Origin of the sequence: Paraglaciecola arctica, assembly GCF_018861065.1 — a bacterium.
GTDB classification, from domain to species: domain Bacteria; phylum Pseudomonadota; class Gammaproteobacteria; order Enterobacterales; family Alteromonadaceae; genus Paraglaciecola; species Paraglaciecola arctica_B.
In genome coordinates, this window is the sequence record NZ_JAHKQO010000030.1 from 1 (window position 1) to 51086 (window position 51086).

The window sequence follows — 51086 nt, forward strand, 5'->3', positions numbered from 1 at the left end:
CAGGGTAATAAGTTCACGTTTGCCACATTCACTGTCACCGTGGCGGTATCGGTGTCGCCGTCTGCATCGGTAATGGTATAAGTGAAGGTGTCTGCACCCACAAAGTTGTTCGCTGGCGTATAACTGAAGCTACCGTCTGGGTTCACGTTGACCGTGCCACCATTGGTCGAGACCGCATCAAAGGCCGTCACTGTGGTCGGGTTATCACCCAAGTCATCATTGCCTATCACACTGCCAGTTAATTCGGTATTTTCATCAACATTAAAGCTGTCGTTAACCGCGTCTGGTAATGCGTTGAGGTTAGCTCCGAGGACAGCAACACTCACTGTTGCAGTACTGCTATCTCCATCTGCATCGGTAATCGTATAGGTAAAAGTATCTGTACCAACAAAATTTGAAGCCGGGGTATAAATAAAATTTCCAGAACTATTAACACTGACCGTACCGCCATTGACAGAGTTGCTATCAAATGACGTCACTGTAGTGGGGTTATCACCTAAGTCATCGTTACCCAGTAACGTACCGGATAATTGGGTGTTTTCATCCATTCTAAAGTTGTCGTTTACCGCATCGGGCAGTAAATTCACGTTAGCAACATTGACCGTCACGGTGGCGGTGCTAGTGTCACCGTCGGCATCGGTTATGGTATAAGTGAAGGTATCTGAACCCACAAAATCTGTTACCGGTGTATAAGTAAAATTACCCTCAGCGTCAACGCTAACTGTGCCACCATTGGTTGATGTGCCGTCGAAACCTGTTACTGTTGTCGCTTCATCACCTAGATCATCGTTACCTAATAGACTGCCGTTTAGCGAAGTATTTTCATTTATGTCGAAGACGTCATCTACAGCTTCTGGCAGGTTATTATCGTTGGCGATGTTCACTGTCACAGTGGCAGTACTAGTGTCGCCATCTGCATCCGTAATGGTATAGGTAAAGGTATCTGTACCTACAAAATCCGCCACTGGGGTATAAGTGAAATTACCATCCGCGTCTACAGTTACCGCACCTCCATTTGTTGAGGTGCTGTCAAATTCCGTGACTGCAGTTTCTTCGTCACCTAAATCATCATTACCTAAAAGAGTACCCGTTAACTGAGTGTTTTCTTCCATTTCAAAGGTATCATCAACGGCCTCTGGCAACTTATTAACGTTTGCAATGTTTAGGGTCACCGTTGCTGTGCTCGTGTCGCCGTCGGCATCAGTAATGGTATAGGTAAAGCTATCTGAACCTACAAAATCTGTTACTGGGGTATAAGTAAAATTACCTTCGGCATCTACAGTTACCGTTCCACCATTTGCTGAAGTACTGTCAAAATCGGTTACCGTGGTATCTTCGTCGCCTAAATCATCATTTCCTAAAAGGCTACCATTGAGTTGCGTATTTTCATCCATAGCAAACTCATCATCCACTGCTTCCGGTAACTGATTGACATTAGCGATGTTCACAGTCGCAGTTGCAGTACTGGTGTCTCCATCTGAATCAGTAATGGTGTAGGTAAAAGTATCGGTTCCTACAAAGTCTGCTACTGGGGTGTAAGTAAAGTTACCCGAGCCATCAACTGTTACTTCACCACCATTGCTAGAAGTACCATCGAATGCAGTTACTGTGGTTGCTTGGTCGCCCAAGTCATCATTACCTAAGAGAGTTCCCGTTAACTGGGTGTTTTCATCCATAGAAAAGGTATCATCAACGGCCTCTGGCAATGCATTGGCATTGTCGATTGGGTCAACTAATGTAGGGACTTCTGGGATACCAGCCGCATTATCTAGTTCAGTGGTATCGTAACCAGCGCCGGCTAAAAGTTGATTACCATCTCTGTCTAAAGTAACAAAGCTTGTTCCTTCATTAGCAGTTAAGCCACCGGCTGCGGTATCTGGCACGTCAACCTCATCGCCGGACTCGATTAGTGCTTGTATAGCATCGATATCAGCTTGCTCATTATCAGGTGTCACCTGATTTGCGACTTGGTTTTGCTCTTGTGATTCTGCAGATACCGTGTCTTGTTGCATAGATCGAACGTCAGTAATCTGTATCTCACCAAATTCACTACTCAACTTTTGCTTTGAACCATCTGCAAAAGTTAGAGTGATTTCACTACCTTCAGAAAAAGACAAAACAGTACCAGATGTAAGACTGTCGCCTATTTGCAATCCTACACTTTCAGCCAATTCATTTTTAACGAATCCGGTTATATCGACTATTTTTGCATCTGTTGAGGTAGTAAAATTTTTCATAGATAACATTCCTAGTAATTTACTTTCATCGCTGGTTCGCGCGAATCACTATTTGATTTAGCAACTAAAACTACATCAGCCACAAACCAGCTCTGTCTAGTCGTTAAATTTAGTATTAAAATATGTTAATTTATCGGAATTACAGTAACAAAAAAACCGAATGATCTTTAGTACTATATGACTGTATAAGACAATATAAGGTATATTGTCTTATACATAAGTATCGGTTTTAAGGGTATTTGAAAGGCTCTGTAGAATTAAAAAAGCCTGAATTTTAGTTTTTAAGTCGACGAACACCACCCAGGCCAATCATCGCCAATGCAAAAATAGCAAGCGTTGCTGGCTCGGATACACTGACGCGTTTGAATACATGGTTGACGTAATCACCTGCGAAAAAAACACGGTCATTTACCCAAGCAGATCGGTCAGTTTGACCATTAGCGAATACACCTTGAGTATAAAAACCATCACCATTTCCATCAGCCAGTATGTCTTCACTATACATACTAATAGCAACTCCAGCTCCATCATACCAAGCCATATGATTTACAAGTTGATCACCAGTTGACACCAAATCAAAATCGAAATCAAAATCAAATGCTGCAATAGCGATATCTGCCAAAGGTAGATTCGTTACTCCAGATGCAATTGCGGCTTCTAAGCCATTGTACGGTGCTGGACTATCAGAAGGCCAAGAAGGACCATTAATCATGTCATAACTACCCACGTACTCCCAGATTAAATTATCAGAGTCCAAATAATTTTCACCCACAATCAAACCTGCGTTAGCTTGACCAAACATCCCAATTGACAAAACAACTGCAAAAATCACTTTTAAGAATTTACTACTCATAACATTCTCCAATTATTAACATCGCTTCCTGATGCGACTGACCTTGAGGTTTAACAAGGATTTGACCGTAATGGTGGCCTTACTAAATCTTAGCTTAGTGGTTATTTTATATACTTATCGAATTTTAATAACAATATAACAAATAAATCACTACTAATGTATAACTGTACAAAACATCTTACCGTATTGGGTATTATACATTAGTATAAAACCTAAAATTGAAGGTTGATAAACTTGAATTTAATTCATCGTTAAATTACAACCTGTTGTATTACTACCAAGTCAAGTAGGTAATAACGAAGCCAGCTTATACTCACACCAAGCAACATACATACCAAACCTAAAAAACACTTTAAATCAGATGCTTACACATGCAGGGTAATTTAACTTATCTAAATCTGTTAAAAATACTGACATAATTTTACATTCAAGGTCGCGCGATCAACTCATGCACTTCTTTTAATGAAGGCAGCCTAAAGGACTCTTGATAAAACAATCGGTTGAGCCTACCCAATAAATTAACAACTCGACTAGGATCATGGGATTTACGCCTAGAATCACTCGAATTTTGTAGAAACTCCCAAGGTTTCAAATTCCACTCTAAAACCTGCTCATTTGAAATTTGCTGTTCCGCGATACTACTCAAGATACGTTCGGTTTTACTTTCTTGGATGTTAATAGAGACATTGTGATAACGGTTACTTAGTGGCGCACTGACAGCCTCAATAGCGTAATCAATACCTCGCCAAATGTCATCGTGACTAGGGTGTACACCTCGTGGTGCGTAATAACCCATTACTTCCCATTCTAACTCTGCATTATGCTTGGCGATGGAACTGCCAACTAAGGGGGAAAATGAAAGATCTGGTCGAGCGCCGATATTATATGCATCAACCGAAAGCCCTATATTGATGGCGATATCACCAATATTTTTTTTATCTAAATAAATGGCCTCAAATGCAGCTCGTTTCACCCCCATCCAGCCATACACTACTGGAGACAAACTAGCGAATTGGCGTACATCATCAGGTAGGTCTTCGCCGTACTTATCAATAAATAATGGAGTAGGATCTAATTGCACATTTTCGTCTGGAACCCAAACTTCATATTCTTGCCTGTTATCGCCTTTACCTCGACTCTTAATTCCATAGGAGAGGTTGCGTGGCCTACAAATACTTCTGTCTTCATTATCTTTATGAAAAAACTCTGAACGAAAACGTTTAATGAAAGGAGCATCTGAATTAGCTATGGCGGCAGTAGGGTAGCGAAATCCAATATCGCTATTATTAACTATATAAAACCCAGGAATTTCTCGCTGTAAAATATGCTTCACTCCCGCGAAGGATTGATAGTCTTGCACTATTAAACTTCTTTCGGGTTCAATCGTGAGCCTGCGTCCATCAGCAGTGATGAATTTTGGGGTTTTGTGGTACACATAGTCATTGAGGCCGAGACTCTGGGCATAAGAATTTCGCGCCATGGCCAGCTCGCTAAAAAGCGCGTCGTGATCTCGAATATGTCTAAAAAGTGGTCTGTGCTTAACCATTAATGTCTACTAATTTGTATCGTGTTATCAATTGCTAATTATTTATATGAGGTTGCACAAAAAATTACAAGCATTGTAATCACTTAACTCCACATAAAGAAAAGTCGGGATATACCCGACTTCGATAACAAACGCCTTTAACTAAGACGCTTTTATATGAAATTCTCCCACGTCTGCTTCTACCACATGTACTTTAGTACCAGACACTAAATGTTCAGTGGCTATTAGCTTCCAGTCAATTCCTGAGTATCGATAAATAGGAGTCAATTCTGGCGCCACGTCTTCAACCAATGTAAAACTATGGCCAACCAAATCACCTTTGGCTTTAGTGGTATCTACTTGAGTTTGCATATTCTTTAATGGTTTCCATAAGAGCACGGCTAACAACGCTGTAAAAATGCCAGTGCTTAACATGGCCGCCAATAAAGTGTCAGGGACTATGCCGATATATAGCAAAGCAGCGCTAACCACGGCAGCGCAGCCAACAAAAAACAACACAAAAGTTGAGAAACCCAACACTGCCACTTCGATCACCAACAAAAGAATGCCTAGAATGAGCAAACTTTCAGCTAAATTATTGAATGCCCAGTCCATACACTACCCCTTGTTTAATTGATTGATGATCGTCATGGCCTGTGCAACTACGCCAGATGCTTCGGTAGCGTTATCTGGTAACAACACAACTGAAGATTCTTTCGCTATGGCATGTTTTGCCTCAATCGCTTTTGTTGCTAAGTCAAGCTGTATGGCTTTTTGTCCTTCTTCGGTAGCCGCAGCTTCACCCACTTGGCGCAATGCTTCTGCCTGAGCGGTTGCTACAGCCACTATCGCTTTCGCCTCACCTTCAGCCCGTAAAACTTGTTCTTCTTTGTCGGCTTCGGCGGCTAAAACTACTGAAGCTTTTTGACCTTCAGCGCGGTTTATCGCCGCTTGTCTGTCACCTTCGGATTCTAAGATTTGCGCCCGTTTCACCCGTTCGGCCTTCATTTGTGCTTCCATCGCTTCCATAACAGATTGTGGCGGCACGATATCTTTGATTTCATAACGGAGTACTTGGATACCCCAAGGACCTGCTGCATCATTTATAGATGTCACAATATTAGTGTTAAGCATATCCCTTTCTTCAAAGGTTTTATCAAGCTCCATTTTACCCAACTCTGAACGCATAGTTGTTTGCGCAAGTTGCGTCACCGCAAACACATAATCATCTACCCCATAGGTGGCTTTATAAGGGTCAAGTACGCGGAAATACAATACACCGTCTACATGGAGCGAAATATTATCTTTAGTTATAGCGCTTTGCTCGGGTACATCAACGGCTTGCTCTTTTAAAGAGCGGTCGGCAGAAATACGGTCGATAAAAGGTAATATAAAATTAAGGCCAGCTTCTTTGCTAGATTGATATTTACCAAAACGCTCGATGACATAAGCACGGTTTTGGGGAACAAATTTAATAGAGGTTTTAAGTAACACCACAACAAACACTAAGATCAAAGTTTGTGCGGTAAAAATATAATCGAGTAATACTTCCATAACAGACTTCCTTATTCGACACGGCTAAAGCTGCCGCAGGTTAAGATATATGACCTATAGACACAATTATCAAGCTTTATCGGTGCCCTAGTTTAACCACGCATAACTTAATTTCATAAACACCGAACGCTGATTTTTGGTCAAAGTTGTTAACACATCATCTTGGTAAGCTGAGTCGGAATAACCAACAAAAAATTTGGTTAGAGGATTTAGTTTATAGGAATACAAAAGTTGAGTGCCTAGTCCTTTGCTTTTGGCGTCAACATCAAAGTTATAGTTTTGTTGATTACGTTCAATATCAGAATAGACTAAAATTAACCGTAAAAACTGGCGCTGGTCAAACTGATAGGTAGCTCGAAAGTCTGAAAGGTTCGCTGTAAATAATTGCTGGTTTTCTACATCAAGATTCTGATAAGTATGGCGAAGCTTAAACTGTAAACTTTTTCCTAAATTCCAGTTGATAGTTGGACGAAGCAACAACAATTCGCCTAATCGGTTGTTATCAAAATCGATTTGATCACCAAAACGAGAAAACGTACTCAAATACCAAGAAGAATTAGGGCGCATCTCAAAATAGAAACTCAACATTTTTTCAGTAAACAAAGTACTGTTGTTAACGATGCTCAGTTTACTAGGGTCGTCTCGCAAACCAACTCTATCGCGCTTTAACAACCCTATTTCAAAATAAGATTGCAATTGACCATTCATACTCAGATAAGCTTCTGCTTCTTTTTCAAGTAATTCTCCGTTATCGTTGTGACTGATATCCCAATCACCGGAAAGTCTAATTTTATTCCACCAAGTATTTTCGCTAAACCAATTGTATCCACCACCAATAACAGACTGATGACGATCCGCCAAAGACCCAAAACCTAAGTCTGTTCGAATACCAGTTCCTCGGCTATTTCGGTATAACGAAAAATCCCAATTACGTTCATCATGGTCATAACTAAGCCTGTACGCTTTGCCACTAAACGCCTCGTTCTTATTCAAGCGCAGCGCAGTTTCCGAATAGTCCTGTTGCTGTTCACAATTATCGTCACAAAACTCTTTGTATAAATCTATCGGATACTGGGTATCAGACCTTAAAACTTGGGCGCGGAAGGTATCTTTATCAGTCAACTGATATTTAGCATCTATGCCGTTAACATAATTGTAATAGTCCTGCGCATCTCGCAAAGTGCTAGTTAAACCTAGTGACAGGTTTTCGGATAAATCATAACGATAACGTAATGCCACATTGGTAGATTCCTCTTCAAAAGAAGCAATACTTGAACCTAAGTTGCCCGGAACTAAAAAAGTCGTAGCGTTATCGTTAGCCACAAACACACCAAAAGTATGCTGGTCAATCCGACCTGTTACTTTGGCGCCATAGTCAGGCGCGCCTACATTGCGGGTATACACTAAATCAAAATTACTCGAAAAATAGTCAGAATTTTCTAAGAAAAAAGTACGTTTTTCATCAAAAAATAGCGCAAACGTATCGTTAATACTTAGTTGAGCAACATCAGCCTCGACTTGCGAAAAATCTGGGTTAAGGGTAGCTTGCAACGAGACTTCAGGAGTTATCCCCCATTTCAGATCTAGCCCCAACTCTTTGTTGTCTGAATCTTCCCAAATCAAACTATCTTCTGGTTCACGGCTCTGCCCCTTCCCCAAGACTAAGGTTGGGATTAACGCCAAGTTTTTACCTTGCTTAGCTTTTTTAAAACCAGAAATCGCCCCCATCTGACACAAAGCGCATGAATTGTTCCTATCTAATGGCATATTTGAAATGCGTAAACGATCTGTTCTCGGAAAAAAACGAACCAGTTCAGCCCCCCACACCTTATGTTTGTCGCCCTCTTCAAAATTTAGAATACGCAATGGAATGGCAATTTCCACTTGATAACCGCTAGCGACAATTTTGCCCGCAGACTGCCAGATACCATCCCAACTATCGCTTTCACTGCCTGTCATTTCATTTTGAATTGAATCTGCTTGAATACCTAATGGGTTAACAAAAAACTGGTATGCCAAGCGGCTATCGTTAAAAGTATCAAGCTTAATCCCAACTAAATCATCACTCCAGATACCATCTCTATCTCTATAAAACGCGTTGATGTTTTCTACCTTTGGGTCCTGTGCAATAAATGCCACAAATAGAGTATGACCATTTTCAAACATTTTAACTTTAGTGGTTACCGGAGGACGGGTGTTTTCAAACGGGCTAGTGACATAATTGAGTTCTAGCTCTTTTGCTTGACCCCACTGTTCCTCGTCAAGCTCACCATCAACTATGATGTCAGCAGCTATGTTGGGAATATCTAATAAAGCGAAATGAGGTAAACGAGGGGACTTGGGCTTGTTTTGTTTAGCAAGCGCTACATTTATGCAGCCAATAAAAAGCAGCAGACAAATCAATAGGTTTGGCATTGTCGATAGGTTCCAGTAACAGCTAGTAATCCAAATGGGCGTTTTTGGAAAATTTGCAGAAGGGTAGACTAGTAACGCGACTAAGTCAGCTTTATACGTTAAATCAACCAGTTACTTAGACGAGCTGCAGTTACTCTTAGATTTCAATTCAATCTAAATCTAGTGAAGCAGTCACAACTCTATTACGGCCCATACGTTTGGCTTCATATAGAGCTTTGTCCGCATTGGCAAAGGTGTGGCTACTCGATTTTCCAGTATAAAATTGCGCTACACCAATACTCACAGTCACACGACCAACAATAGCAAAACTATGCTTCGCTACTTTATCTATTATTCTTTGGGCCAAGGATTCGGCACTTGATAATTCAGTTCCATTGGCAATAACTAAAAACTCTTCACCTCCCCAACGGCCAAACGTATCTTGAGGGCGTAAACTTTTTTGAATACATTGAGTCAGTTCTCGTAAGATATCGTCTCCCACCAAGTGTCCATGAGTGTCATTAATGTCCTTAAAATGATCGACATCTATCAATAACAATGAGGCCGGAGAGTAGCCCGTTACTACAGTATTTAACTGATGTTGCAACATGCGCCTGTTAGCAATTCCTAACAATCCATCAATGTTGGCGGCTCGCTCCATTTTTTCAGCACGCAAGTCTGATGCATCCCTTGTCATTTTGAGTTTGATCACACCAAACAAACAAAAAATACAAACGCCCTGTGATAATGCAGCATTAAGTAATAAAGCTTGCAACACTGTATTGTTGAGTTCAAAGACATCTGCATGAGCCAAAAACAATAAAACCAACATTAGGCAATAGATTGCAATGGCACTGATAATTGCTTGTTTGTTGGGCAAGAATAAAAACGACACGACATAGATAAGAGGCACCCACAACAAAGTGGAAGCCATAGTGTAAATGTTGCCAGTATTAGCCGCTTGCAAAAAGGTTATGATTAAAAGGAAAAGCAGATATGAGGTTAAGTAAATAAAAGTAACAACGCGAGCAAGACGTGCTTTTTTGGCAAAAGTACTCAACCCAAAACATGCAGCTAAAACTAAAATACTCGTTATATAACCAAAACGATCGTAATCAAAAATGACTTCCAGAGTTTCCTCAACAGCCCAAACAAAACAAACAGCAGCTATGACTACTAACAATACAAGATTGAAAATTTTGTCACTGTTATTAACTAGCTTCTTCAGGTTACCTATAATCAAGCGTTTACCTCCGTAGCCAGAAAAATTTGAGCTCTTAAAGTTAGTTCAAATTAAACTCGCGTGTCATGTTTTCGTTTTTATCACGATGCACTATTACATTGTCTTCAATTCGTATACCGCCAAAAGGCCGCATTTTGTCGACTATATTCCAATTAATATATTTAGACTGTTCACTGCTTTTTAGATCAGCCAATAAACTATCGATAAAATATAAACCGGGTTCAATGGTGAAAACTTGTCTTGCTTCAATCGTACGGGTATTTCGCAAGAATGGATGAGATGCAGGGGTAGGGTTGGGTGTGCCTCTGTCATCAGAGACATGACCAGCCACATCGTGTACTTGTAAACCCAAAAAATGACCTATGCCGTGCGGGAAAAACGTATTTACTATTCCAGATTCAATAACATCATTAGCAGCCAAATTTACAATTCCGGCATCACTTAGCAGCGCTGCAATTTGATTGAATGCACTACAATGAATTTGCACATAAGACACTCCAGGTTTTAATTCATCGACACATTGCAGTGTAATTTGATGCACCGACTCTATTAAGTCTGCAAACATACCTGTCTCTCTAACATAAGTACGGGTGATATCAGCCGCATAGCCGTTAAAGTTTGCTCCTGCGTCAATTAAAAATGAACGTGATTCCGCTGGCACGTCAGTGGCCACATTGGTGTAATGCAAAATCGACGCATTTTCATTAAGCGCAACGATATTGTTGTAAGGCACTTGATTGTCACCCTGCCTAACTGCGCAAAGGTAAGCGAGATTAATATCAAACTCACTCAAGCCCTGTTCAAATGCGATTTTAGCCGCGCGGTGCCCATCAACAGCAATTCGATTGGCCTCTCGCATACACACTAATTCGTAATCAGTTTTGTAGGCGCGTTGGTAATGTAGGTAATGCATTACCCTGTCTGGATTCACTAAATCAAAACCTAGTGCCTTAGCCACTTCTATGTATTCACCAATGTAAGCGTACTTAGTTTTATCAAAAGGTAAGTGTTTTTCCACTGCATCGGCTTGGGTTAACTCCACAATATCAAACTGCTCAGCCCAAAATTCATTGGGTTCATCCGGTACTTTGTGCCAAAAATCTTTAGGCCGATAGAACACTAACTTGGGTTTATCTACTCCATTAACTATCAACCAACAATTTGGGTTGTCAATGACTGGCAACCACGCTTTGAACTGCGGATTCACTTTAAATGGATAATTGTTGTCGTCTAAGAATAAACGTTTACTTTGCCCAGAATGGATTATCAGTCCGTCAATGCTCTCTCGCTGAATAGCTTCTCGTGTGCGGCTTTGTAACTCTGAAATATGTTGTGGATAGGTTTGTTCAAGTTGGGTTAGAAGTGACATGCCAGATTCTCATCAAATTATATAACGGTAGAATAACATAAGCTTAGAAACTCTTTTGTTTTGATATAACGCCAAAATGTTACTAACTTTTTGGCACTATTTGCATAGTCGCAAGATCTTTAAACAAATTTTCGCTCCCTCCTAATTGTTGACGATATATTTGTTGGTAAGCCAAAACAGCCTTTACATAATTACGAGTTTCTTTATAGGGAATAGTTTCAATCCATAAGTCGAGAGGTACATTACCTTTTTCTGGAAGCCACTGTTTTACTCTGCGCCACCCAGCATTATAGGACGCTGTAGCAAGAATAGGATTGTTGTCCATTTTGTCCATTAGATAACGCATATACTGAGTGCCTAGTTCGACATTGACACCAGGATTAAACAAACTATTTCTATTGATTTTTTTCTTAGCCAAATAATGGGCAGTCCCAGGCATCATTTGCATTAGCCCTAACGCCCCCGCATGCGAAGCAGCATCTGGCATAAAAGAACTTTCTCGTCTGACGATGGCGTATGCCCATGCAACATCAATATTGTTTTTCTTGGCATTACTTTGCAGCTGACTATCGTATGCCATGGGGAAACGTCGGCTCAAATCATCTAAATAACCGGATTTAGAAAAACCAAAAATAGCTTGATCGTGCCAATTTTGTTGACTAGCCAGCACCGCCGCTGTGGCTTTTTGCTGCTGGGTTAATTGACTTTGCAAAAAAATCCATTCGCGTCTAGCACTAAGACTTCGACCCAGTTTTCTAAATTCAAAGGCTCTTTGCGCTGCCGGCATTGCCGCCATTTCATCTAAATCGGCTTGGGAAACCAACAAAGGATTGTCATTTAAACTTGCCATTTCAGATAACTGTCCGCTTGCCAAAAATCCGTAGTAATGGCGTTGTTTGGCTAGCTTTTGTAATCCCTGCTTAGACAATTCTTTTGCTCCTACTTCAGCATAAGCTCGAGCTTGCCAGTACTGAAACACATTTCCATAGGAGATATCTTGAGGCACAAAGTCTATGACATCCAACGCATGCTGCCAATTTTGTTGTCTTAAAACGTGCGCTAAATGCCAGCGCATTAATTCAGCATCAGGCTCAAATTCTGTCGCCTTTTCTAACCACACCTCAGCCTTTTCATGGTCTGCAAGGGCTAAAAAGATAGCAAAACGATGAGTGATTTGTTTGAGTTGTGAATGTGAAAAAATAAACCGACTAGAGAGTTTCTCCCAACTACGCAGTGCCAAATCTCTGTTGCTGCTTATTAAACGCTTTAAACCGTATACTTGTATCTCAGTTTCCTTTTCTGGAAACTTGCCTGGAAAATTTGAAAGCCGAGACACTTGGCTAGATGAACGACGCACTTTTAACCACAGATCAGCTAAATATTGTTGCTTCTTAGGCAATAAGGTTTTTAGATAAGGGATAAGTGTGTGATTGCCTCCATCAGCCGCTAAAGATAGGCGCTTCCATACTAATTCCGGTGTACGCTTGCCAGCTTCGTACCATTTTCGAAATAAAAGATCGCAATCCTTAGGCTGTGACTTACCCACAACCCAAAGTTCTTCAGCCAATTTAAATGCCTGAGCATCTAACGGATCTTGCTGCAACAGTATTTCGGCGTATTTACAAGTTAAAGCGGCATTGCCCATATCTCGATAAAAATGCTTAAACAATTCAGGTTGCTGTTGTTTGCTTAAATACTGCAACCATTTTTTGCGCAAAGGTCTATCTAAGGGGGTGGATTCATATTCTGATAAAAAACCCTCTATTTGATTTTTATTCGCCATAAATGGGAATTTCTTTAAGGTTTTTGATTCAACATAAGGTTTAAGAGGATAACCTTCGAGTTGCTGCATTAATTTTTTGAATACACTGCTATTAGGATTGTGCGCTAACCTCTCGGCTTCAATAAAAAGCTTTCGTTGTTGCTCGCGGTCAAGCACTGGTGCAGCCAGAACAACTTGAGTTAACAAGATACTAGCGATTGCTAAATGAAGAAAATAACGAATAGTCACAAATTCCACTATATCAACGATACGTTAGATAAGATGATAGACCTGATACTAGCAAACTTGTTTACTGATAAATGCGATCATTTAAAAAAATTCTCACTTTAACTGGAATGACCAGTTGAATTAACTACATTTACCCGCATGTAAAGACTATGACTGATTTTGTTGAAAGTTGTTAAAACAAGGTTGCTCTTTTAATTGGTTTTAACAACAATTCACAGGAACTACATTCGGAGGCCGTTGGCCTGCTCCCAACCCACGCTTTGGCGATAGCCATAGGAGATGATGATGATATACGAAAGTAAAAGCCTCAAGGTTAATTTACTACAAGATGGCATTGCTGAATTAGTATTTGATGCCCCTGGTTCGGTAAACAAGTTTGATCAACAAACGGTAGCAGACTTAGATGCTGCAACTCAGGCCTTAGCGGCCAATTCAGACGTAAAAGGGGTGGTAGTTCGGTCTGCGAAATCCACCTTTATTGTGGGTGCTGACATAACCGAATTCACGGGCTTGTTTGATTTGCCAGATGAAGAAGTACTGACTTGGGTAGCAAAAACATCCCAAGTATTTGACCGTTTTGAGGATTTACCTTTTCCTACCATCGCAGCAGTTAATGGTTTTGCGCTAGGTGGCGGTTGTGAAATGGCTTTAGCGTGTGATTTAAGGGTGGCAGATACGTCAGCCAGTATCGGTTTACCAGAAGTGAAACTAGGTTTAATGCCTGGTTTTGGCGGTACTGTGCGTCTGCCTCGTCTTATCGGCGCCGACAACGCATTAGAGTGGATGACAACGGGACGTGACCGTAAAGCTGCGAAGGCCCTAAAAGAGGGTGCAGTTGACGCCGTTGTTGCACCTGAAAAACTAACTGATGCGGCAATTAGCATGTTAAAAGACGCCATTGCAGGTGATTTAGCATGGCAAGCTCGCCGCGAAGAGAAGAAAGCGCCTCTACAACTCAATCAAAACGAAGCTTTAATGAGTTTCTCTACCGCTAAAGCTATGGTGGCAGCACAAGCAGGTAAACATTATCCAGCACCTCATATGATGGTAGAAACAATTTCTAAAGCCGCAGGCTTAGATAGAGACGGCGCGCTTAAACTAGAAAATCAAGGCTTTGCTACCTTAGCCAAAACCGACGCAGCTAAAGCCCAAGTCGGGATATTTTTAGCGGATCAATTGGTAAAAGGTAAAGGCAAAAAACAAGCTAAAGCAGCTAAAAAAGCAATCAAGCAAACTGCCGTTTTAGGTGCAGGAATTATGGGTGGCGGTATAGCCTATCAGTCTGCTGTAAAAGGCACGCCTGTAATCATGAAAGATATTAATCAGGCTGCACTCGACTTAGGCCTAAAAGAAGCCGCAACCATTCTAGGTAAAGGCATGCAACGTGGCAAAGTAGACGCCACCAAAATGGCCACCACACTCAACAATATTACCCCTACACTTGAATATTCAGCGATTAAAGATGTAGACCTTGTAATTGAAGCGGTTGTTGAAAATCCGAAAGTAAAAGGCATAGTGTTAGCCGAAACCGAAACACATGTTGCTGACGATGCCATTATCTGTTCTAACACTTCTACTATTTCAATCAATCAATTAGCAGAAAGTTTACAAAAACCTGAACGATTCTGCGGTATGCACTTCTTTAACCCTGTGCACAAAATGCCACTGGTTGAAATCATTCGCGGTGAAAAAACGAGCGAAGATACTATCTCTGCCGTTGTAGCAGCCACACTAAAAATGGGTAAAACCCCAATAGTAGTTAACGACTGCCCAGGCTTTTTAGTTAACCGCGTGCTGTTCCCGTATTTTGCTGGATTCAGCAAGTTAGTGATGGACGGCGCCGATTTTGTGGCTGTTGATAAAGTCATGGAAAAAATCTTCGGTTGGCCAATGGGCCCTGCATTTTTGCTTGATGTAGTAGGCATGGACACAGCTGACCACGCATCAAGTGTCATGTCAGATGGAATTCCACAACGCATGCAAAAAATTGCTAATGACCCTGTGACGCTTTTATACAAAGCTGAACGTTTCGGTCAAAAGAACGGCAAAGGCTTCTACAATTTCAGTTTAGACAAACGAGGTCGCCCTGCAAAAGTAGCAGCGCCAGAAGCCTATGAATTGTTCGCACCGCACTGCGCAGACAAACGTGATTTCGATAAAGACGAAATTATTGCTCGAGTAATGATTCCTATGGCTAACGAAGCGATTCGTTGTTTAGAAGAAGGTATTGTAGCCAGCGCGGCAGAAGCTGATATGGCCTTGCTTTATGGATTAGGTTTCCCTCCATTTAAAGGCGGTATTTTCCGTTACATTGAAACTATGGGCTTAGCCAACTTTGTAGCCTTGGCTGATAAATACGCAGACTTAGGTCCTATTTATCAAATATCAGATGGTGTGCGCGAAATGGCCGCATCAAACAAATCTTATTTTGCGCAGTCTGTGTAACAAATTATCAGGAGAAGATCATGAAAGAAGTCGTAGTAGTTGATTGTATACGCACACCTATGGGTCGCTCTAAAGGCGGTATTTTTCGCAACGTGCGCGCTGAAACCTTATCCGCACACTTAATGTCAAAGTTAGTTGAGCGTAACCCCAACCTAGATCCAAACGAAATTGAAGACATCATTTGGGGCTGTGTACAGCAAACCAAAGAACAAGGCTTTAACATTGCCCGAAATGCACAGTTGTTAACCGACATTCCTCGTTCAACCGGTGCTGTTACCGTCAACCGTTTATGTGGTTCATCTATGCAAGCCTTACATGACGCCACCAGCGGTATCATGTCCGGTCGCGGTGATGTTTACATGATAGGTGGTGTTGAACACATGGGTCACGTGCCTATGGATTTCAATTTAGACTTTCACCCTGGCATCGCCAAACATACCGCTAAAGCCTCAGGTAGCATGGGCATGACGGCAGAATTGTTAGGCCGTCAAAATGGCATCTCCCGTGAGATGCAAGATGCGTTTGGCGCCCGTTCACATCAGCGCGCCCATCAAGCAACGTTAGAAGGCCGCTGGGCAAGTGAAATTGTGGCTACTCAAGGCCATGATGCTGATGGTGTATTAAAGTCTATTAGTGTAGATGAAGTGATTCGCCCTGACTCAACTGTAGAAACTATGGCAGCGTTACGCCCAGTATTTGATCCAGTTAATGGCACAGTCACGGCTGGCACGTCTTCCGCTCTTTCAGATGGTGCCTCTGCTATGTTGATTATGTCTGCCGACAAAGCCAAAGCATTGGGACTCACACCTCGTGCGAAAATACGCGCTATGGCAGTAGCCGGTTGTGATGCAGCTATTATGGGATTTGGTCCGGTACCTGCCACTAAAAAAGCATTAAAGCGCGCTGGCATGACTATGGCTGATATAGAGTTAGCTGAATTCAATGAAGCCTTTGCTGCCCAAGCGTTATCTTGTATCAAACAGTTAGGTTGGATTGATAACTACGACGACAGAGTCAACTTAAACGGTGGTGCAATAGCATTAGGCCATCCTTTAGGCTGTTCTGGTTCACGTATTTCTACTACCTTAATCAATCTAATGGAAGCTAATGACAAATCAATTGGCTTAGCGACTATGTGTATTGGCTTAGGACAAGGAATAGCAACAGTATTTGAGCGTGTATAACTCACTCTAATCTGTAAATTAACAAGGCATTACTTTAATCAAAGTAATGCCTTTTTTTATGGATAAACAGTCATTCAGGTTTGAGTCAAAAACTAATCAAGGCAAGCCCAAACTTACACTCTCGATGTCTTTGTTGGTATCTATCTATAAGAAGTGACTTTTTGTTTAACTAAATAAACCAATCGTTGTTTAACTTGAGAGGTAAGGCCTAAACTGACCAAGAAAGATGAAAAAGCGGAAATAAACACAATACTTTTTAAGATTTTTACACCAGTGAAAACCATGGTTATTACCAATATCGCCGCATAAGCTAAACCGATCATACCCAAAAACAAACACAAGCCTTTTATATCTTTATTCACTTTACATTCCTTTTATTGAGACATTAATCATGGCTTAAGCAAAGACTTAAGTCATGACTAAAAGTGTAACTAGATTTATCGTCTCGTTATCCAAAACACCAAGTAAGCTTTCAATCTAAGTTAGCTATCCACTATTTTGTCTGTTATTGGTCAAAGTCATACTGCTCAACATCAGCTTCTTTAATCATTTGGCAAAACTCGTGTAAGCGCCAAGGCATGTTAAGTCCAGAGCGTCCATGTTCGTTGACGTAATAGCTACCACCACCTTGCTCATCTTCCCATAGTAACTTAGACATAGCCTTATCCATCTTAGCGTTGTAATCACAATAAGCGGCTTCTTTCACTTCAATCGTTGTGGCGTCCTGTTCAACTGTACTAGCGATTAACTCTGATATATGTCGAGTTAAACACTCAACAACCGAATGAAATGAGCCAGCTCTAGCTTGGGCATTTGGGCCATATATCATGAAAAAATTAGGAAAATTTGGCATGCTAACGCCTTTGTAGGCGCGAGCGCCGTCGGTTTTCCACATGTCTTCGATGGAGGTGGCATTTCGTCCTTGATAACGGACTGGCCATAGATATTTTGAGACCTTAAAACCAGCGCCTAATACAATGAGATCAACTTCATGTTTTTGACCTTTACTATCTATGATCCCATCTTCTGTAATCTGCTGAATACCATCCGCAACTAATTGCACATTATCGCGGACTAGTGTGTCGTACCATTCATTGTCAATTACCAGTCTTCGAGACAAGGGAGAATGGTCTGGTACTAGCTTTTCAAATAGTCCCTCTTTGTGCCCTACTTTGCTTTTTATAAAGGCCGTTAGGGTCTCTCTGAGCTGCTGGTTCTTTTGATTAACTTTGCCACCATTGTTAATCCATTGCGGATCAAGCTCTTGAAGATCCTGCATGTTTAATTCAGAAAAGTAATTCGTGTAGATAAACCAATTCAGATAGCCAGGCATATTATCGAACATCCACTGCGTTTCTTCAGGGATCTCGGCGTGATAACCTTTTATGGGGGTAACCCAATTAGGAGTCCGTTGGAAAATAGTAAACTGACTTGCTTTGCTTGCTATTGCTCTCGAAAGTTGGGTACCGGTTGACCCAGTACCTATAAGTGCTACTTTTTTCCCTTGATAATCAAAATCATGGTCCCACTGTGTGGTGTGGAACATTTTTCCTTGGAATTTTTCGATCCCTGGAATATCCGGTAGTTTAGGCGTACCAAAAACCCCTGTAGCACTAATAACAAAATTTGAAATTAACGTCTCTTTTTTGCCGCTACCATCCTCTAACTCTAACACCCACTTTGATTGGTCTTCATCCCAAGTAGAGCTAAGTAATTTAGTATTAAAACTGGTATGTGAACGTATACCGTACTTATCAGCGATGTAGTCGGAATAGTTTCTAAGTTCGTCAACAGGGGCAAAAAAACTCTTCCATGCGTAACTTTTTTCAAACTTATATTGGTATAAAAATGTGGGAACATCGACTCTGGCTTCGGGATAGTCATTCACATGCCAAGTTCCACCAACCTCGGGGTGACGCTCAATAATCCGATACGCAATACCTAACTGCTGAAGTTGGATTGCAGCACACATGCCACTAAAGCCGGCCCCAATAATTGTGACGCTATATTTTGCAATTTGCTCTTTAGAGGGCTGTTGTTGCCATTGAGCTTTCCTAGAAAAACCTTCAAATGCTAATTCTTCTACACCAAAATCTAGCTCTTGTGGTGTGGGTTTTTTACCTGAATACAAAGTCATCAAGTTTTCCGCCTCTTCAAGAGTTGGAGCAGGCTTCATTTGGGTATTATTGCGTAAAAATTCGAACGCTTTGTCGCGGATCTCTTGATGATATTCGCGAGGCACTACGTAATTAGTTAGCGCACCACCTCTAACGGGCTGCTCCGAAACCGGCATTTCAGCTAGAAAAGGATCTTGAGTCTGGTGGTAAAGCGCAATACGCAATGCTCCGATACTCGCAGCATTAACGGCTTTGCGAATATAACTATCACGACTACTTTCTGTTATTTGTTCTGATTGCTTTAGTGAACTAATGTTCATGGTACGATGCTCCCGCGAATTCAAAGTGGTTTTATTTACTGTTGCTCTGCTGGGCATCCCAGTCACTAAAACTAAGGTTTTTCTCAGCTAGTTCTTTCAACAAAGGTGAAGGGGTCCAATAGGTATCGCCAAACTTGGACGCAAAATCACACACCATTTCATATACTTTTTTGGTGCCTATGGTATCTGCATAATGCATGGGGCCGCCTCTATAGGCAGGAAAGCCGTAACCGAAGATGTACACTACATCAATATCGCTTGAACGCTGAGCAATGCCATCGTGCAAAACGTTAGCTCCTTCGTTAACTAACGCAATGATCATACGATTTAATATCTCTTGCTCAGTTTGCGCTTTACGAGTTATGCCAAATTTGGCTGATTGCGCTTCGATAATTGCAAGCGCGTCGGGATCATTGATGCGTGCTCGTGTCTGTGGATCATAACGGTAATACCCAACCGCTGTTTTTTGCCCCAAACGGCCCGCGTGGTACATTGCATCAGCAATAGCGTAGACCTCAGGAGATCCCTTCTTGTCAGCGCTTAAACCTTGACGAGCTTTGAAACCTATATCAATTCCCGCTAAATCATTCATTGCTAAAGGACCCATAGCCGCTCCCCAGTTAGTCATAGCACTATCTACCTGTTCAGGTGTCGCGCCATGTAACAAACAAAGTTGGCTTTGTCTTAAATACACCGATAACAATCTGTTACCGATAAAACCGTAACAAACACCAGACAAAACGGGGATTTTTGCAATGGTAGTGGCTAAAGCCATACTAGTAGCAATGACGACATCTGCAGTTTGCGCACCTCTTACTACCTCAAGAAGCTTCATCACATTCGCAGGGCTGAAAAAGTGCAGACCTATAACATCTTGTGGGCGCTTTGTTACCTGAGCAATCGCGTCCACATCTTGATAGGAGGTATTCGTAGCTAAAATTGCGCCTGCCTTACAGACTTCATCAAGTTTTCTAAAAACTTGTTTTTTAATTTCAACGTCTTCAAATACCGCTTCGATCACTAAGTCAACTTGATTCAATTCTTGATAACTAGTTGATCCACTTATTAAAGCAAGTCGTTGTGCTTTTTGGGATTCTGACAAACGCCCTTTGCTAACAGAAATTGCATAGTTTTTCTCAATTAGCTGCAATCCCTTAGTGAGTGACTCTGCTGACAATTCTAATAAGGTAACTGGAATACCCACGTTCGCAAAATTCATTGCGATACCGCCCCCCATAGTTCCGGCACCTATAATTGCCACTGATTTTATCGGGCGTTTTGAGGTATCAGGAGACACTCCTTTTACCTTTGCTGCTAAACGTTGTGCAAAAAACAAATGGCGCATCGCTTTAGCTTGCTCAGAAGTCACGCAATTTAAAAAGGCTTCTCGCTCAAACTGCATGCCTTCTACAAACTCTGCATTTAAAGCCTTTTCAAGACAATCAACTATGTGTTGTGGCGCAATTTGGCCACGTGCACGTTTCGATAACTCGGCGCGCTTTTTATCAAACCAGTCACTATCAATATTTTGTTTATCAATTGGGCTCTGACTTGAACGCCTTATTGGTAGCCCTTCATTTAATATTTGTTGTGCATATTTTTGCGCCGCTGCAACTAAATCTTGATCGTGCTCTACAAGATGATCAATCAAACCTATGCTCAATGCCTTTTCAGCTTTGCATGGATTGCCACTGGTGATTAACGTAAATGCTTGTTCTAGGCCAATAATTCTAGGAGCTCGTTGTGTACCACCAGCGCCAGGTAAGATACCCAGTTTCACTTCTGGTAATCCTAATTTTGCACTCGCTAACGCACACCTATAATGACAAGCTAACGCGAGCTCAAGACCGCCTCCAAGTGCATTACCGTGGATAGCTGCAATAACAGGTTTTTGCATGTTTTCAATGCACTCAGTAACGTCAACTAAAGAGGGAGCTTGTGGTGTTTGGGAAAATTCTTTTATATCAGCGCCGGCACAAAACATGGCACCGTTTCCTACAATAATGATGGCCTTCGATTGATCAAGGCTTGCCATTCTCAACGCATCAACTATGCCACTACGTAAAGAGTGAGACAGAGCATTAACGGGCGCGTTATTTAAGGTTAGCAAACCGATATCACCAACACATTCATATTCAACTACCGACATAATTTTATCCCTCTCTTTCAATAATTAAGGCAATACCTTGACCAATCCCAATACACATGGTGATTAGTCCATAACGACCATTTGTCGCCTCTAGCTGGCGTAACGCTGTCAACACAAGCCTTCCGCCACTGGCACCTAACGGATGACCCACAGCAATAGCCCCGCCGTTAGCGTTAACCCTTGGATCGTTCGCGGCGATATTTAATTCTTTTAGGCAACCTAGAACTTGTGACGCAAACGCCTCATTTACTTCGATAACATTCATATCCTTTAATTCCAAACCAGCCCTAGCCAAGGCTTTTTTAGTGGCAGGTACTGGACCTAACCCCATTAATTTAGGTTCGACACCGGCAATGGCGCTAGCAATAATACGTGCCCGAGGTTGAATTCCATGAGCTTCTCCAGCTTTTTTAGAGCCTATTATTAAAGCCGAAGCGCCATCATTAATTCCCGAGGCGTTCCCTGCGGTAACAACACCGTCGGCATAAAGAGATCTTAAACCCCTCAAAGCGTCGATATCGGTACTAGCACGAGGATGTTCATCACTGTCAATGACAATAGGTGGTTTCTTTCTAGGTTGCGGCACTTCTACATTAAGCATCTCGTCTTTGAAAAATCCAGATGCCCTAGCAGCTTCATGCTTCGACTGAGAAGCGGCTGCAAATGCGTCGCATTGTTCGCGAGTAATTTTCAGAGCAGCCGCAATATTGTCAGAGGTTTCCGGCATACTGTCTGCGCCAAAGTTAGCTTCAATTAAAGGATTAGTGAATCTTGCTCCCATAGTCGAATCGGCAACTGTCTGATTTCTATCAAATGCGCTTTGTGCTTTGGAAATAACCAATGGCGCCCTGCTCATGCTTTCTACGCCGCAAGCTATAAACAAATCGCCATCACCAGACTGCACACATCGGCTGGCGTCCATAACACTTGCTAAACCCGAACCACACAATCGATTTACTGTAATTCCACCACAACCGATAGGCAATCCAGCGAGGAGTCCCGCAAATCTAGCGACATTTCGACAATCTTCCCCTGCCTGATTGGTATTGCCAGCAATGACATCTTCATATTCAGATGCCTGAAACTGATTACGCTCAACAAGTTGTTTGATCACAAGTGCCAGTAAATCGTCTGGCCTGACACTAGACAATCCACCTTTGAAACGCCCAAAAGGCGACCTTAATCCGTCGTATATGTATGCGTCTTTCATATCTCAATGCTCACTTTGGTCTTAATTGGCTAAGTAGACAAATCAGCTTTCACCCTGTCTACGGCACTCATATTGTTAATGTTTTGTGAATCACGTTAGCAATTTGATATATACGATACAATAGTGTATCGTTTGATTCAATAGTGTATTTTATTTTGCACCACTTAAGCTGGTTTACTTCAATTAGAGAGGATTCCTTGAACAATCAATTTACCGATCAAGAACTAGCATTTCGCGATGAAGTTCGAAATTTCTTAAAAGTTAGCTTGCCTAAAACAACAAGCGAACGAGTATTAAATGGCTTGAGATTAACCAAAGAACAACGAGTGCAATGGCAAAAAGTCTTATATGACAAAGGATGGATTGCACCTAACTGGCCAGTTGAATTTGGTGGAACAGGCTGGAGTGCCACCCAAAAATATCTTTTTGAACATGAATGTGCCGCCGCTGGCGCGCCAGAAGTTATCGCTTTTGGTTTAAAAATGGTTGGCCCAGTTATCTACACTTATGGAACAGAACAACAAAAAAAGCGTTTTCTACCAGATATTCTTAAGAGTGACGTTTGGTGGTGCCAAGGCTTTTCGGAAGCAGCTGCAGGATCAGATCTCGCTTCGTTACAAACTACTGCGACCTTAGATGGCGACAATTACATAGTCTCTGGTACTAAAACTTGGACAACATACGCACAACACGCTGATTGGATATTTTGTTTGGCACGTTCTCCAGACCGTTCACTCAAAAATCAACAAGCGATCAATTTTTTGTTGATAAAAATGGATACGCTAGGGATTAAGGTATCGCCCATTATGATGTTGGATGGCCAGCGTGAAATCAATGAAGTGCATTTTGATAATGTCGTGGTTCCAGCTGAAAACCTGATTGGTGAGCCGAATAAAGGCTGGTCTTACGCCAAAATGTTACTCACTCATGAACGAACCAACATTGCAAAAGTGGCTATCTCAAAAACTCGCCTTAAGAACTTACGCAAAATGGCATCTGAGCCACCCAAAGGTGGAGTTGCACTTATCGACGACCACGCGTTTGCCCTTAAATTGGCCGAGTTAGAAATTGAATTACGTTCACTTGAATACACTGAGATGCGCACTCTTGCTGCCGTTAGCAGCGGAGGAGCGCCTGGTCCCGAATCTTCAATTCTCAAAATAAAGGGTACTGAGGTAGCGCAGTTTATTGATGAACTGTATGTGGAAGCGGCTGGGTATTACTGCCTACCATTTGTCAATGATCAGTTTCACTCCGATACCAATGCTGAATTTCCAAGAGAGCACCACATAGGCCAAGGAAGTGAAACTGACCGGGCGCCTTGGTACTTCAATAATCGCAAAGCCTCAATTTATGGCGGCAGCAACGAAGTTCAAAAGGTAATAATTTGTAAGTCGGTTCTCGGACTTTAGAAGGAAAATGCGATGAATTTTAGTTTTAGCGACGAACAACGCATGCTGTGTGACAGTGTGTCTCGATTTGTAAAACAACAGTATAGCTTTGATCAAAGAGAAGTAGCGCGACAAAAAGAAGCGGGGTTTGATGACAAAAACTGGGCGCTGTTCGCCGAACTTGGCTGGTTAATGGTGCCCTTTAGTGAAAAAGCAGGTGGCTTAAGCGGCAAAGCTGCAGACGTGATGATAGTCATGGAAGAATTAGGGAAAGGCTTAGTAGTTGAACCTTATTTCGCCAATACCTTGCTCGCCGGAAAACTTATCTCTGAGCTTTCTAGCAATTCGAACAGCAACGCAATGTTAGAAAATATGATGGCTGGTGAATATCAATTTTCTTTAGCCTATTGTGAACCGCAGTCACGTTATGACCTAGCAAACATTAGCACCCAAGCAGAAGTATTCGACAATGAGTTTGTTCTAAATGGACATAAGAGTGTTGTGCTAAACGCAGCCATGGCTGACATGTTAGTAGTTATCGCGCGAACATCTTCATTTCAAACCGACAAAAATGGACTGAGCGCTATTCTGGTTGACCCTCAATCCCCTGGGGTAGATATCCGTTGTTATCCCACAGTAGACGGTTTTCAAGCTGCAGATATCTATTTTTCCAATGTAACCGTAGCCAAAAGTAGTCTTTTGGGCAATCTCGATGATGCTTTTCCTGCATTAGAAAAGACCGTGGATTTTGCCACCTTCGGAGTCTGCGCCGAAGCGATAGGCATGATGGAAATGTTGTATAAAAAAACTGTTGAATACACCAAAGAACGTCAGCAATTCGGAAAACCGCTCGCCAGTTTTCAAGCGTTACAGCATCGCATGGCCGATATGTTTATCGAGTATGAACAGGCCAAGTCTGCGGTTTTAATGGCCGCTATGGAACTCGATTCAACACAAGGTTTCGCCCCTAAAGAAGTATCTGCCGCAAAAAGCCGAGTCGGCAAGGCTGCAAGGCTTATTGGACAAGAAGCGGTGCAATTACACGGCGGAATGGGAGTCACCGACGAACTAGATATTGGACATTACTTTAAACGCCTAACGGCTATCCAGTTTGTGTTAGGTAGCACAGACTTTCATACACAGCGCTATGCGTCCTTGTGTCGTTAACAGCATCAATCACTGAAACTACTACTCGATAATCAACAATAGGTTGGAGAAGAATTAAAATGACCGATCAAAAAGACAGTTCCAAAGGAAAATTAACGGAACACGACATTGCTTTGCAACAAGAGCTTATTGGCTTAGATGAAGTGAATGTCACCCGTGAGTTTCATTCTCAGGTATATGAAGATGCCATTCGGAATTTTGCTTTAAGCATAGGGGATGATAATTCACTATATTGTGATCCTGACTATGCTGCCAGTACCCACTGGGGCTCAGTCGTTGCGCCGCAAATTATGACAGCCATCATTAACGAACCATTGTTGGGCGAGCGTATCCCCAGAGAGTTGAAGAAAAGGACTGCAGGTCTATTTAGAGGTTGCCAAACCTTTGTTTCAGGTGGCACTTGGGATTGGTACAGACCAATAAAACCTGGTGATCGCTTGTACAGTTTTGAGGGCGAAGAATCCATGGAACTCAAGGAATCAGAGTTTGGAGGCAAAAGCCTACATATAGTGCATCGTTATGTGAAGTTCAATCAAGATGCTCAAGTGGTTGGCGTGTACCGAATGTTACGTATTCTTAGTGAGCGAGATACAGCTAAGAAAAAAGGTAAATATAAAGACATTGAATTAGGTGAATATAGCAAAGAAGACATGATTGCTTTTGATAAAGCCTATTTGCAAGAAAAGCCTCGCGGAGCACAGACAAGAGTATGGGATGATGTCGCTGTCGATGATGAAATGATGCCATTACTCAAAGGACCACTAACAGTAACTGATGTAATTCTGGCACACTGCGCAGGATATGGTCTAGCACCTTATCGTATGTTAGCGACCGCCAGAATCGCCGCCAAGGATCGCGTCAGAATGCCGCTGTTATATTCTCCCAATGAAAGAGGAATTTTAGATACCAGTGCTAGAGTGCATTGGGATACCAAAGCGGCGAAAAGTGTAGGTAATCCCGAGGCTTACGATTGGGGTTTACAACGCGAGTTTTGGCTATATCACGCCGTAAGTGACTGGATGGGGGACAACGCTTTTGTGGTAAGTATGCATGACGAAATTCGTCGCTTTAACTATCTAGGTGACATGCAAACTTTGACAGGAAAAGTCACTAAAAAATATACCAAAGACGGAATGAATTTAGTCGATTTACAGGTAGTTGCAACAAACCAAAGAGGCGAAGAAACAGCAGTTGCCAACGCCACGGTATCACTACCCAAAACGGCTGATACAGCGCCAAAATTACCTGATGTGCCTGAAGATATACAAACTAAAGCCGTTAAATTTTTAGAAGCACATAAGCAACTTAAACAACAAAAAGCAGGAAAATAATCCCCTATGCAAACCGTTGACCTTAAAAATATCAATCACGTTGCTGATTATCCTTTTCAGGATATGCCGTACAAAGAGCCACAACTTGAAATGGTTGAAGATAGTGATGGCTGCATTATTTTAAGCTCGGCTACGCCGCTGTGTGAGCTTGAAAAAAGCATCGCTCACATGTTTAAGAAACAAGCGAGCGCATTTCCTTCACGGGTTTGGCTTGCAGAAAAAACACACGATGGCAATTGGCGTGAATGTACTTATGGGGACTTTGATAAACAGTCGGACATGATTGCACAATGGTTACTTGAGTACGGCTTGAATGACACCACACCCATGATGATTCTATCGGAAAACTCAATCAGCCATGGTTTAATGATCATGGCTGCCATGAAGGCCAGAGTGCCAGTTGCGTCAATCAGCGCGCCATACTCTTTAATGGATCAATCTCTGCAAAAACTGAAAGCTGTGGAGGCTATCCTCCAACCTAAAGTTATTTTCGCCCAATGTGGAGAGCGTTATAAGAATGCATTGCAGTTTTTGAATACCCAAGGCCGCATCTTGGTTGTTGAAGACAACCCCAGCGACGAGTTAATTGCGATTTCGGATTTATCAACATCCCAAAACACCGAAGCTGTAGCAGCATCAATGGACAAAATTGATGACGCAACAATCGCCAAATATATGTTTACTTCTGGCTCTACAGGCACCCCTAAATGTGTAGTGCAGACTCAACAAATTTTGTGCGCTCAGGTTGCAGGTATTAAGTCTGTGTTAAAAAACCCTGACGATAAAGAGTACGCCCCAATTTCCTTGCAGTGGATGCCTTGGAGCCATGTTTCGGCAGGTAACATCGCTTACCACGAAGCAATAATGAAGGGTGGTGCTATCTATATTGATGACGGTAAACCTATTCCCGGTCTATTTGAAAAAACCTTAGATAATCTCAGATCACTCTCTACTAGTGTATTTGGTAGCGCTCCTTTGGGGTTAAGTTGGCTCGCTACTGCACTTGAAAAAGACCTTAAGTTACAAAAAATGTTTTTCGCGAAACTAGAGGCGATTGCCTATGGTGGTTCCGCATTACCCGACGATGTTGCGCGTCGATTGCAAATTCTCGCCATTGCCAACACCGGAAAACGCATTCCAATTATCAGCATGTATGGTTCAACTGAGACTCAAGGAGTAACCGGCACCTATTGGCCAACAGATTTACCAGGAGTGATTGGTTTACCCATGCCCGGTATTGAAGTGAAGTTAGTGCCCTGCGGTCAAAAATTGGAAGTGCGAGCCAAGGGACCAACAGTGCTCGACAGCTACTATCAGCAAGAAGCATTAACTCGCAGTTTTTTCGACGAACAAGGCTATTTTAAATTAGGAGACGCAGCTAGGTTTGCAGATCCTAACGATAGAACTAAGGGATTGGTTTTTGATGGTCGTATAAGCGAAGACTTCAAATTGCTCTCTGGTACATGGGTATCCAACTTAAACATTAAATCAAACTTGATGGAAGTTTTTGGGCGTTTAATTAGAGATACAGTAATTTGCGGCGAAAATCGCGAATTTGTTTCTGCCTTCGCGTGGTTGGATAAACAAGCGGTTGAAAAGGTACTAAATAGCGAAGAATTAAGCATTGCAGACTTGTTTGCTTCCCCCGCAGTTAAACAACTGTTACTGCAACACTTAACTGAATATAACAACAATCATCCAGGCTCTTCAAACAAGGTACGTACCCTAATGATACTTAGTACTCCTCCGTCAATGGGCTTATCCGAAATTAATGAAAAAGGTTACATCAATAGACAATGTGTTATCGACAATCGGGCACATTTAGTCGAAAAAATATATGCCAGCGATGATCTATCTGGAGTGATATTTGAACCCGTTAACTGAAATTGTCATGAGCCTAGCAGTGACCGGCGGATTGCTTGTACTTGCTGGAAAAAACACCAATAAATTATATACATCTACAGAGGGCTAATTCATGGGATCAAATTATTCAAAGGGATACTTACGCTATTTACTAGCACTATTTTTTCTGATTAATGTGTCCAGCTATATGGATCGCATGGTACTAGCTGTTCTGGTTGAACCTATACGTGCAGAAATGGGACTGTCAGACTCGCAAATCGGCCTACTAACAGGTTTCGCGTTTGCTGCCTTTTACGCCATTATGGGATTTCCTATTGCCAGACTCGCTGACAGCGGAAACCGCAAACGTATCATTACTATCTCCATTGTTTTTTGGAGTGCCATGACCGCTTTATCGGGTAAAGCCACAAACTTCGTACATCTATTTTTAGCTAGGATGGGAGTAGGAGTAGGAGAAGCAGGTTGTTTTCCTACCTGTAACGCCCTAATTGCAGAATTGTACCCTCCTAAAAACCGTGCTTTAGCTATGGGTGTCTTTATGACGGGCTCTACTGTAGGAGTCATATTAGGTTTCGTAGTTGGCGGGTTTTTAGCTGAAGCTTACGGCTGGCGAAATACCTTTTTTATTGTCGCCGCACCTGGGGTATTTCTAGCATTGCTGATCATGTTCACTATGAAACAGCCATTGAAACAGGCTATTGAAGATAATACCCCGAAAACACCTTACCTAACTTTAATTAAGCTTCTTCTGTCAAACCCGGTTTACCGCTTGATGGTGATAGGCGCGTCTTTTGGCACTTTTGCAACTTATGGTGTCGCACAATGGGCTCCCGCATTTTTTATTCGTAGTCATGGTATGTCGTTGTCTGAAGTTGGCACTCTGTTTGGCGCAGCCTACGGTGGTGGTTCTGCAATTGGAATGGTCTTAGGGGGCTGGGTAGCCGATAAAATGCAAAATCGTGACGCAAGTTGGATTACTAAAGTACCTGCAATCGCCTACTTTATCAGTTTTCCGTTAATGCTAATTTCCTTTGCTGTGGGTAATCCAACACTGGCAATGAGTATTATTTTCATCGGAGCAGTCTTTACTGGTTGTGTAACCGGGCCTACTCTCGCGGCGATTCAGCATGTCATACCGAGTGAAGGTAGAGCCACGGCTGCGGCAATATTATTGTTCTTTACCAGCATGATTGGTGTTGGCGCTGCTCCCTTTGTAGTAGGTTTAACCTCGGATTTACTAAGTAATCAGTTTGGTGAGGAATCCCTACGTTATGCGTTAATGATTGGAAGTGTAGTAGTCTTGATTGCCAGCTATTGCTTTTTCGCGTCGGCTAAGTACTTTAAAAACCCTACGCAATCTGTAACTGAATAAAACTATGGTGAACAGTGTGATAGACAAAATCAGTAGAAATCGAGGTGGCGATCCTTCAAATTCTACTAATCCACAAGTGCAGCGAACTAAAGCACATATTCTGGATTCAACCCGCAAGCTTTTGATTAAGAAAGGATATAGAAACATCACTGTGGATGCGGTGTCTGTCTTCAGCGGTTCATCGCGCTCCACGATTTACCGATATTGGCCAAAGATAGAAGATCTTTTATTTGACGCCTTTGCAGAATTAGTTGGCGAACCTTTTGAGTCCCCTGACACGGGGGACTTTAAACAAGACTTAATGACAATTAATCAACTTTACGTGGATTCGTTACAACATGCTTCTTGGGCCAAAATACTCCCTTCATTTATCGAAGTTTCACAAAATGATGAACACTGCGCTGAATTGTTGGAGCTTCTAGTAGAAAACCTTAGGTCTTCTTCTCTTAACATTTTGCGTAATGCTCAACATACTGGCCAGCTTAGTAAAGACGAAAATATTGAGTGGATAGTAGACGTTATCTCAGGTTCGTTAGCCTACCGTTTTTTACTCAGTAAAAAGCCGCTAAATGAAAAAGGCTACATCGAATATTTAATCGATGCAGCCATTAAGGGAAAATCAGTTTGAGTCTGTCAAAGTAGAGTCTTTACTTTGACTTTTGTTGTAGCTCTTTAAGTATTTCAATAGTATCTGCACCTAACTCAGGGCAGGCACTTTTAGGTTGTGTAGGCACTCGATTAAAATCAATTGGACTAGCCACAGTTTTACGCGGTTTGTCTTCATTGCCTGCATCTGGAATATCTACAAATGCATTAATTATTTCCGCTTGTTCACTGGCTAACACTTCTTCTAATGAATTAACCGGAGACCACCAAATGTCGTTGCTGTCTAGTATTTCTGCCCACTCATATCGTGTTTTAGTGGCAAATATCCCATCTAGAGTCGCTATTAACTCGGCTCTATTTTTGTGCCTTTTGCGGGTACCGTTAAATCGTTCATCGTTACATAAATCAGGGTGTCCGATGGCTGCCGCTAACTGTGGCCAATGACGGCTTGCTTCGACACATAACAACCAAATATATTTGTTATCAGAGGTTTTATAGCTATTCACTAGCGGGCTTTCAGAATCGACACGTCTTTGTGGCGGCCTGTGACGATTAAAGGCCATTTGCAGTGAGTAGTCAGACGTAGCTGCGTAGATCCCAAGCTTTAACAGTGAAGTCTCGACTATAGTTCCTTGCCCTGTTCGGGTACGGTCAAATAATGCAGAAGTGATGCCTGAAACCAAAGAAATAGCAGTAATATGGTCGCCAAACGCTGCAGGCAATATAGGTGGGTAACCGGTCTCACCAGAAAACTGACTAGCCAAGCCTGAATACGCCCAGAAGGCTCCGCTATCATATCCAGGTCGATCAATTTCACGCCCAGAACTGCCATAACCGGTCACCTGAGCGATAACCAATTGCGGAAATTTATCTCTCAAAACCTCTGGCGACAACCCAAGTCGAGTTAACGCATTTGGACGCATGTTAGTAATAAAAACATCTGCATCAGATAGCAAACTATTTAAAGCCGTTAGGCCTTCTTGTTCAGCTAAATCTAGTACCACTGAACGTTTGCCTCTGTTGTCCGCTTCAAAGGCTGGCGACCGTAAATTTTCAATACCTAATATTGAGGCTAATGCATTTCTAGCTGGATCACCGGATTTGGGTTCAACCTTGATTACATCGGCTCCCCAATCGGCCATAACCGCCGCAGCTGCGGGGCCAGCAATCCATAATCCAAGTTCTACTACTTTAACGCCCGATAAAGGTTGGGGCTGAAGGTTATTGGACATAAAATTTTCCAAGAGTTAGTCATTGGTTTGACATTAATTGTTACTTGATACTAGCAGATATAAAAAAGAATATGAAACATTAATGTATCGTTTAACTATTATTTTTACCGATGCTAAGGTAGCATTATGGATAGCAAATTCAGAATATCGCAGCCTAAACCAAGGGGATCACAGTTATGACTAGCCCACAATTTTGTAAAGTGGATTCAAAAGACGCAATACTAACGGTAACTATCAACCGTCCTGAGCTACGAAATGCATTACACCCACCAGCAAGTAAAGAGTTGGCGGAGATATTTAAAGAATTTCAAGCAGATAAAAAACACAGAGTAGCGATAATAACCGGAGTAGGTGACGAAGCTTTTTGCTCTGGAAATGACGTTAAGTTTTCAGCTACAGCAAGTTTGGCTGAGATGGTATTACCCAGAGAAGGATTTGGTGGCTTAACTGCGTTTTTTGGGCGCACTAAACCTGTCATCGCTGCAATCAATGGTCTCGCGATGGGAGGCGGATTTGAGATGGCGTTGGCCGCCGATATGATAATTGCGAGCAATAGCGCACAGTTTGCATTACCTGAACCCAAAATTGGTTTAGCGGCCTTAGGGGGTGGGATCCACCGTTTAGCACGGCAAATTCCTTATAAAAAAGCGGTAGAAATATTACTGACGGGACGTAAAGTCAGTGCCGAAGAAGGAGAGCGATTGGGATTTGTGAACCAAGTCACTGAACCCCAGGAATTGTTAGAACAAGCTGTTGAGATGGCAAATCGCATCATCGCATGTTCACCTATATCGATTGATGTCACTATGACAGCATTGAACCAAGGAGAAACATGCCAAACTATGTTGGAAACAATGAAGAGTGATTATGGTCTAGTAAAACGTATTTATACATCACCAGACTTTAAAGAAGGTGTCAGCGCATTTGCGCAAAAAAGAAAACCTGTTTGGAAGGCATTATAATGGGCAACGCACAAAGGTGGTTATCACAACTTTGTTTCCCTGAGTCTCCCCGCTGCCACAATGGTTCTTTCTATTTTGTTGATATGTATGAAGGCGAAATTTGGACAATAGACTACACACTTTCTAGCGCGCAAGCTTCACCGCAACGTGTTCTAAAGTGGCATCACTTTGTGTCGGGGTTAGGCTGGCTGCCAAGCGGAGAAATGTTGTTTGTTGATATGACAGATCGCCGCGTAATGAAAATCGATCTATCAGGCAATGTCTGCGTACACTCTGACTTGTCAATACTAGCCAGTGGCTGGTGCAATGACATGGTAGTCGATAATGAAGGTATTGCTTATGTCAGTAACTTTGGTTACGACATTCACAATAACGCTGAATTTAAGAAAACTCCGCTGATTCGTGTAGATCCCCAAGGTAATGCAGAACATTGTTCCGTACCTTTAGCTTTTCCTAACGGCATCATTATATCAGAAGATAAAACATCACTAATAGTCGCAGAATCTGTCGCCAGTCGATTGGTAAAGTTTGCTATCTCTGATCAAGGTAAATTAGTTGACCGACAAAAATTTGCGGACATCGCCAATGCCTTTCCTGATGGCATTTGTTTCGACAATAACAACTGCGTGTGGATTGCCGCCATTGGTTGTTCAGAACTATTACATCTAAACATGCAAGGCGACATTATTAATCGCGTTACCGCACAAGTTGATGGGCAGATATTTCAACCTGTAGCCTGTGTTTTGTCTCCACTTAATACAGAAACCAATACGGCGACCTTATTTATCACCGCAGCTCCCAACGATCCCCCAAGCAAGGTATCGCCAGATGAGGAGCCACCTTCGTATTACCGCAGGCGCAGGCAAGGCGCAATATTTAAGATAGAAGTGCCTGCAGCTACTGCGGGGTTTCCTTAACGATTTAAGCCGCTTATGCTTTTACTTAGTATTAGACAAAATAGCGGCTAACATTTCGGGATTTCCTTGAAGCGCAGTACGTTGCATATAGTGTTTTACTGCACGCAATCCACCTAACTCTTCACTACCTCCGGCTCGACCTGGACCGCCATGGATTAACTGCGGCAACACTATTCCATGCCCTGTGGATTCGCTCGAACAGCTTTCATTTAACAACAGTAAACGTCCGTGATGTGCCGCAGCACCAAGGCACAATTGTTGCGCCAAATCATAGTTGGACGTCACAATTGAGCCAGCAAGACTGCCTTTTCCTCGAGCCGCAAGCGCTAATGCGTGCTCAGTATTAGAGTAACTGAATAAAGTACAAACTGGTCCAAAGGCTTCAATATCATGGGCAGTTTGTTTTGATAAATCACTGCCTGGGTCTTGATTGACCATCAATACAGGCACCAAAAAAGCCCCTTTATTGGCATCACCATCTAACACATTAAAGGAATCTAAATCAGTCGAGCCATAAACAACTTCTGCACTTTCAGATAAACGCTCGATATTAGCTAGTACATCGGCTCTTTGCTCAAGGCCAGCCAGAGCGCCCATAGTTACTGATGGATGTTCCGGGTGACCAATAACCACTTTTCCAAGCCTTAATTTGATGGCGTCAATGACTGCTTCTAATTTGTCTTGAGGCACAATTGCTCGTCTTATGGCAGTGCACTTTTGGCCTGCTTTAGTGGTCATTTCGTTACATATTTCACGGATGTACAAATTAAAATCTGCTGAATCCGTAGCCACATCTTCTCCTAAAATGGCACAATTCAAAGAATCAGCTTCCATCATAAAGCGAGTCGATTCACTAACGATACTGTGATTAGCCTTAAGCATCTGTCCCGTTTGCGCTGAACCTGTAAAACTCACCACATCTTGGTAAGTGGTATGTTCAAGCATATTCCCCAAGCTTCCACAAACCAGTTGAAATGCGCCTTTAGGTAATATTCCTGAGGCAACAATATGCTGTGCCACTAACTCGGTTAAAAATGCAGTTTGAGTGGCAGGCTTAACAATAACCGGCACTCCAGCAATAATACTCGGTGCGAGTTTTTCGAGCATACCCCAAACCGGAAAATTGTAGGCATTGATATGGATTGCTGCTCCAGTAATGGAGGAATATATGTGTTGTCCTACAAAACTCCCTTGCTTTGAGAGTGCCTCCTGTTTGCCATCCAATAAAATATGTCCGTCCGTTAAAGAATTAATGGCTTGGCTGGCGTAGGAAAACAAAGTGCCAATTCCGCCTTCAATATCAATCCAAGCGTCTTTTCGAGTAGTACCTGTGCCTATTGAACAGGTATAAAACAATTCCTTTTGTTCGAGCAGATAAACACCTAATGATTTTAATAATTTTGCGCGTTGATGAAATGTTAGCGCTTGTAGAGCAGAGCTTCCCTGTGTTCTGGAATAATGAAGCATTTCAGAAAAATCTAAACCGTTACTGTCAACCTCTGCAATAGGTAAGCCCGTGATGGCGTGATTGACAACTTTTCCTGTATTTGAGGATGTATACCATTCCCCAAGTGCATAATTTTTTAATTTCATGATATTCGCTTATTAAGATGGACAGCTGAAGTGACCTATACGATACTATATTGTTTCATATAGTCAACTACCGCGAGTCACATAGCCTAATGAATAATCAATATCTCAACATAGAATTTGATGTCAGCGACGGGTTAGCCACCTTGACGTTAAATCGCCCTAACAAGTTAAATAGTTTTACGGTCGCCATGCATGAAGAAGTGCGAACAGCGCTACAAGAAGCCCATAACAATCAGCAGATACGAGCACTATTAATTACAGCGAAAGGCAGGGGATTTTGCGCCGGACAAGATTTGAATGATCGCAAATCGAGTAACACCACAAATAATCCTCCTGACCTGTATGCGTCTCTCAATGATTATTACAATCCACTGATCCGTTCTATCTGCAATTTGAGCAAACCAGTGGTTTGTGCCGTTAATGGTGTGGCCGCAGGTGCTGGTGCCAATATAGCCTTAGCATGCGATATTGTTGTAGCGGCGGAGTCTGCGTCATTTATTCAATCATTCAATAAATTAGGATTGATACCTGATTCAGGTGGTAGCTGGATATTACCTCGTTTAGTAGGTCATGCTCGTGCCATGGCACTCACTCTATTGGGAACAAAGGTAAGTGCGTTAGACGCTAAAGAAATGGGGATGATATGGCAAGTTGTGCCAGATTCTGAATTAGCTACGTCCGCAGCAAATTTGGCCCGTGAATTAGCGCAATCGGCAACATTTGGATTAGGTTTAAGCAAACACGCGCTGCAATCATCCTATACAAATACCCTAGATGAACAACTTGATATAGAGCGAGATTTGCAAGCCAAAGCCTCAAAAACTTACGATTATTCTGAGGGCGTTAAAGCATTTAGTGAAAAGCGACCCGCTGTTTTCAAAGGCCAATAATTAGTCTTTTTGTAGGGTGGTACTGAGTACGCTATCAATCAGCCAGTCTACCAAGCCGGGTTCATCTAATGCAGTACCAGTGATCAAAAGGCGATGGTAAAGTGCGCCCGAAAGCGTATCTAATATCCACTCAACATTCGCCTCTGGTTTGAGCTCACCTTTGCTTTTGGCACGTTGCAGCATTTCCCTTGCATTTTGTCGACGCACATTTGCCATTGAGCTCAAGTAATTTTCGAATTTGGGATCATTGTGTGAGGCTTCGATAAGAGAAGGTAAAACACGGCCCCAAATAGAGCGACTTAAGGATTTTCCAAATTGTCTATATAAAAACACCAAATTTGAACGAACATCACCTTGCTCTGGAAACTCAGGTGTATCACCAATAGCTGAATCGAATGCATCAATAGTAAGTTCCGGGATATTTTTCCAGTGCCTATAAATAGTGGAACGCGCAACACCGCAGCGTTGGGAAATGATTTCAATGGTTATAGCCCGGTAACCAATTTCACTCAGCAGTTCAACAACTGTGTCTAGTACAGCCTGTTTTGTTCTCATCATTTGTGTGGTTTTTCGCGCACGTTTACCACTGGGCTCTGGCATTTTCTTCTCTAATACTTCCGATTTTTGCGGTTTCAATAGCAATTCCCTATCAATAAGTTAGTGCCTTCAAATACGATGTAAAAGATACCCTAGCGGCTTTGTTCAAGCAACGATTGTATTATTTCACTACCTCTATATAGAACCAATGTGTATCATATAGTATGTGTGTTTTATTTTTGAGTATCCGTGATAAGCAGATAAGTGGGATTAACAGAGTTTTCTATTCGGGATCTACATGAACTGCTATGTCAAAAGTGATCTCTGGGTGGTTCAACCTATTCGACGAAACTTGGCATAACCGAAATACATCTGATTCAGTAAACCCAGATTGAAGATAACTAGCAGAGAAAAACACAGCGACATACTCGTTATGTCAAAAGGAACGAAAAAATGCAAAATTTAACTGATAGAGTGGCGGTCATTTCCGGGGGTACCAGTGGTATTGGCTTTGCAATAGCCAATGAGCTAGCCAAAGAAGGTGTCAAATTAGTTTTAGTAGGAATGGATCACGATAAAGCGAAACGGGCCGAGTCTGAATTAAAGCGAAATGGCGCCGAGGTCATTGCTTTGCGGTGTGATGTAACCAAACAAAGCGAAATCGATAGCCTAGTTGCATTGGCATATAACACCTTCGGCAAAGTAGACATCCTGATAAATAACGCCGGCGTCGGTCAGGCCGGAACGTTACATGAAATCACAGAAGCAGATTGGGACTGGATTGTTGATGTGAATTTAAAAAGTGTTTTTTTGATGAGCTCAGCGTTTATTAAACAATTCATCAAACGCGGAGATATAGCGCATATTATGAATACAGGCTCAGAAACCTGTTTTGGCATACCCGGCAAGAAACTTGGCAGTATGTTTCCTTATGTTGCGTCAAAACACGGTATGTTGGGTCTATCAGAAATGATGCATCGTGATTACGCCGAATATGGCATAGAGGTTAGTTTGTTATGCCCTGGAGCAGTGGCAACTGAAATTTGGGATGCCGAACGTTCACGCCAAACTGAATATGGCGAAAAAGCAGTGAGCAAACCTAAGCTAGGCGAATTACTCCACGAATTAGGCATGGATCCAAATGATGTGGGTAAAATGGCTGTAGCAGGCATTAAGAGGGGCGATTATTACATTATCACTCACTCAAATATTCGTAACCTAATTGACAAACGCCATGTCGATGCTAGTACAGCATTAGACAAAACTGACGCATGGCATGCCAATAATTCAACAACATAGGTAGGTGTTAAATGACAGCAGCAAAACCAGATAATACAAACTCAAAAGCTATCGCAATAGTAACAGGGGCAGGCTCTGGCATTGGCGCGTCAGTGGCAAAATCACTGGCCTCAAAAGGCCATGTGGTGGTTATTTTTGACTACAACATTGATGCAGCGAAACAAATAATTGCGGAAATCCAACAAGACGATGGAGAAGCATTTGCACTACCGGTTGATGTAAGCAACGAACAATCTGTTTCTGATTCTTTTTCTGAGGTGGTAAAGTCCATTGGCATTCCCTCTATGCTTTGCAACTCTGCTGCAATCCAACGTTTCGGTCGCACAGATTGTTTCGATTTTGCGCAGTGGCAACAAGTAATCAACATTAATTTAAATGGCACATTTTTGATGTGTAAAGCCATGCTACCCCATATAGAGTCTACACAAGGGCGCGTGGTAAACATTGCCTCATTGGCAGGAAAAATTGGCATTCCATATAGTGCCGCTTATTCCGCTTCTAAAGGCGGCGTCATTACGTTTACAAAAGCGCTAGCCAAAGAATACGCCGACAGAGAAGTGTGTATTAGTGCCGTGACACCTGGTGCGGTAGATACACCAATGTTAGCAATCAAAGCACCAGAAGATATTAATCCAAAAGTTTTGGGGGTGATTCCTCGTACAGCTCGAGACCCTGCCAGCCCGCAACAGATAGCCGATCTCATCGTATTTTTACTGACACAAGCGCCTTATTCGATGACCGGATCTATCGTTCCTATTGATGGAGGTTCAGGTTAATTCTGATTTATTATACAAAACACTATTGTTTCGTTTTCTTTTTGGCGGTATATTGCTCCTACATTTTATTAACAATGTACTAACAATACTCAACGAGCTTAAGGGTGTTACATGAACAGAAAAATATCTATTCTTTCAGCTGCCGTTTGTTTGGCCATGTCAATTCCGGTCAGTGCGCAAATCGATGAAAACGCTGAAAATGAAGCGAGTCGTGTTGAAGTAATTCAAATTACTTCAACAAAACGTACTAAAACTCTTCAAGAAGTACCAGTGGCAGTATCAGTAACAACTTCGGAAACCATAGAGAAAGCACAAATCCAAGATGTAAAAGATTTGCAAACCATAGTGCCTTCTCTTCGCGTCACTCAACTTCAATCATCAGGTAACACCAATTTTGTCATTCGTGGATTTGGCAACGGCGCAAATAACCCCGGAATAGAACCATCGGTTGGTGTGTTTATTGATGGAGTTTATCGCTCTCGTTCTGCGGCAGCACTGTCAGATTTGCCTAGGCTTGATAGAGTTGAAGTATTGAGAGGGCCACAAAGCACCCTGTTTGGTAAAAACGCTTCTGCGGGTGTTATTAGCATTGTTACCCCTAAACCCTCAGGTTCAACCGGCGGCTATATATTGGCTGGATTAGGTAACTACGGATTTAAGAACGTGAAAGGGTTATTCGAAAGTGCTATTTCTGATGAGCTAACATTTGACGTTTCGGGCAGCATCAATAAGCGGGATGGATGGTTCGAAAATCTAGAAACTGGCACTGACATGAATAATGTAGACCGCTGGAGCGCACGGGGTCAAATGGTATATGAGCCAACAGAAACCGCCGAGTTTCGTTTTATCGCCGATGCCAGCGAAATGGAAGAAATTTGTTGCGGCATAGCAAATGCGCAAAGTGGTCCGGCTACGGAATCGATTAGAGCGGTAGGCGGTGATATTGTTGAAAATGATGTCTATGCGAGAGAAAACTACTTAGATATCGATCCTGTCAATAAAATTGAGAGTTCTGGGGCTTCCTTACAAGCAGATATTGAATTTGATACTTTCACGTTAACTTCAATTACATCACTTCGCAGTAACGATAATTTTTTTAGTATAGATACAGATTTTTCGGGCGCCGACATTGTAAATGGTCGAGATAAAGTCGAAACCGATACTTTTACGCAAGAACTCAGAATAACATCCAATAACAACGACTCTAATTTAGAATGGATGATAGGTGGTTTCTTTTTTGATGAAGATGTGAGCTATCAGTCATCGGTCCGTTTTGGAACAGAAGCTCGCGCATATTTTGACGAACGTTTAGCACCACTTTCCGCTTTAACTGGAGGCGCGCCGCCACTAGCGGTAACAGAAGCCGCTTTTAGTGTCGCTCCAGGTACATTGTTTGGTAACGAGCAAGGGGTAACCGAATATCACGAAATGCAAAATGAAGCATTTTCACTCTTTGGCCAATTTGATTACCATTTAAGTGATGATTTAACAGCTACCCTTGGGCTGAACTATAGCAATGATGAAAAGAGCGTTAACATATCCCAAGATAACGATGACTCTTTCTCAGCGCTACCATTAACAGGCACACCGTTTGAGGCAATTGCAGGATTACAAGTTTTCCCTTCTTTCCTTGACGTACCTAACGAAGTTGAATCAGGTAAAACAGATGACAGTGAAACCACCTATACTGCTCGTCTTTCTTACAAGTTAAATCGTGACATCAGTGTATACGGTAGTGTAGGAACCGGTTTTAAAGCCTCGTCTTGGAACCTAACCAGAGATTCTAGACCGTTTTCTAGTGATATGAGTGCCATAGTTGCTGCTGGAATTGCGCCACTTAACCTAACCTCTGGTACTCGTTATTCTGAACCCGAAAAAGCGTCAGTAATAGAACTGGGATTAAAAGCAAGGTTCGATGTATGGTCACTTAATTTGGCATTATTTGATCAGAAAATTGAAGATTTCCAAGCAAATATATTTGTTGGCACCGGCTTCGTGTTATCTAACGCGACTGAGCAGTCGACTAAAGGTTTAGAGTTTGATTTCACTTATTATCCCCTTGAAGGACTAAGACTTGGTTTAGCGGGCACCTTACTTGACCCAGTTTATGATTCCTTTGAAGGAGGAAATGGCCCTGATGGACCTACTGATTTATCTGGTATGCAGCCTTCAGGTGTATCTGAAACCAACTTGTCTGCATCTGCCACCTATAGTTTTTACGTTGGTGATTGGGATGCATATATAAGCGGTGACTATCAATACGATTCTGAAGTGCAATCTAATGACAATGTCAGTGCCGACATTGCATCAAGAGAAGTTAAACAGCTTAACCTAAGTGCTGGAGCAACATCAGAAGATGATTTAACTGTCAGTGTTTGGCTCCGTAATGCCACTGATGAAGATTATTTACTCAGCGCGTTTCCAGCACCTGTGCAAACTGGAACTTTTAATGCCTACCCAAGTATCCCTAGAACCTTTGGCGTGTCGGTGAAAAAAGCATTCTAGTCGCTTAGCCTCTGGGAAATTCGGAGATTTGCTTGGTGCTATTGAAGTTCAATCAATAGCACCAAAGTTATTTGCAACTGAGTTCCATTCGCACTTAATATATGAAAAACTAAAACTAGCGCTAATTCATGATTCAAATACACGTATCGCTTCAAAGCTCCAATAAACATCTCGCCTACAGCTTGTTTACATAACTGACTCAAGTCGTAAAGAATACGCTACTTACACACCTATCCGACCTCAAACTGAAGTGCTTGGTGGCCTAACAATATAAACCTAAATCTGTAGAATGCGCGCCTTGATAACAGAGTGATTTTTAGCCAATTATTTGCATACGAGGTATGGCAGTGAACTTTCCTACGCACAGATTTTATGAAGACGTTTTAGCACTTTTTTGTGCCGGGGTGCTTGTATCCTTCGGTGTGGTGTTATTTGGTACTCATGATTTACTAACTGGCGGTACTGCGGGCATAGCGATTGTTGGTACTCACTTAGTTGATATAAACTTTGGGTTGTTGTTTTTTTTGGTGAATATTCCTTTTTACTACATAGCTTGGACGCAATTAAGTAGACGTTTCACTATTAATACCTTTATTTCAGTCTCTATGGTGTCTGTTATGACTGAACAAATCGGGCATTTGATTCATATTGAAAGCATTCACCCATTATTTGCATCAGTAGCAGGTGGTTTGCTAATTGGTGTGGGGCTATTAATAATGTTTAGGCATAAATCTAGCCTTGGTGGCCTAGGAATTTTAGCCCTTTATCTGCAAAATAAATTTAACATTCGAGCGGGAAATTTTGGGTTGTTGGTCGACGCCATGATTCTGGGTTCTTCAATGCTCATTTTTAATTTCGATATCGTCATTTTATCTGTGATCGGGGCAATTACTTTAAACCTATTGATAGCCGTCAATCACAAACCTGGTAGGTATCAAGCGTATTTAGAGCCGAAAAAACCGAAAAATAAAGATGCAACCTTAGAAGAAGAACTGTTGAAAATCACCGAATAATCAATCCCAACAACAAAAGGCCAAAACATATTAATACGTTTTGGCCTTTTGGTTTTAATCGGTTATTGTGCCTTACAACTTAGCTTAGGGCGCGTAACATCCAAGCTGTTTTCTCGTGGATACGCATTCTGTCGGAGACTAATGCTGCAGTCGACTCATCATCAGCTTCTTGGGCGCTGGATAATACTTTACGACAAGTCATCACTACTGCCTCGTGGCCTGCTAGTAATATTTTCACCATTTCTTTTCCAGAAGGCACACCGTCTACTTCGTGGATAGAACTTAGCTTTGCAAATTCTTTATAAGTGCCGGGAGCTGCTACGTCTAGGGTGCGAATACGCTCGGCGATATCGTCAACTGCCACTGCCAACTCGGTATAATGTTCTTCAAACATTAAATGCAGTTCTCTGAATTGTGCTCCAGTGACATTCCAATGAAAGTTGTGGGTTTGTAGATACAAGGTATAAGAATCAGCTAACAAACACTTCAGCCCTTGGGCGATAGTTTCTCTGTCTTTTTCATTGATACCAATGTTGATATTACTCATTGTATTTTCCCTTGTTGAGTTGAAACTTAACGTAAAGAATAGGTGGTTTGCTGCCTAATTGCTAATGAAGATTATTAAACACCACAATCGATTTAACTAATCACAAACCATCTAATAAATTGTTTTTTTGTATTAAGTGGCAAATAACTGATCAAGGTTCCTGAAGGCTTTAAACTCCAAAGCGTTACCGCTAGGATCTTGAAAAAAACATGGTTGCTTGTTCACCTGTTTGCCCTTTAAAGCGTATTTGTGGCTCAATGACGAAATCTATCTCATTGCCTTCAAGGGTTTTGGCTAAATGTTGCCAATCTTGCCACGGCAATACCACACCAAAATGTGGTACCGGAACTGCTTGATTCTCGACTTGATTGTGACTCGGCAAACTAGGCATAGTATCGACTAAATGCGTTACTAATTGATGCCCAAAGAAATTCCAGTCAATCCATTGTTCACAATAACGACCTTTCTCACAATCTAATAACCCGCCATAAAAACTCTCGGCTAAGCATAAATCGGTGACAGGAATCGCTAAGTGAAATGGAGCAAGTTGCATAATAAACCTCTATATGAGCTTCTTAAGAAGTTTAAATTTTTTGTCAGTAAAAGGTGGATAACGTAGCGGCACATCAAACCAAAAACTGCGTTTCATAACGGTTTTCAAGTGACTAAAATTGTCGAAACCAATTTTGCCATGATAAGCCCCAGTACCACTATTACCAACGCCGCCAAACGGCAAATTGGGATTAGCAGCAAACATAAACCCGTCGTTAACACAGACCATACCGGCACTAGTAGACGTTAAGACTTGTTGTTCAAAGCGACTGTCTTTAGTAAACAGGTACAAGGCTAGAGGTTTTTCGCGATCGTTAACGTAGGGAATAGCCTGACCAATATTGTCTAGGGTGATGATCGGTAGAATTGGACCAAATATCTCTTCTTGCATAAGTGGACTGTCGGCACTTGGGTCTAACACCAAAGTAGGCTCAATGTATTTGTTTGATAAATTATGATTACCACCAAAAACAACATTCTGGTCAGCTAAATATTTGATAATACGCGAGCAGTGACGTTCACTCACAATCCGTCCATAGTCTTTCGAATTCGCCACATCGGCACCGTAAAACTCTGTGATTTTGTTTTTAATCGCAGAGATTAGTGGTGCCGCAAACGATTTTTCCACTAACACATAATCAGGAGCTACACAGGTCTGCCCTGCATTCATCCATTTACTCCACACTATTCTAGATGCAGTAACCTCTAAATCAGTCGAACTATCCACAATGCAAGGACTTTTACCTCCTAGCTCTAGGGTCACAGGTGTTAAAAACTCTGCTGCAGCGCGCATCACAATTTTGCCGACTACGTCCCCGCCAGTATAAATAATATGGTCAAATTGATGTTTTAAGAGTTCAGTGGTTTCCTCTACCGCGCCTTCCACCACTTTAATGGCGTCGTTATCTAGATATTCAGAAACCATTTTTGCAATTAAGCTAGACGTATTCGCTGACAACTCAGAGGGCTTAATAAGCGCACAATTGCCGGCCGAAACAGCGGCGACTAGTGGAGACAAAACCAATAACAGCGGATAATTCCATGCACCAATTATCAAAATTGTACCTAGTGGTTCTGGCAACATATAACTCTTGCCTGGCTGTGCCACTATAGGGGTAGATACTTTACGCGGTTTCATCCACTTTTTTAGATTTTTGATCGAATGCTCAACTTCAGTTATTACACCACCTAGCTCAGCAGTCCACGACTCCATATCACAACGACCTAGGTCTTTTTGCATCGCAGCAAAAATATCATCCTGATTTTCCACTACCATCTTTTTGATTTGTTCAAGTTGCGCTACACGCCAAGAGAATACTTTGGTATTTCCGTTGGAAAATGTCTTTTTTAATGCGTGGATCTTAGGAGCAATATCAGCAATTAAAGTAGCAGAAACTTCGGTGGACTGAGTAGTGGTTTGCATCGAATACCTCTAGTGGTTTATTTCATCGTTTATCTTATCCCATAAAAAGCCGAGGAGATCACCTGTGAATTGAATTAATTGCGCTGCATCAAGATCTTAGGCTTGAAACTAAAACGTAATGTTTGATTCAATGATAAAAACTCACTATATTCGGAAACCATCTCTTACACAAAATTCGAAAAATCACTCCGGCACTAAAAGTTAACTACTTTCAGCCGTTATAAACAAATCAGTGCGGTATAAGGGAATAAGTAATGCAATTAATTCGCTCACAAATAAGAAATAAAATTTTACTGCTATTGGTTTGTACAATGTCGAGCATTGTTCTAACAGTGTTCTTAGGTTTTTCGTCAATTAAAGACGCCATTTCTGATTATTCCCAGAGCGTTAACGAAGAGGCGATAATCATGTTGCAAGTCGCTGATTTAAATGTGCAATTCAAAACCCAAGTTCAAGAATGGAAAAACACCTTAATCAGAGGAAAGGATCCGCAACAACTCAATAAATATTGGGATAGGTTTAATCAATCAGCCACAAAAATACAATCGAGTTATGAGCATTTATTACAGACCATGCCTAATGATTCCGCTGCAAAACAATACATACAGAAATTTGCGAAAAGTTACCCTGAGATGATATCCGCCTACCGCAACGGCTATGATGTTTTTATGGCGTCCAATCAAGACATTACTAAAGCTGATAGCAGTGTTTCAGGCATTGATAGGGTACCAACAGAAAACTTAGTGTTAGCCGTAGATGCAATGAATAAAAGCATCCTAAGTCTCAAATCAACAAATGAGTCTAGAGCACAATCAACCTTTTTATACACAAAAGCCAGCACTGTGATCATAGTTATTCTGATTTTATTAGTGGTCAGTTGGTTCATGAACACCAGAATAATCTCTCCTCTTAAATCGATTACCTTAGCCTCGCAAAAAATAGCCAAAGGTGACTTTACTGACGACATCAATAACACTAACCCTGACGAAATTGGTCAAGTTTCCAGAAACTTTGTACAAATTCAGGTAGGCCTAAGCCGCGTTTTAAAAGAAATTGTTAATGATATAAAAGGTTTAGGAAATATTATTGAAAATACCTTTAAGGCATTCGAAAAAGTAAAATTGGGTTTAACCATGCAAACCCAAGAAACTTCAAGACTTGCTGAAAACATGCAACAGTTGTCTGACTCAAATAATTCAGTAAGCGATGCTATTTCACAAGCCAATACCTTAGTAAACGACAGTGCTAACCTGACCGATGCTGGCCAAGCTATGTTTAAAGATAACTTAACCACAAGTCAGAGTATGCTTAAAGCCACTAATCACGCCTCACATATTATTGCTGATTTAAAAACAGACACCGACAATATTGGAAATGTCGTTAACGTGATTAACGGTATAGCAGATCAAACCAATTTATTAGCACTTAATGCGGCAATAGAAGCAGCGCGTGCTGGCGAATCCGGACGAGGCTTTGCTGTAGTAGCAGACGAGGTCAGAAGTTTAGCCACTAAAACTCAAGAATCAACCAAACAAATATCTGACAATATAACTAAGTTGCAAGAAGAAGCAGATAGTGCGGTACAAGCTATGTCTCAAGGTAAAGAGCAAGCCGAAATTAGCTTAGCACAAACCGAAAAATCACAAGAATTTATTGATTCGCTACACAAAATCATCAAGCAGATTAGACGTTTACATGGCGTTATTGAAGTAGAAATGGATGGTCAGCTACAGCAAACAAATACCATAAATGAAGCCTTAGGCAATATCGAATTGCAAAATACCCAGTCTTTGCAAGAAGCGGAAATAATGGAAGAAACATCAAGACAACTCGAATTAATCTATCAACATATTGAAAATTCGATAGGTGAATTTAAGATCAAATCTTAATTAGAGTTTTTGGTTTAGCCCTTGAATTAGACTTTAACTTAGATAGTACCTAGTGTAAAAACGGCTGCAAATGCAGCCCTTTTTATGAGTTAATTAGCACACAACTGGTAACCTGAACCCAATTAATTTTTATCTCCCCATTTATCATCCCTCCAAAAAACAGGCACCACCTAAACGAGCCGATTATTAGATAAACAATCGGGTTACATTCAATACTTTAACCACTCAGCAAGTAAGCCAACTCGGTTATGAGTATCGGTTTTTTCGAAAACCGGTACTTCCCAGTGGGGGGGGGGAGTCCTGTCTCGCATCTTTCCTACCAATATATTGTGGTCGTTGTTCAGAAGATACTGCTTCGGTTAACCCGACACCAAAATGAAGCCTAACGAAATTCACAAGCATCTTTAAATTTCACAAACCTTACAAAAATTGACAAATAGCTATTTTAATTCCATTATATTTCACTTAGAATCAGAATCGAAACATAAAAGAGGTTTCACACAACCATCTGGGTTTCAATGAAATGAATGCAGTAGGTGACGGATGTTCTACCTATTCCATTAGCAACACTAATGGCACATGTTTAAAAATAAAAAGAAAAATAGGCGTCTATAGATTATTAAGAATTAGGCATTCACCAATAAAAACATATAGCAGAGCAATAACTTATGAAAAATTTAAAATATATATTTGTACTTAGTTTATTGGTTACGACTTTAACGGGGTGTTGGGAGCAGAGTTTAGACAGCAATGTAGAGCCTGTTGATGAAGCCCTAGTCGCGGCGGTTGCCGCAGCCGAAGCAGCAGCCGAAGCGGAGGCTGAAGCTGCAGCCGAGGCCGCTGCAATTGCGGCCGCAGAAGCTGCTGCAGCCGCCGCAGCCGAAGCAGCAGCGAATGCTAATGTAGCCCTAATCACAGAAACAGATGATGATATAAGCCCTCTTGGCAATGATATTGATTATGTGTCTTACAAAATAGTCGGCAGCGACTTAGTGATATCACAAGCCCATAAAGCGCCTAAAGATGCTTGGCATACCATAAGGGTATATTTGAACACTGACGATAGCGATACAACGACCACACCTATGGGAGGCGGCGCACCAAGTTTGACTGGTCTAGTGGCTGAGTATGGTTATATTTTTGAGTATACCGGTGAAGGGTGGAATACCTATAAAAAATACGTAGATCAAGGTGTTTGGGCTGATGCTGAATCGCTAGCAACCGCTACCGGTGGTGATACAGTACTGACAACTATCACTATCCCGTTGAGTGAAATTGGTGATCCGGCAGATGTAACAGCGCTTAAAGTCATGTTTGTAGGTACAGGAAGTGGTTGGGGAACAGACCAAGCACCGAATGATGCAATGTTTCAATTTGCTAAACCCACGGTAATAGAAATATCAGAGACAGATGATATCGGTATGCCAGGTAACGATATTGAATCAGTATTAGCCACGGCAGACGATACAAACTTAGTCATCACTCAAACTCATAAAGGCCCCAAAGATGCGTGGCACACCATTCGAATATATTTGAATACAGACGACAGTGATACGAGTACTACACCTATGGCTAGTGGTGCAGCCAGTTTAGCTGGCCTAGTGGCTGAGTATGGTTATAGCTTTGAATATACAGGCGAAGGTTGGAATGTTTATAAACAAGAGGTATCTGCCGGCGGTTGGAGTGATGCTGAATCAACAGCAACAGCAACAGGTGGCGATACTGCCATCACCGTAATGACTATCCCGTTAAGTGAAATCGGTAACCCCGCAGACCTAGCAACCGTTAAAATGATGTTTGTGGGTACAGGTAATGGCTGGGGCACCGACCAAGTACCTAATGAGGTAATGTATGAATATTCTGCTGACCCAGAAACGATAGAATAGCTTGCCCTATCTAAACGGTTAACTTGCTACAGTGGTGCCTTTAACGGGCACCACTTTTATTTAGCCTATGAGGTTAAACCTCTATCGCCGCGACACCTATTTTTATCTAATTGTCTCATTCATTGGCAAACTCACCAGATTATTTCCCAGCACACAGGGTAAGCCTGACAAAAACACAGCAGAGCAAAGACTTATGAAAAACTCTAACAATATATTGGCTCTTAGTTTACTACTCATCACTTTAATAGGTTGCGGGGGCGGTGGTAGCGGGCAAAAAGCTGACATTGATTTACCTGTAGCGCCTGCTCCAGAACCAGAACCAGAACCAGAACCAGAACCAGAGACTATATCGCTCGCTGGTTTTAATGCAATCAACAAAAACTACCTTAAATCTGATGAAGAATTTGCTAATCCGAGTAGAGGTTTTTATCAACATACAGAAACTCAAACAAGCCAGTTCACACCACTAAACAAAGACGAGTTGATCGCGAATAGAAATGTTTATCAGTCTTCGACCGCCAATTATAGCGTCAATAGCACCCTTGTTTTACGAGCCTTTATTTTAGATAACTACGTCAACAACCCAGTTTTATCGAACGATACTTTGGCCGATATTCAGACTGATTTTGATACTGCCAGAGAAGCAGGCGTTAAACTGGTGGTGCGTTTTTATTATCATAAAAATACCACTGCACCTTACGGTGATCCTGAAAAAAATATTATTTTGGCCCATATTCAACAACTAAAGCCTATTTTGACAGCTAACGCAGATATGATGTTAGCGCTACAGCAAGGTTTTATTGGTGCATGGGGAGAACAATACTATACCGACAACTTTAGCCCTTCTGGCGATGTGACAGCCAGTTATACCGACCAAAACTGGCTAGACAGAAATGAGATCCTTGAGGCTCTGTTAGCGGCCACCGCCGAGCCCACTATGCTGCAAGTCAGAACGCCACAGGCGAAACAAAAATTCATATACGGCGCAGCAGCCCCCATTACTTCAGGGCTAAATGGTACAACAGGGAGTTTAACAGCTGATGACGCTTTTAGTGGCGAAGCCATTGCCCGTGTAGGTTTTCATAATGATTGTTTTTTAACTGACGCTTCAGATACTGGCACCTACGCGGATTATGGCACTGCTGGCGGCTCTAAAGAGGACAATGCGGTTGCTATATTTAAAAACTACCACAAGAATGACAGCCAGTTTGTGATTGTAGGCGGAGAAACCTGCAAAGACGAAAGTTGGGCAACACCGCCAATACCTTATGAAAATGATTGCAGCGACAATGTGGTAAACACTATGGATGAACTAAATTATAGTTTTCTAAATAGCGACTACAACAACACAGTCAATAACGATTGGGCAGAAGGCGACGCTGCCTGTATGCAAGAGATTAAAAACAGGCTGGGATATCGTTTCTCGATGACAAGCTCAACAGTAGCGTCACAAGCGAATGCCGGCAATTACATCCCGTTTTTATTAACCATAGACAACGATGGTTTTACCTCTACTGTGACACCTATGCAAATACGCATTATTTTTATCCACCAAAGTACAGGTGCCGAAACGGTTGTGGCGTTAGACGCTACACGTAACGACATACGTACCTGGCAACCAGGAACCATTGAGGTAGGCGAGTATATTAAGTTGCCGGACGATTTAGCTGTAGGTGACTACGCGTTATCAATTCACATAGCCGATATGTCGAATAACGGTGCTATTGCCTCGCGCCCTGAATACAGCATTCAATTAGCCAATATTGATTCATGGGATGCCACCAGCGGTTACAATAACTTGCAACAAACTATTAGCGTACAAGCTTTTGTTGAAGGTGATGATAAGAACACTGAGCCAACAGAGCCATTAATAGAAGCTGCGCAGCCCACAACCCCATCCGAACCTACAATATTTACTATATCCATTGATGGAGACAAAACCGATTGGGATAAGGTTCCAGCACTGGCTAGCGCCGATAACCAACCAGCAATATCGTTGAAGGTTGCCTCTGATGAAACCTATTTGTATATCGCCATCATAGGCAATGAAATGGGGCCGCACTTTGATCTTTTTATTAATTCTGACGGTGAAAGCAGTAGCGGATTTCAATCCTTTGACTGGCCGATATCCGGCGCAGATTATTTAATTCAACAAGGTACAGATGCAGTGATTAATTTACATAAATCAACAGGCCCTGACTGGAATTGGCAACAACAATCCACAAACAGTATTGATGTATATAGTACCAATAGTTTTGTTGAACTATCCATCGAAAAGGCTGACTTTGAAAGCCTAAATACCACCATCAGTTTGGGGCTAAATGATCTAAACGCACAATGGCAGGTTCAATCGCGGTTACCATTAGCCTCAGAAGTCATGGCAACTTATACACTTCAACCTTGAAACCTGTTCTTTGGTTGACTGCTCTCGTTATCAGTAATTTCGCACTAATCACTTAGTGAACTAAGCTCATGGGGTAATGCCGATCAGTTAAGAAAACTTTTAATACTCGATTGATAAATTATTGGTATAAAAACAATAAAAGTGGATTCCGGCCAAAAGACTGCCGGAATAATGGTATGGACCCACCCGCTTTCTAACGGCTTCGTAATGAGCCAAGACGGTAATCCCCCTTGTCATTCCCGAATGCTTTTATCGGGAATCCAATGTTAAATAGACTGGCTGGCGTTCCATCAAAAAAATCTGCTGTTCACCTTAAGTGA

The 51086-nt window shown here is 41.9% G+C and carries 36 protein-coding genes and 1 pseudogene; 18 read left to right on the forward strand and 19 right to left on the reverse strand.

Annotated features, from left to right (window positions below; all coding sequences use genetic code 11):
• From KO534_RS11120 to KO534_RS11160, 9 genes are all read right to left on the reverse strand, one after another.
• On the reverse strand, positions 1–2237 hold a 2237-nt coding region (locus tag KO534_RS11120), incomplete at its 3' end, for a retention module-containing protein (protein WP_215929731.1).
• A 274-nt stretch (positions 2238–2511) separates the two neighbouring features.
• Positions 2512–3090: a PEP-CTERM sorting domain-containing protein gene (locus tag KO534_RS11125; protein ID WP_215929732.1), complete on the reverse strand. Its 579-nt coding sequence runs from the start codon at positions 3088–3090 to the stop codon at positions 2512–2514.
• A gap of 427 nt (positions 3091–3517) precedes the next feature.
• Complete coding sequence (locus KO534_RS11130; RefSeq protein WP_215929733.1) at positions 3518–4636, reverse strand: hypothetical protein; 1119 nt, start codon at positions 4634–4636, stop codon at positions 3518–3520.
• Positions 4637–4777: 141 nt separating this feature from the next.
• On the reverse strand, positions 4778–5230 hold the full coding sequence (locus tag KO534_RS11135) for an NfeD family protein (RefSeq protein ID WP_215929734.1): 453 nt from the start codon (positions 5228–5230) through the stop codon (positions 4778–4780).
• A gap of 3 nt (positions 5231–5233) precedes the next feature.
• A complete protein-coding gene (locus KO534_RS11140; protein WP_215929735.1) occupies positions 5234–6169 on the reverse strand; it encodes a slipin family protein in 936 nt (311 codons plus the stop codon).
• An 87-nt stretch (positions 6170–6256) separates the two neighbouring features.
• The gene (locus KO534_RS11145; protein WP_215929736.1) at positions 6257–8584 is read right to left on the reverse strand and encodes a carbohydrate binding family 9 domain-containing protein; all 2328 of its coding nucleotides are present in this window, start codon (positions 8582–8584) and stop codon (positions 6257–6259) included.
• Between the two features lie 148 nt (positions 8585–8732).
• Positions 8733–9806 (reverse strand): GGDEF domain-containing protein, encoded by a 1074-nt coding sequence (locus KO534_RS11150; RefSeq protein WP_215929737.1) that lies wholly within the window; start codon positions 9804–9806, stop codon positions 8733–8735.
• A gap of 40 nt (positions 9807–9846) precedes the next feature.
• Positions 9847–11175 (reverse strand): Xaa-Pro dipeptidase, encoded by a 1329-nt coding sequence (gene pepQ / locus KO534_RS11155; RefSeq protein ID WP_215929738.1) that lies wholly within the window; start codon positions 11173–11175, stop codon positions 9847–9849.
• Positions 11176–11257: 82 nt separating this feature from the next.
• On the reverse strand, positions 11258–13186 hold the full coding sequence (locus KO534_RS11160; RefSeq protein ID WP_354667927.1) for a lytic transglycosylase domain-containing protein: 1929 nt from the start codon (positions 13184–13186) through the stop codon (positions 11258–11260).
• 285 nt (positions 13187–13471) lie between these two features.
• Here KO534_RS11160 and fadB point away from each other — a divergent pair, with 285 nt between their 5' ends.
• Positions 13472–15631 carry a fatty acid oxidation complex subunit alpha FadB gene (fadB, locus tag KO534_RS11165; protein WP_215929740.1) on the forward strand — a complete coding sequence of 720 codons (2160 nt, stop codon included), beginning with the start codon at positions 13472–13474 and terminating at the stop codon, positions 15629–15631.
• Between the two features lie 20 nt (positions 15632–15651).
• Positions 15652–16815 carry an acetyl-CoA C-acyltransferase FadA gene (gene fadA / locus KO534_RS11170; RefSeq protein WP_215929741.1) on the forward strand — a complete coding sequence of 388 codons (1164 nt, stop codon included), beginning with the start codon at positions 15652–15654 and terminating at the stop codon, positions 16813–16815.
• Positions 16816–16955: 140 nt separating this feature from the next.
• Here fadA and KO534_RS11175 read toward each other — a convergent pair whose 3' ends face one another.
• From KO534_RS11175 to KO534_RS11190, 4 genes are all read right to left on the reverse strand, one after another.
• On the reverse strand, positions 16956–17177 hold the full coding sequence (locus KO534_RS11175) for a hypothetical protein (protein WP_215929742.1): 222 nt from the start codon (positions 17175–17177) through the stop codon (positions 16956–16958).
• Positions 17178–17320: 143 nt separating this feature from the next.
• On the reverse strand, positions 17321–19252 hold the full coding sequence (locus tag KO534_RS11180; protein WP_215929743.1) for a flavin-containing monooxygenase: 1932 nt from the start codon (positions 19250–19252) through the stop codon (positions 17321–17323).
• Between the two features lie 31 nt (positions 19253–19283).
• Positions 19284–21401 (reverse strand): 3-hydroxyacyl-CoA dehydrogenase NAD-binding domain-containing protein, encoded by a 2118-nt coding sequence (locus KO534_RS11185; RefSeq protein ID WP_215929744.1) that lies wholly within the window; start codon positions 21399–21401, stop codon positions 19284–19286.
• A gap of 4 nt (positions 21402–21405) precedes the next feature.
• A complete protein-coding gene (locus KO534_RS11190; protein WP_215929745.1) occupies positions 21406–22611 on the reverse strand; it encodes a 3-oxoadipyl-CoA thiolase in 1206 nt (401 codons plus the stop codon).
• 197 nt (positions 22612–22808) lie between these two features.
• Between KO534_RS11190 and KO534_RS11195 the strand changes: the two genes are divergently transcribed.
• From KO534_RS11195 to KO534_RS11220, 6 genes are all read left to right on the forward strand, one after another.
• Positions 22809–24023: an acyl-CoA dehydrogenase family protein gene (locus tag KO534_RS11195; protein ID WP_215929746.1), complete on the forward strand. Its 1215-nt coding sequence runs from the start codon at positions 22809–22811 to the stop codon at positions 24021–24023.
• A 12-nt stretch (positions 24024–24035) separates the two neighbouring features.
• Positions 24036–25169, forward strand: a complete 1134-nt coding sequence (locus KO534_RS11200; RefSeq protein ID WP_215929747.1) for an acyl-CoA dehydrogenase family protein — start codon at positions 24036–24038, stop codon at positions 25167–25169.
• A 59-nt stretch (positions 25170–25228) separates the two neighbouring features.
• Positions 25229–26500, forward strand: a complete 1272-nt coding sequence (locus KO534_RS11205) for an FAS1-like dehydratase domain-containing protein (protein WP_013754831.1) — start codon at positions 25229–25231, stop codon at positions 26498–26500.
• Positions 26501–26506: 6 nt separating this feature from the next.
• Complete coding sequence (locus KO534_RS11210) at positions 26507–28384, forward strand: AMP-binding protein (protein WP_215929748.1); 1878 nt, start codon at positions 26507–26509, stop codon at positions 28382–28384.
• Between the two features lie 91 nt (positions 28385–28475).
• Positions 28476–29735: a spinster family MFS transporter gene (locus KO534_RS11215; protein ID WP_215929749.1), complete on the forward strand. Its 1260-nt coding sequence runs from the start codon at positions 28476–28478 to the stop codon at positions 29733–29735.
• A gap of 16 nt (positions 29736–29751) precedes the next feature.
• Entirely contained in the window at positions 29752–30363 is a 612-nt protein-coding gene (locus KO534_RS11220; RefSeq protein WP_191867073.1) for a TetR/AcrR family transcriptional regulator, read from the forward strand.
• A gap of 19 nt (positions 30364–30382) precedes the next feature.
• Here the strand turns inward: KO534_RS11220 and KO534_RS11225 are convergent, their stop codons facing one another.
• Entirely contained in the window at positions 30383–31573 is a 1191-nt protein-coding gene (locus tag KO534_RS11225; RefSeq protein WP_215929750.1) for a CaiB/BaiF CoA transferase family protein, read from the reverse strand.
• Between the two features lie 176 nt (positions 31574–31749).
• On the opposite strand from KO534_RS11225, the gene KO534_RS11230 reads away from it, so the two are divergent.
• Together KO534_RS11230 and KO534_RS11235 are read left to right on the forward strand one after the other, a co-directional pair.
• Positions 31750–32535 carry an enoyl-CoA hydratase-related protein gene (locus KO534_RS11230; protein WP_215929751.1) on the forward strand — a complete coding sequence of 262 codons (786 nt, stop codon included), beginning with the start codon at positions 31750–31752 and terminating at the stop codon, positions 32533–32535.
• Positions 32535–33452, forward strand: a complete 918-nt coding sequence (locus KO534_RS11235; protein ID WP_215929752.1) for an SMP-30/gluconolactonase/LRE family protein — start codon at positions 32535–32537, stop codon at positions 33450–33452. Before KO534_RS11230 ends, KO534_RS11235 begins: the two co-directional genes overlap by 1 nt.
• Positions 33453–33473: 21 nt before the next feature.
• Here KO534_RS11235 and paaZ read toward each other — a convergent pair whose 3' ends face one another.
• The gene (paaZ, locus tag KO534_RS11240) at positions 33474–35045 is read right to left on the reverse strand and encodes a phenylacetic acid degradation bifunctional protein PaaZ (RefSeq protein ID WP_215929753.1); all 1572 of its coding nucleotides are present in this window, start codon (positions 35043–35045) and stop codon (positions 33474–33476) included.
• A gap of 89 nt (positions 35046–35134) precedes the next feature.
• Between paaZ and paaG the strand changes: the two genes are divergently transcribed.
• Positions 35135–35935 (forward strand): 2-(1,2-epoxy-1,2-dihydrophenyl)acetyl-CoA isomerase PaaG, encoded by an 801-nt coding sequence (gene paaG, locus KO534_RS11245; RefSeq protein ID WP_215929754.1) that lies wholly within the window; start codon positions 35135–35137, stop codon positions 35933–35935.
• Here paaG and KO534_RS11250 read toward each other — a convergent pair whose 3' ends face one another.
• A complete protein-coding gene (locus tag KO534_RS11250) occupies positions 35936–36571 on the reverse strand; it encodes a TetR/AcrR family transcriptional regulator (protein WP_215929755.1) in 636 nt (211 codons plus the stop codon).
• Between the two features lie 354 nt (positions 36572–36925).
• Between KO534_RS11250 and KO534_RS11255 the strand changes: the two genes are divergently transcribed.
• The 4 genes from KO534_RS11255 to KO534_RS11270 all read left to right on the forward strand — a co-directional run bounded on the left by KO534_RS11255 (position 36926) and on the right by KO534_RS11270 (position 42065).
• Positions 36926–37771 (forward strand): SDR family NAD(P)-dependent oxidoreductase, encoded by an 846-nt coding sequence (locus KO534_RS11255; protein WP_215929756.1) that lies wholly within the window; start codon positions 36926–36928, stop codon positions 37769–37771.
• Positions 37772–37782: 11 nt separating this feature from the next.
• Positions 37783–38547 (forward strand): SDR family NAD(P)-dependent oxidoreductase, encoded by a 765-nt coding sequence (locus KO534_RS11260; RefSeq protein WP_215929757.1) that lies wholly within the window; start codon positions 37783–37785, stop codon positions 38545–38547.
• Between the two features lie 111 nt (positions 38548–38658).
• Positions 38659–41052, forward strand: coding sequence for a TonB-dependent receptor (locus KO534_RS11265; RefSeq protein ID WP_215929758.1), 2394 nt, complete (start codon positions 38659–38661; stop codon positions 41050–41052).
• Positions 41053–41393: 341 nt separating this feature from the next.
• Entirely contained in the window at positions 41394–42065 is a 672-nt protein-coding gene (locus tag KO534_RS11270; protein WP_252732095.1) for a YitT family protein, read from the forward strand.
• Between the two features lie 79 nt (positions 42066–42144).
• Here the strand turns inward: KO534_RS11270 and KO534_RS11275 are convergent, their stop codons facing one another.
• The 3 genes and pseudogenes from KO534_RS11275 to KO534_RS11285 form a co-directional block, all read right to left on the reverse strand.
• Positions 42145–42612, reverse strand: a complete 468-nt coding sequence (locus KO534_RS11275; RefSeq protein WP_215929760.1) for a Dps family protein — start codon at positions 42610–42612, stop codon at positions 42145–42147.
• Between the two features lie 132 nt (positions 42613–42744).
• A pseudogene (locus KO534_RS11280) lies at positions 42745–43165 on the reverse strand (VOC family protein).
• Positions 43166–43174: 9 nt separating this feature from the next.
• Positions 43175–44587 carry an aldehyde dehydrogenase family protein gene (locus tag KO534_RS11285; RefSeq protein WP_215929761.1) on the reverse strand — a complete coding sequence of 471 codons (1413 nt, stop codon included), beginning with the start codon at positions 44585–44587 and terminating at the stop codon, positions 43175–43177.
• Between the two features lie 254 nt (positions 44588–44841).
• On the opposite strand from KO534_RS11285, the gene KO534_RS11290 reads away from it, so the two are divergent.
• The 3 genes from KO534_RS11290 (at position 44842) to KO534_RS11300 (ending at position 50766) form a co-directional block, all read left to right on the forward strand.
• A complete protein-coding gene (locus KO534_RS11290) occupies positions 44842–46476 on the forward strand; it encodes a methyl-accepting chemotaxis protein (RefSeq protein WP_215929762.1) in 1635 nt (544 codons plus the stop codon).
• 668 nt (positions 46477–47144) lie between these two features.
• Complete coding sequence (locus KO534_RS11295) at positions 47145–48362, forward strand: hypothetical protein (protein ID WP_215929763.1); 1218 nt, start codon at positions 47145–47147, stop codon at positions 48360–48362.
• 193 nt (positions 48363–48555) lie between these two features.
• On the forward strand, positions 48556–50766 hold the full coding sequence (locus tag KO534_RS11300; protein ID WP_215929764.1) for a DUF4832 domain-containing protein: 2211 nt from the start codon (positions 48556–48558) through the stop codon (positions 50764–50766).
• Positions 50767–51086: the final 320 nt, after the last annotated feature.

What these genes read in the sequence shown, in the direction of transcription:
- KO534_RS11125 (WP_215929732.1), bottom strand. Translation starts at nt 3,090, where the DNA reads ATGAGTAGTAAATTCTTAAAAGTGATTTTTGCAGTTGTTTTGTCAATT.
- KO534_RS11130 (WP_215929733.1), bottom strand. Translation starts at nt 4,636, where the DNA reads ATGGTTAAGCACAGACCACTTTTTAGACATATTCGAGATCACGACGCG.
- KO534_RS11135 (WP_215929734.1), bottom strand. Translation starts at nt 5,230, where the DNA reads ATGGACTGGGCATTCAATAATTTAGCTGAAAGTTTGCTCATTCTAGGC.
- KO534_RS11140 (WP_215929735.1), bottom strand. Translation starts at nt 6,169, where the DNA reads ATGGAAGTATTACTCGATTATATTTTTACCGCACAAACTTTGATCTTA.
- KO534_RS11145 (WP_215929736.1), bottom strand. Translation starts at nt 8,584, where the DNA reads ATGCCAAACCTATTGATTTGTCTGCTGCTTTTTATTGGCTGCATAAAT.
- pepQ (WP_215929738.1), bottom strand. Translation starts at nt 11,175, where the DNA reads ATGTCACTTCTAACCCAACTTGAACAAACCTATCCACAACATATTTCA.
- fadB (WP_215929740.1), top strand. Translation starts at nt 13,472, where the DNA reads ATGATATACGAAAGTAAAAGCCTCAAGGTTAATTTACTACAAGATGGC.
- fadA (WP_215929741.1), top strand. Translation starts at nt 15,652, where the DNA reads ATGAAAGAAGTCGTAGTAGTTGATTGTATACGCACACCTATGGGTCGC.
- KO534_RS11180 (WP_215929743.1), bottom strand. Translation starts at nt 19,252, where the DNA reads ATGAACATTAGTTCACTAAAGCAATCAGAACAAATAACAGAAAGTAGT.
- KO534_RS11185 (WP_215929744.1), bottom strand. Translation starts at nt 21,401, where the DNA reads ATGTCGGTAGTTGAATATGAATGTGTTGGTGATATCGGTTTGCTAACC.
- KO534_RS11190 (WP_215929745.1), bottom strand. Translation starts at nt 22,611, where the DNA reads ATGAAAGACGCATACATATACGACGGATTAAGGTCGCCTTTTGGGCGT.
- KO534_RS11200 (WP_215929747.1), top strand. Translation starts at nt 24,036, where the DNA reads ATGAATTTTAGTTTTAGCGACGAACAACGCATGCTGTGTGACAGTGTG.
- KO534_RS11205 (WP_013754831.1), top strand. Translation starts at nt 25,229, where the DNA reads ATGACCGATCAAAAAGACAGTTCCAAAGGAAAATTAACGGAACACGAC.
- KO534_RS11210 (WP_215929748.1), top strand. Translation starts at nt 26,507, where the DNA reads ATGCAAACCGTTGACCTTAAAAATATCAATCACGTTGCTGATTATCCT.
- KO534_RS11215 (WP_215929749.1), top strand. Translation starts at nt 28,476, where the DNA reads ATGGGATCAAATTATTCAAAGGGATACTTACGCTATTTACTAGCACTA.
- KO534_RS11225 (WP_215929750.1), bottom strand. Translation starts at nt 31,573, where the DNA reads ATGTCCAATAACCTTCAGCCCCAACCTTTATCGGGCGTTAAAGTAGTA.
- KO534_RS11230 (WP_215929751.1), top strand. Translation starts at nt 31,750, where the DNA reads ATGACTAGCCCACAATTTTGTAAAGTGGATTCAAAAGACGCAATACTA.
- KO534_RS11235 (WP_215929752.1), top strand. Translation starts at nt 32,535, where the DNA reads ATGGGCAACGCACAAAGGTGGTTATCACAACTTTGTTTCCCTGAGTCT.
- paaZ (WP_215929753.1), bottom strand. Translation starts at nt 35,045, where the DNA reads ATGAAATTAAAAAATTATGCACTTGGGGAATGGTATACATCCTCAAAT.
- paaG (WP_215929754.1), top strand. Translation starts at nt 35,135, where the DNA reads ATGAATAATCAATATCTCAACATAGAATTTGATGTCAGCGACGGGTTA.
- KO534_RS11255 (WP_215929756.1), top strand. Translation starts at nt 36,926, where the DNA reads ATGCAAAATTTAACTGATAGAGTGGCGGTCATTTCCGGGGGTACCAGT.
- KO534_RS11260 (WP_215929757.1), top strand. Translation starts at nt 37,783, where the DNA reads ATGACAGCAGCAAAACCAGATAATACAAACTCAAAAGCTATCGCAATA.
- KO534_RS11265 (WP_215929758.1), top strand. Translation starts at nt 38,659, where the DNA reads ATGAACAGAAAAATATCTATTCTTTCAGCTGCCGTTTGTTTGGCCATG.
- KO534_RS11270 (WP_252732095.1), top strand. Translation starts at nt 41,394, where the DNA reads ATGGCAGTGAACTTTCCTACGCACAGATTTTATGAAGACGTTTTAGCA.
- KO534_RS11275 (WP_215929760.1), bottom strand. Translation starts at nt 42,612, where the DNA reads ATGAGTAATATCAACATTGGTATCAATGAAAAAGACAGAGAAACTATC.
- KO534_RS11285 (WP_215929761.1), bottom strand. Translation starts at nt 44,587, where the DNA reads ATGCAAACCACTACTCAGTCCACCGAAGTTTCTGCTACTTTAATTGCT.
- KO534_RS11290 (WP_215929762.1), top strand. Translation starts at nt 44,842, where the DNA reads ATGCAATTAATTCGCTCACAAATAAGAAATAAAATTTTACTGCTATTG.
- KO534_RS11295 (WP_215929763.1), top strand. Translation starts at nt 47,145, where the DNA reads ATGAAAAATTTAAAATATATATTTGTACTTAGTTTATTGGTTACGACT.
- KO534_RS11300 (WP_215929764.1), top strand. Translation starts at nt 48,556, where the DNA reads ATGAAAAACTCTAACAATATATTGGCTCTTAGTTTACTACTCATCACT.